Raw genomic sequence first — 57541 nt, forward strand, 5'->3', positions numbered from 1 at the left:
TAGCAGAGATAAATGTAGTTGAATTCCCTAGTTTTGAAGGCTCCTTAGCGACAGCTATTACTTATCATAACAGTTGTAATAGGACTTGGTCAAAGCCGTCTGATATAGGAGATTATGTTTTTGCAAAGTTTGGAGCTGCACCTGCACGGCATCCTTTTCCACAAATACTACCACATGCAGTAGTTTCTTGCCCTGTTAACACATTTGTCTCATTTCTCCATTTAATTAACTCCTGTGACTGTTGGTATATTAACTCAAGAGGGGTTTCTAAAACATTCCCAACATAATTATCTTCAGAGGTTTGTGAACCACAAGCTCTTACGAAACCTTTGGAACTGACGCGAACTGTTGTTAAACCTGGTTGACAGCCTAAACAACTCCAATTCTTATAATAGTATTCTGGTGCATATTTTGTTTCTTCAAAGACCTCTTGCACTAACGGAAGCATCAATTCGAGATCTTCTTGATATTTCTTCTTTAGCTGCCAAGCTGAAGAAATGATCGGAATGATTTCTTCTTCTTTAAGCTGTAATTTGTCTTTATTTGTTGCTCCAATCCCATTTTCTATAAAAGTCTGTACCTTCACACCATAGGCGCCCTCTTGAATTGCGAGTTTGAAAACATTTTCAAGTTCATGATAATTAGTGCGCAGAATTACGAAAGCAATTAAAATTTTAAATCCATATTTTTTGGCAATTCTTATGCCATTTAAAGTTTTTTCAAATGAACCTTCGCCTCGAATAAAATCATTATTTTCTTTAGATGAACCGTCAATGCTAATTTGTAGTGATGTTAAACCTGCATTTCTTAAAGAGGCTGCTAATTCTTCAGTAAGTAAGATAGCATTTGTTGAAAGAGCTACAAGCATCCCATTTTTTGTAGCTGTTTCAATTACATCAACAATATGTGGATATAATAATGGTTCACCACCAGCTAAGGATAAATGAAAGACTTTTTTATTTGCTAAATACTCAACAAAAGTAATAGCTTCCTCTTTCGAAAACGAAGCCTTGTCAGACAACTGACTTGCTGTAAAAAAACAATGTTTACAACGTAAATTACAGTTATGAGTTATATCCCAGCCTACCTGAAAAGGCATTTTCAGTACTTTCATGTGTACATTTATTTATGAAGCAGTTGTAAGAAGAAATTGAATTGAAAAATTCTATCGTGTCTATTAAAGCAGTTGTATAATCTAAGGAAAATGCATTAGCTAATGCCTCAGATAAATCTTTCAAGGAATGTTTACCATCGGCAATTTTTAATAATAAATAACCCGTATGATTTAAATCAATCACATCTCCAGTTATTTTATTGAAAAGAACTAAATCATCATCTCTGATAATAATGTTTCTTTCCAATTCTATTACAGAATCAGCAGTTAGCATAGATAATTGTTATAATTGATTACAAACTTATTTTTTACTCACTTCCTGGCCTGTTTATTTGAGTCGGTTGGATAAAGCTCGTTAGTTTTGTTGAAGATTGACAAATAGCCAAAAACGCATGATATCCTGCAGGCTTTTCATAATAGAGTCTATCAAGTTGTTCAATAATTTTTATTGCCTCACTAGTAAGATTAGGACTTTCTTCGTTTTGCATTGGTGAATTAGTTTCCATTGTTTTTTCAGATTTAGTTTGAATTAATTTATCCATAACTATTGGATAATGCAAGGTCGTTCCAATTACTGGTACTATATAAGAGTTAATTATAAAATTCGATTTTTCTTCAATTAGAAGCTACTGCCTATCATTTTCTATATTTTATTAGGGCACTTAAACTTATCTATTACTGCACTATTAGTAAATACTTATTTTTCAGTATTTTTAAATAATATAACAAGCATACAACATCTAGTGGTTAGAGGATGTCCTTCTCTGGATATGAGACATCCATTACCAGCAGGATAAGTGCCAGTTGTGCGTTAGAACCAAAATCAAGTGCTAAATTGTGACTAATTATATTGGTCACCTCCACTTCATCACAAAGAACCATTTAGAAAGACTTGTGTCTAGATTAACAGATCTTATAGCAAACGTGAAATCCAAAGACCCACATCTTGGCTCCGACTTAGAGCGGCATAGTCCTGAAGCCGTGGAGTTGCCACAGCGCCAAGTGCGCAGGAAAGATAAGAGCACAAAAGAGCTGCGCCTGTCTCCTTACTGTTTTCCTCAATACTAACTGGTTTTCGGAAAGAGAAAAGCAATACCACGCCAGCAAAAGCATCTATATGCCGGTGGCCACCAACAGCACCCTAGAGCTAGTCCATTACGCCAATATTGCGCTGAAATCAATTTATAGGACGGGATATACTTATAAAAAAACTGGTGTGTTTGTAACGGATATTGTACCCGATAACCAGGTGCAAATGGCATTGCTCGATACAGTTGACAGAGAAAAGCACCGCAAGCTGATGGTGGCGATAGACGATTTAACAGACAGGTTTGGGCGGGAGCGGGTAAAGGTAGCAACACAGGGAGTGGATAATCAGTGGCTGCTTCGGTCAGATATGGTCAGCAAGTGTTACACTACCAGGTTGAGCGATATTCAGACGGTTCATGTGCTGTAGCACAGATATATTATTAATGGCGAGTTCAGCGGCATATAAGTTGGTTTATGAGAAAGCCAATAACATCTAAAATACCCGTACCAACCGGGGTTTGCGCCGGACTGCTGGGAAAGAGAAAAGTTTTTATTAAATAGGCAAAGGGAAGAAAACGAGGTCAGCAACTACCCTTAGTAAAAGATCGAACCGCAGAATAGGCCTTTCACAACTCCGTCCAAAGGGAAGATATTTGGAACTACTCCGTATATCCGTTACTTGGGCACAATTACAAGGAAGAGAACCATATTTTTTTAAAAATAGTTCATAAAGGTTCAATTCACAGTCATTTACATCAAATTCACATTCTCCCTGAAATGCACCAGCTTAGCAGTTAGTTTTGCTTAAAAAATAAAATTTATGAAAAAACAAATCTTATTTTTCATTTTGCTTTTGGTCTATTCTCTGGTAAATGGCCAAGGAACTGAAATTATTTATGATACAGTTTCAGTTCCCGAACCTACCCTTATTGATGATAGCCCGGTGGGTTTAGGAGTTTTAATTGGAGATAACCAGAATTATTTAAAAGGAAGACATCCTGAAATCCTAATATCTAAACCTACAGTTGTTAAAACTGAAATAAAACCTAATGGCTTATTCCATATAATAGCTTATGTAAACAATGATTATATAAACATCATTGCTACCCGTATTAATAGCAATAACTTCAAAAGTTTTCAGGCTTATGAGCAAGTTTATTTTACAGAGGAAATACCCGCTTTTAATGAAAATTTTGCCCGAGAAATTCCATTTATAGTCGCAGAAAATGGTAATCCTACCTTCCTTCGAGTCAATAATATTAATAACGACAAGGTTGATGGGCGTAATTATCTCTATTTTGTAAAAGATATAAAAACGGGCGAAATTGTATCAACTCTGGCTCTGGAATTTATTTTCCCAAAGCCAGAGCCTATGTTTCTGTCGTTTGAAGAATATATTATAGACACATATGAAACTAAACAAGGAGAAAGCCCTTCTATAAATGCTGGCTTCATTGCCGATTTAAATAGACAGGTGAAGGCCTATAATCTGGTGACCACTACCTTTAATGCGCGAACGAATCTACCAAACCAATTAATCTTGCCTTCTGACCAAAACTCTCTACTTATTCAGTTTAAGGCACTAAAATTCGGTGCTATAAACTATTTAGAATATAGAATGAATGGAGATAGTACCTATAAAACCTCTGTGAAAAATTATCATCCTTTTATAATTTTAAAGGATCTAAAAGCAGGTAAACATAAACTTCAGGTACGCTACCCCAATCAGCATAATGCAATATTAGAATATGAGTTTGAAGTTAAACCCAGTTTTATGCAGACTACAGGTTTTAAAATAGCAATATCCTGCCTTGCTACTGCATTATTGTTTGGGAGTATCTTCACCCTGAAAATCCACCGGCAAAAGCAGAAACTGAAAGAGGAGAATACAAAAAGAACTCAGTTGCAAACGCAAATGTTCTCGCTCCGGTCACAATTAAATCCGCATTTTGTTTTTAATGCCCTTAACTCTATTCAGGGACTAGTAAACAAAGATGACCAGGAAGGCGCTAATATTTATATTTCTAAATTTGGCTCACTTATGAGAGATATCCTGGAAAAAAATGACAAGGCCACCCATCCCCTTTCCCAGGAAATAAAACAATTAGAATCTTACTTACAATTGGAACAGCTTCGATTTAGATTTAAATACCAAATCTTTATTGAGGAAACGATAAACCCAACAGAGCAGGATTTTCCGGTAATGCTCCTCCAGCCATTTGCCGAAAACGCCATCAAGCATGGAATTTCGGGAAAGAAGGAAGAAGGCAATATTTCAATTCGGTTTGAACGAAGTAATAATAATCTGCTGGTAATAATTCAGGATAATGGGAAAGGATTTGATATAAATGAGCCGATTACTGGTTATGGAATCAATCTTATTAAGGAAAGAATAGCGGTAGTAAATCAGCTTTATCAAGAACAGCCCATTATGTGTGATTATAAATCTTCGCCTGCCGATGGAACTACTGTTACGCTTTTATTTACCAATTGGCTTTAACCACAAAAGATATGCACAAGAGAACAACCCACTATCTATTCTTAAAAAAACAGGTTAACTTACCACAATAAAACTTCCTGCTGAAATAAATTTAGGCTAATGGGTTTAACTGCTATAATTATAGATGATGAACAAAATAACATTGATAATTTATTTGAGCTCCTGGGAAAGTATTGCCCGGAAATTGACGTACTAGCAATTGCTTCCAGTGCGGATGTGGGAATTGAATTAATCAGGCAAACTGCACCCGAGTTAGTTTTTTTAGATATTCAGATGCCGGGCAAATCTGGATTTGACGTTTTAAAAGCAATAGATAACTACAATTTTGAAGTTATCTTTGTAACGGCTTACGACCAGTATGGCATTAAGGCTATAAAGTTTGCGGCCATTGATTACATACTGAAACCAGTTGATGTAGAAGAGCTGCAAACCGCCGTTAAAAAAGCTATTATTAAAAGGCAGGAAAAAAGGCAAAACCACCAGCTTGAAAACCTGTTGCAGTTATTGCAGCAACGCCCCACCGATACTCCACGCATTGCCTTGCCCTTAGCAAAAGAAACCAGATTTGTTAAAGTTGATGAAATTATCCGATGTGAATCGTCTAATAACTACACCACCTTTTATTTTATAGGGGGAGAAAAGGTAATAGTATCAAAACCAATTTATGAATACGAAGAAATTTTAGATAATTATCATTTCATAAGGTGCCACCAATCCCATCTGGTTAATAAAAAGTTTATCAAAAGCTGGATTAAAGATGATGGAGACTTTTTATTGCTGGAGGACAAGGTTCATGTTCCTGTTTCACGGCAGAAAAGGGAATTTGTAAAAAGTTTATTGTTAAAATAGAATTAAAAATAATTCTGGCACACCACACCAATACAATAGGGCAGCGTTGTCGCCTTTAGGCCTATAAGTTTGCTTATGTAAAGTAGCGGGGCACTTTCTTCTGGGTTTTATCTAATGAGTGGCAAGGAGCCACTGAGAATTGAAAGGTTAATTGATCCTGGATGTCGCCTGGTGGCAGTGTGCGGATGTAAGTATGCTATGCTCCCAGAAGAGTATCCACATCTCGCCTCTGATGCAGCACACGTCGCACCACGATATGATTAGCAGTGACAACATCATAGAAAATAAGATAAGTGCTTGCCGGAAAGCTCCGCAGCTCTTCCCTTAGCTCGTTCCTGGTCCGGCCAATCAGTGGGCTCTGTGCCAGGTGCTGGCAAGTATCGCTTATCTCATCAATGATGTGGTCCGCCACTTGTTCACTGGCGTTTTCTGCAAGGTAAAGCCAAATCTCCGTAAGATCTTCTTCTGCTGCAGGGCTTAACTGATAAATAGCCATTCCTTACGCGGACTTCTTAAAGCGCCGTGCCAAAAGCGCCCGTCCCTTCTGTTTGATGGCGGCTGTGTCAAAGGGCTTGGGTTCGCCTACATATCCCTTGTCGATTTCCACCCGTAGCTCCTCCAAACGGTTTTTCATCAGCTTTTCCTGCAGCTCCAGCGCACGTAGGCCTGCTCTTACCACTTCACTGGCGTTGTTAAACGTGCCGGAATTGATTTTACCGGCGATATACTCCTCAAAATGTTTTGTCAGGTGAATGTTCATAGTCCTAAATTCAATAGTTCTAAGGTAAAAAAATTAAGCGGATATGTCAATCTTTGACAGTCCGAATATAATATGTTAAAAGTAACAATGCTTTGGCGAACTTGTTTATAGAAAGCTTATAACGCATAAGAGGCTCCTTCTTTACTTATCATATTAGGTGTTATCGGCTGACCAGTGACTAACATGTTGCATCAGTCCGGCTGCTATACCAATTATCTTCCGAGCCTGTTAACTTTTGAAGGCCGCATATGCTGAGTTAGAGAGCAAGGGCCGTGAGGGAGGGGCAGGCAAGCGGCCCTCCGCCATCAGCGCGGCTAAACCTCAGATGCTGTTTCCGATATGCGGAGAAAGTCTGAGCGTATCGTTTTGGTTGATAGTCCCATTCCCCTCAAGGCATTGCTTTACAATGATTTCTTTCCCGAAACCAGGCTTCGAGCTTGCCTCCGGAAGGGGTAAAAAAGGACACTTTGATTACAATGGCCCTAATATATAGTATATTGGTTAGTCAAGTTGCATTTATATGAGTAGCTTGTTGGCAAAACGTAACGGTTACCTGTAAGTGGCTGCCGATAATTTGTTCCCATGAAAAAGTTGATTGCACTGTTGCCCTTAATCCTTCTTTTCAATGTGTGTCTTGCCCAGACTTCAGAGGATTTCATTGCCATGGAATACCGCGGAATGTCTAACCTCATATATAAGATTCATGTCACCCCCGACAGAATCGTGGGTTTACGGGTCAACGGCTATATATCCGTTAAAAACAGCTACGGAATCGGATACACAGTGCCTGACAATGAATTGAACAATCCTGGCGCCTATGTGAATAAAAACCTCGAGTCGGCTTACAGCGGGATTGACATTGATTCAGCAGCCATTCTGCGGCTTGACGAAGAAAACTTTATCATTGAGAAATCAGCAATCAAGGAGTTGTACCACAGCAAGAAGAAAAAATTTGGCATGGGTAGCTATCCGTATAGTGGACGGATAATCATCAAGTGCAACAAGACCAAAGGAAACGCTAGAGGTAATAGAGACCTGATATTGGTTGGCGAACAAGACTGGCAAAGCATCCTTGAATTGATGAGGTGAACGGACTGTCGCTAACGCGCGGGTACAATATGGAGCGATAGTAAAGAAAATCCTCATTTTTCTTACTCATACCTTAAATATAAACCGATATTTAAGCGTTAATAACTGCATTTACATAGATTATTTATAAATGCAGTTAATAGCCAGTCAGCCCCTTACTACAGTTTTCTTTTAAGATTCCAAAGTTCTTTTATTCCCATCAAGAGCTTTGGAAACTTAAAAGTTTAAACCAAAATAGGTTTTATCCAGTATTTCTCCAAAAGCTATAACGTAATTAAATGAAGATACTATCATTCATTATAATTTTGTTGGTTTCTCTACCTGCACTTTGTCAGGAAGTTAAATGGAATCAACCTATCAACGTTGCGGATGTAGGTCAGTCGGTTGCAATGGATTCTGAAGGTAAAATGTACTTTACTGGTGAGATAAGAGAAAGATGGCAGTATTATTTTGATTCAGTTGCATTACCTATGCTCCCTTACTACACCTATGGTTTTATAGCTAAAACAGACAAGAACTATAATGTAGAGTGGCTAAAGGTAATCGAAAGTACCGGCTTTTCTAGACCCCTGGTTACAACAGACCGCGAAGACAACGTAATTTTGGTAGGATTATACGGGACCGGGTTTAAAATTGACAGCATGGAAGTAATGGGACAAGGTTCTCAATACCGGATGGTGATCATTAAATTTGATAAATCCGGTAAGCTGTTGTGGTACAATACTGTCAAATGCTCGGAATATACCCTCATGGCGATGGATCTAACAACGGACGATGACAACAACGTTTATATTGCCGGCAAATTCAATGGATCCCTCTACTTTTACAATGAAGCAGGCGATGATTTGGTTGGCCAAGGGAGCGGCTTGATTTTTTATGCGAAATATGCTCCTTCTGGAAAGTTTGCTGGAGTTAAAACAGCTCCAGATCCAGGTGTGAACCAGATGAGCTTGGAAGCAATTGAAGTGGACAGTAAAAAGAACGTATACATTACAGGAATGTGGTACGGAGATGGAAATGGCACCTTAGACTCAATACCAAAGTCCACTTACTCTCCAGATATTTTTATCGCAAAGTTTAATAAAGAATTTCAACTCGAATGGCTTAAGCAAATTGGGGCAGCTAACAGTTCTCATGATAGAGGTAATGGATTAGCTCTGGATGAAAAATCTAACAGCCTCTATGTAACAGGTAGCTTTGCTGGGAAAGCGGACTTTGGAGGGCGTGTAGTGGAATCAAACGATAAGAATATATTCTTATCCCGTTACTCTCTGGAAGGAGATCTGAAATGGGTTAAGAACATGGGCTCAAGGAGTGGGGGAGCCAGTTATGTAGAGGGGGGTTATAAGCTAATTGTAGATCACGAAGGCTTTGTTTATTTATCCGGTTCCCTAGGCCAAAATGGGGATTTTGATGGCGTCCAACTCTCTGCCTACGACAATCCTGCTAATGGTAACTTATATTCTGATGGGTTCGTAGCTAAATTTTTAGCTACAGGCAAGCTGCTATGGGTGACTCATGCAGGAAGTCCGGATGTAGCGGACTCCTTTTTTGATATGGTCAAAGACAGAGATAATAACTTGTTTATTGTTGGCATGACTGGAGGGGATGGGAAATTTGGGGAGTACAAAATGCCTGTCGGTGTGGCTGGACGAGGATTCGCGGTAAAGTTAATAGATGTGCCGGAGGAGGTTATGATTGTCCCTCTATCTGAACTTACATTTGGAGCTGATACGAGCCTTTCGCGCACATTTGATGTCGTTTCAAACCTTGATTGGGAGGTGTCCACAACCGCTCCATGGCTTACCCCTGATTTTAATTCCGGGAAGGGCAATGGTTTCATAACTTTAACGGCGGAAGCCAATCCTTCCACGCAACCAAGAAACGCGACCGTAGAAATAGCATCCACCTCAAAAGAGCCCAAGCGGATTCACGTGACACAGCTCGGGCTGGACAAGCCTCTCAGTTCTGACGGCGAACACTCTGAAAGCGGAATCACCATTTACCCTAACCCCACAGAGGGTAAAATAAGCATTAACTTTAGCGATAAAGAAGCAACAGTTTCAATTCTTGACCTAACAGGCAGAAGGTATGTTTATAGATCCATTTCCAAGAGCCAACTACTGGATATAAACTTTTTGGGAAGGGGAGTTTATATCATTACGGTCACAACTTCTAGCTCCCGTTTGGTTAAAAGGCTAGTAAAGCAATAAAGCTAATCTAACGCTGCAACCGCAGCATTAGAAGAGAGGTGATCGGTTTCAGTGTTGCTGTGGATCAACTCCAGAAAATAGCAACTGTACAGGGATTTACCAAGTGTAATCGAATAAAACCACTATATTTATATAGTCTTATAATTTACCTTATGTTAAATATAAATGAGGAGTTTACAATTCCTTAACTTTAATATTGCAAAAGTTTATTTTTTACGGAGGTCTTTCACCTCTATTTTTTCAATATGATTTGCAAATTGATTCATAAGAAACTCTACAAACCTTCCATTGTATACACCATAAGTTCCTGACCTCGGTTGCGAGCCTGATAGGGTTTTAAAGTAGTAAGCTAAATAATTTATATTATTTAATTCAGCTCGTGTTAAATATCCTCCTTCATTCCATTGACCGGAACTAGCAGTATGTATGATGCGATTTTCTTGTACCTCCCAAGTAGGTGAGCTTTCAGATTTAATCTTCTCTTCTATATTCAAAAAAAGCTGAGCAATGGTTAAACCTTTTGGATATATGAAAACAGCCATAATTTATAGTTTACTCAAATTAAAAGTACAATAGCGATACTTAATTAAGTTATTTGTAGAAACAAATTATTTAAGGGTAAGCTATTTAAAATTATTTTATTTTTTTCGCGTTAGCACTAAGATTGACTCCTACTGTTGAATTGCGCTAATAATTGATCATGGCCAGGCGCTTCCCTGCCCTTCCAGATATTTCCATTTATCAACCATTGTTCATAGTGACAAATCCATAACGCGGCCATTGGAATCAAATCTTTACCTACCCATAGCCGCCTGAAGAGTGAAATATCAGGCGGATAGTATAAGCACAAACTATTATCCGGATACATATGAATAGCAACCGAACCTATTATTTTAGGCTTTAATACAAAGACTTTAAACCAGCTTTGCGAAATATATTGAACCTGTAGATGGTACTCAGCCTTATAGTCAGGATCTTTAATGGTAAAATCCACCAAAAGAATTTGGTTTTTTACGTTGATTTTACAACCCGGGAAAAGCTGTTGAACCATAATTTGCTGAACATACTGTTCTAAGGCTGAGTACCTCTCTTTATAAATTGGTCGGATCATAGTGGTTTCGCTCTCTGGGTACTGAAACGCCCGCTGTACTTCTAATAATATTAATGCTACTGCCGATGGTAGCAGCTCCTGATTCCAGCAGTTTTGCTTTGTGATCGAGCCTTTCGCTACGGGCCTCTTCCTCTGACATTACCGGAAATTCCGAACCAAACAAATTACGCCATTCTTTTAGTTGATCACTCAACAGTTCTGCATCAAAGGCTTTCCTGGCCGTAATAGCTGCACCTTTTACATAATCGTAAAAGGCTACAAAGTCTTCTTTGGATATTCGTTTCCAGACATCATGAGAAGTAACACCTCGGTCTGGCAATACTGGGGTAATCTCATGTTCTCTATACCAGGCATATTTAGAAACAATTGCTTCCAACGATTTTACGACCCCTTCTGCTACCGAAGTAATATAATCAGGACAGCAATCTCCTATCATGTGTTCTAAAGGATAGCCCTTTGGGTGTTTAAGGTCAGTTAAATTTACCACCCGCCACCATTTTAAAGCTTTAACTACATTAATGTAATGGCTATTAGTATTCTTGTTTTTATCCCGGGTCCAGCGGATCTGCTCCAGCGGGTTAGTTTCAACCCAGCAACCTGCTTCTTGGTCAGGTATATAAAGTGACGCTGATTTCCATTCGGCTTCAGATCGAAAAGATTCCAACATCAGCGAAGTCCAATATTGTTGTTTTGCTGGTTCCGTCCAGTTTCTGACCAATTTCCAATTGCTACCCATATCTTCCAAAGCTAAGGTAGTAAGCACACTTTCAGACCGCAGCAAGGCTTGTTCTGCCTCTGATGGCGCAGACGTTACCACAATATCCAAGTCTACATAAGAAAGCTCAATTCCTATGGAACGGCCTTGAATTCGGTACTTCCCTTTATAGTGCTTTTCTACAAAGGGTATAAATAAATCAATCGCCTGTTGAGGAGTGGTTTTATTCTGGTCCAAGTTAGTTACTACGATAATATCAACATCCGCCCGCTTTCCATTTTTAGGTTTTATAGCTGTGGCCCGTTTATAACTACCCTGCAGAAAGGTGCTAACGATAATTTTAGACAAATCGGCATCATTAGCAAGCCGGTCACGCAAAGTGGTATGACCGGTTATTAAATCTTCTAATTGACTTTTTGTTAACCTGATATTAGATAAGAATGTGTTAAAGTATGATGTTGTTGACATAGTTTTAATTAGTTTAATTTTGGTGATGAGAATATTTTAACACATTCATTAGATTGCCTATAAACTGCGTGCGGAAGTTGGCGGCGGCAAACCGGTCCAGGCGGGCACTTGCCGGATTTATCATGCCTTTACCGAAATAGAAACAGTAATTGGGATGGGCGTCGATAAAGTCCTGTATCTGGTCCGTTGGCCAGTGGCCACCATCATTATTTATAACGAGAATATCGTCCGGATTGAAAACTGCCTGCTGGAGTTGGTCTAAATTGGTTAAGGCTGTAACCTGGAACCCATTCTTACTAAGCATCCGGTGGTGGTAATCATCACTCCCGTTCCGGTGCGAAAGAAGAATTATTTGATGACGTTGCTTTACTGATTTCTCGAAATCATATTCTTTCAGTAACCCTAAAAAGTCTTCCCGGCGGTCTGTTAAAATTTTAGTTATAATAGCATCCACCTGGCTATTAACCTTACTCGGAATAACCTTGAAATATAAAAAAGCTATGCCTATTATACTGGTAAAGCCCAGACCACCCAAAATCCAGGCCCAGAACTTAAATGGCTCGTACTCTTTCAGGCTAGCTTCTAAATCCTTGTTTTTTTCCTTTAAATCACCCTGCTCTTCTTCTAATTCGGTAATATCATCTTTCAGGCGTTGATTTTCCTGCTCGATACTGTTTATCCGCTCAATAACTTTTGTACTTGTCGCCGATGTGCGCTGAGCAGAAGCTGGTAAGCAAAATGATAGGAATATAAAAAGCAGGCAGGTAATGGCCTTATAAAAGACCTGACAGCCGGCATTTAATCTTATTGGTTTGGAATGGGAATAAGGATTAGTTCTTCCTGCTTCAATAACCAAGTTTTCTACTGGTAATGTTCTTGTCATAGTTTACTGTTTTTTAATATTTTATACTTTTCCCCTTAACCTTCTGCCCATTACTTCCCTCTGTATAATTTAAATTTGTAAATTTGGTAGAGATATGCCGAACCTGTTAGTGGGTATTCATAAGAGTATTAACCGGGTTCGTAGAAAACTCCCCCATGGGGTAAGAAAAATATTTTCCGGTTAATACAGTTATGGAATTAGGTAAGTACTATGAAGCAAACCAGAGAAGATTCAATGTTCTAACAGATAATGATTGGCGTGCCGCCATTAAAAAATGTAAAGAACATCTTAACTGGAAGCTGAAACAAAAAACATTATTCGGAGCCCATTCGCCTGCTAACTTAGGAGCCGACCCGAAGGAGTATTACTTGAGCTTAGCGCTTGAAAAAATATTAGCCGGGAATTGGGAGTGGCAAACACAATTTTCTTTATCCCAACAGCTCATCCGCCTTATAGATAGTCTTATTTCGAAAGAGGTAGAGCGGGTAAAAACCCAAAAATCAGAGAACCTCAAAATTGAGTATCGGGATATTGAGGTTGAGTTTTATGATTTAGGGGACTGCCCTGACCAATCAGACCGGGAAGAAAAGCAGGAGTATGAACGACAAGTTCAAGTAATAGAGGATGCAGTACAGGGTGATCAGCAATTGCAAGATTTTTGGGAAGCTGTTCAGGCCGGTTACAAGCGAAGTGACATGGCTGAACATCTTGGAATCACTCCCAAGCAATTGGATAAAGTGAAAGAAAAATTATTGCGAAGGGTTAGTGCCTTACAACCCTCAAATAAATAACAGATATGGCAGCTACAAACCCAAAAGAATCATTAAAGAACTTATACGGCCTGATGATGGAAATCAATTATCATCAGGCAGAAGAAGAGACTCTAAATGAATTGCAAAATAATACGGATCCTTTTGTTGAGAAACATCTTAGGTTAGTAAAACAACTTTCAACCAAACTGCGGGCCGTAGCAAATAAAAGGAAATATACCGAGGCACTAGATCAAATAAAGTTACTCAAAGAAAAGGGGTTGGAAGAACTTAAAAAGTTACTTTCTTTTCATGATCAGTTAGAACTGCAACCTCTTTTTAGAAAGTTTGAGGGATTAACCCCAGAAGATGAAGCATCCATATTGGAAGATCAAGAGGTTTTAAGATTAATGGAAATACTGAAAAATCGATTAGACGAGAATGCTGGGAATTAATCCTATAAAAGCGGCTAACGACCTACGAAACCACTTGGGCTGCTGGGAACCGGGTGACATCTCGTTAGATGAAATGGTATTTGCGCTGGGAGGGGTTCTGAAAGAAAGCCCCATGGAAGGAGCAGAAGGTCGCATCCTCATGAAAGGAAGTAACGCAATCATTACTATAAACTCCAATATTACATATCCAAGCAAAAGGAATTTTGTCATTGCTCACGAGATCGGTCATTTTATCTTACATAATGAATTAACTCCTTTCTACGCAGATAATGATAAGACCTTATCCGAATGGTATAAGAACGGACCCCAGGAACAACAGGCCAATCAATTTGCTTCGGAATTATTAATGCCATCAGAGTTATTTAAATCCAAGGTAGCGGGTAAGAGACTTAGTTTATCTCTAATTGAACAAACAGCAGCGTACTTTGGAGTATCCCTAACGGCTGCTTTCTTAAAGTATAAGGATTTGGGTGATTTTCCAATTATGGTAATATACCTGGAGAATGGCATCGTTAAGTGGAAACAGTCCTCTTCTGATTTCCCTTTTCAATGGCTACCTATTAATGGAAAGGTGCCCGTCTATACAGTAGCAGGAGATTATTTTAATAATAAGGGTTTAGAGGCGAAGCCGGAAAAGGTGGATGCAATTGAATGGTTTCCTTCAGATTTCAAACTTAAAGATGAGCCAGATTGGCAATTATGGGAACAGTGCTTCCCAGTTTCTACTAATGGATTAGTTTCATGCTTATGGACACAATGAAGTTGATCTATAATTAACATTCCTACTTTATAAGAACCTTGTTTGATTTTTAAGATTTCCTTTGAAATTATTAATTAATTTCAAATTTTAAGTCTCTCCTTTTAGTGAATATAAACCGTAATACCGATTGGTTTTCGATACTAGGTTTTCTAGTGATTTTTATATTAGTTCCTAGCGTTTGCATTTTAGCCGTATTTGCCCTCACAGAGCCCTTTGGTCCTAGAGATTGGATAAAACATAATGCGGGGCAAATAGGTGATACTATTGGTGGAATTACAGGCCCAATCATAAATTTTGTGGCTGGGGTCCTTGTTTATCTTTCCTTCAAAGCCCAAATTAAAGCAAATAAAGAGCAAGCTACACAGTTTAAAAGAGAAACGGACGATAATACCTTTTTTAATATGATTGCTCTCCACAATAAAAAGGTTGATTCTGTTACCTTTCAAATAGCAAGTGGGAAAAAAGTAGAAAGTTTCTCTGCATTTAAGAACTATACGACTGAATACAATAAGCTTCTTAAAGAAGAATTCAGTATGATAGCGCGAAGAGAAATTTCACATAATTGGGCGGATCTTAGTTATCAAGCATATGATATAATCTGGCAACCCTATGCCTTATTATATCATAAGCCTGTGCACTTCACTGGAAGTCAAAGCCAAGTTGATGAACTAAAAGCTTTATATGGATCAAGCGACGATACCTGGGAACTTACTAAAGGTTTGCTAGGTAATCCTATAGATACACCTCCGGAGGTAAATAGTTCTTTGCAAAAAGTCGGTTATTTACTTTTTGAAAAAATGTCATCAACCCAACGGCTTAAAGCAATCCAAGAGGTCCACTCAAAATTCTATCATGATCATGGGCACCACTTGGGGCATTATTTCCGTAACATTCATTATACCCTGGAAATTATTGATGGCTCTGAGCAGCCGCAAAAGTATGCTAAAATTTTCCGGGCTCAGCTCTCCCGTTACGAACTGGCGCTAATGTATTACAATGCCCTTAGTTCCATGTCAAGTAAGGAACACGTGCAGTTCCTGATTATATATGACATATTCAATGGTTTATATCCATCTGACTTAGCCTACTATCCAAGCCAAGAAGTTGTGAAAGAGGACCTACTATGCCGGATAAAATCTCCAGAGCGGCCTTAAAATGGGCTTTGGGTTCTATATCTCCACTGACCAAAATGGAGCCTCTTCCATTCACTAACGCTGAGTACTCTTGTTGCCTCTTTTACTACTATAATGGGCTTTGTTTTACTAGTAATGTGTTCTATCGGGGCAGCAGAGTGCTTCAGACAGCTAATGCATCTATAGCAACACAGCCAAAGCTTTTTACTTTAATGCGTTCAAATAAGGTTCTTGCCTTGCCTGAACGTGCATCTGGCTGACCTGGCGAGTTCCCCAAACAGGAGTGACAGTGATGGCGGTGGCATGAACATTGACCTGGATCTGGTCCATGACATTATCATTCAGTAACCCGAGGTAAACTTTGCCCCTGTTTGGGGCCTTCATCTGCGAGGCTTCGTTGATAACATCTCCTGACTTATATTGGTAGAACTGCTTACCAGCCTTAAACAGCAGCACGTTATCCCAGTCGGCAATGAACCAGTACTTGACGTTGTCCTCCCCCTGGGCCTTGCTGAAGTAGTTGATGCCGTAAAGGGCCAGAGCGGCCATTGGGCCGTAGCCCGGCAGCTTTGCCACGGAGGCCGCCGCCGTGTTGACGAACTTGTCTCTGGCTCCGTCATAGGCTTTCTCCCCAGTCGCTCCCACTCCGATGTAATAGCTCCAGGAGACTGTCCCTTCTGGCAGCGTGAACTCAACTACTGTTTTGTTGGGGTTGCCGTTCATCGCGGAGGTGGACGACACAGGCGCCACCTGATCTGTCATCTTCACGATAGCTGTGTCGGCGTGCATTAGGTACCTTTCTTGCTTTGTGGTGTAGGTGGTGTCCTGCACGGTTCTCCAGTACACGCTGGAGTCAAAGATCCTGGTGTTCTCGCTAGCCGGTATGCGCTGTATCTTAAGCCTACAGACCCTGCCGCCCAATGAAGAGTTAGAAAGACGGAACTTGTAAATACCTGTCTTAGTCACTTTAATCCTCTTGTCCTGCACCTTTTTTACTTTGTAGTCCGAGAACTTTGAGGAGGATGGCAACTCAATTATCTCAAGCTCTTTTAGCTCCTTGCCGTTCGCCTCGCTGAAGTCAAATACAATTTCGTCTCCTTTGGCGAATCCGTAGTAAAAAGCTTCCTCCCCCAGGCCAGCCACTTTCAAAGTGGACTCTGTAACGACAACAGATTCTTGTGCATTAGAATATGAGAACGGTAAAAAAAGTAATAATGTAATTAGTAAAAGTTGCTTCATGTTTAGGATGCAATTTTGATAATTTAAATGCAAAAAGATAGTCTAGCTACCGATGTCCGCTATACTAGGAGGAGAAAAGAAGGCAAAACTCACGATAGAATAACACTATAATCACTGAGGGAAAACATCACAGCTAATATTAACTATCATTGACTGGAAATAACATAAAGATTGACTCCAGCGACCTCTTTAACGAAATTTTCCGTTACACCGAGCAGAGTGAGGATCTCCTGCGATGCTGCGCTTTTTGAAACGCCAGGTTGGACAATATAAACCTCAAATTCCATAGGAATCTCTTTCTTTGCGATTGAAAGCAGTTTCTCAAGATTCTGTACTGTACCTTTCTCTAGCCTAGAACGCGAGTTCCCCCTTCTCTTTTTCTCCTTCCGCCGCAACAGATGGTTGAAGAATTCATTTCCTGCTTTGTGTTTCCAATGTATTGATTTCTGTGCTTGCCCGCACACTTCGTATAGGTTCTTAACTTGGTTGCTAACCACACCGTCTACTGCGTATTTGAGATGGAACAAGTCAACCTTGATTTTTTCGCTATCAAGCTTAATTGCCACAACATCCGCAATTTCTCCAGAGTAATCATCGTCATAGACAATGTCGTAGTCACGGCTTTTAAGCTCTTTGATTACCTTATATTGAATAGAGTTGGTGATGAGGGGCGCCACATGCTGAGATTCCGCACTCAGATCAACACCTGTCCAGTCCCAAGCGATAATCTCTTCTCTTGGGTAGACGTTAATGCTGTGCTTCAGCTCCACATACTCATTCCCGGTTAACGCGGAACCATCGGCAAACCATATGGTTGGGGTAAACTCCTCAAAGAATCTGCAGGCATCAACACTCTTGCTTCCGTACCTTACCATGACAGTATTTCCACTTGGCTGTATAACCCTGAAGTCAGGATAAGGCTCTTCCGAGGCGGTGTCTAGAAAAAGCTGTAGCTCAAAAACTACGGATTTTGTTTCGGATTCAAGGGCAAAAGAGATTACGTCGTTAGCAGGACGGGCATTTAATCCTAACTCAATGGAAGAAAGGTCAAACACAACGCCGTCAATTTCAAACCTGAACCTTGTCTCGCTGCTGAGATACATTTCTACGGCCCAATCTATATACACGGGGTGTACATCCGGAACCTCCACCACCTGTGTCGGTATAAGCGTTTCCCTCAGTATTTGGTTAGGGTCCACATTAGGGTCAGAGAGTTTAGCACCAAGGCTGTCGCACCAACTTTTGAGGCCCTTCAAGTCTCCGTCCAGCTTTGTCCAAATCCTTCCCTTATAAGACGAACCAATATTGACGGGGCTGCCGTTCTCATAGCCTATGCCCATCACAAAAGCTTTCTCTCCCTTTTGTCTCTCTGCGATACTCAACGCCTCCGCCACATCGCTTCCCACCATCATTCTAAACCGGACGTTCTTGCCGAGAAAGTACCTCAAGCCCACATTTTGAAGTCTTATCCGCTTTATGTTGTGAAATGCCCTGAAAACATCAATTCCCCGTATTAGTTCGGCCTCCTCTCCTATAATAGCCTGCGCAAGATCTGTATAAAGGCTAGAGTTATCGGAGCTGTTTATAAAGAGGAGGTTATTCTTTGTCTCCCAGTAAACCACCGTCAATTTCCAGTCGACCAGGTAAATATCTTTATGATTAACCCACTCCACATCAACTTTATTAGCAGTGATGATGATGAGCATGTTCTCGTCACGGTTTATATCGTGGAATTTAAACTCAAGCTCATCGTATCCTGGAATAGCCTTGTAGAACTGCTTAGGAGACCATTCGTTTGTCTTGTTCTTGTAGATGACGGTGCTAAGCTTCGTTCTTATGTTTTGCAGGGGGATTTTTGAGCTTCCAAGCTTTGTGAACCCATCCATGAGTTCTTTGAACTCTACCTCTTCATTGATTCTCCCGAAGCTTGCGTCTGAGAGTAGCTGGTTCCAGTCCGCGTCTCTAGCGTATAGATCTTCCAGCTCAGCCCGCACGGTTAAGTCTGCGATGTTGGCAATAAATGATGCATCTCCCAGTTCTTCATCATGTTTGGTTCTCGTGAATCGACCTGCAAACTGCAGGGTGATCGGCAGGCTCTTCCGAATGTCGTGGAAGGCTGCGACTTTCAGCTCTGGTAAGTCAAACCCTTCTCCAAGCATGTCAACGCAGACTATTATTTTGGCTTCCTTGTTGGTTATCCTGTCATATGTTTCCCTGAAGTTGGGTACGCCCGAATAGATTATGACAGGGTTGAGGTCGGTATAGTCTTTATAAATTTCATATACCTTGTTAGCTCTTTCTCTGGTACTGCACCTAGCCATCAAAAGATGGTTATAGCCGTGGGCTCTATCCTGTCTAAGTCTTTCGACCGCTCTTTCAGCTATCTCTTTGTCAGCTACATCAGGGTCAAACTCCCGAATAGGAAGAAACTCGATGTGCTTAAAGTATCCTTGTCTTTGTGCCTCCCGAAGTGGGAAGTTAAAGATGATTTTACCGTCCAGCCTTTTGCCGTCGTTTCTAAAGGGTGTGGCTGTGAACTGTATGATTCTTTCTGCTGGAAATTTTTCCTTAAAAGTGTTCCATGTGCTCGCCTTGACGTGGTGTGCCTCATCAATGAAGACATTGGAGCAGTTCTCTACCAGGAGCTGTGTTTGCTCTTCTGAAAGACCTGTCAAGATCTGCATGGTCGTCACAATTACGTTACAAGCTTGGGTAAGCTCATTAAGCTCTTCAACAGTTTTAAAGGCTTGGCTCATAACCCCCACGATAGGATAGGCTGCTTCTTCTGCAATGATTTCGAATTGTTTCAGGAGACCAAGCGTAGTGAATTTCGCAGAAATTTGTCTTCGCAAAGAGTCAGAAGGCACTATCACCAAAAGTCTCCTGCACTTGTTTGCAATAAGCGCTGAGAGCATCGTCTCAGTCTTACCGGTTCCAGTCGGCATAACAACCGTGGCTGTATCAAGGGGCATCTTCAGGTGCCCCATAATCATATGCAGTGCCCCGATCTGTGGTTGCCTTAGTCCTGGACTGTCACTCTCCGGATCTTCTTCACGGTAAGAGAAGCGGTTTGTCCATGTCTTTATGATGCTTTCCGGTGTTAAAGTATCCTGTAGTGCTGGATGCTTTAGCCATCCTTTAACCCTGATTTCGCCATTTGCGATGCGCTCCTCAGTTGGCCTGATGTTGGTAAGTAAGACTAAACCTTTATCAGCTGGACAGTCACCTTTATTACAGGTCAGGTAATACTGGTCTTGGCCACATGAAACTGTCATACCGCTCCTTGTGCTAGAAGCTTTAACTACATCTAGTTCTATTCCTGGCTGAATCAGTTGCCGCGCTATATTTTTGGTTCCTACCTTCTGGTAAGCCTTTCGTTCAAGTTTAGGCAGTTTGAGAAGCATAATAAGTAAATCTTGGGTGAATAGTGAATAAGTATCCTAGAAATGGTCAAGTACTTGAAAAGGTGCGTTCACACCCTTTCCCGGAGCAGCCGTTCCAGAATAATACAGAAAACATCTGCTCTGCTTGGCAGCTGCAGGAGCGGACTCTTGCCTGTCTCCTTACCGATCTCCACCCCATCTGAGTAGGGCGTAATATGGAGTATCTTGTCCAGGCGAATGTTGGAATTCTTCTTTGCCCCGGTGAAGATGATGCGCTTGTTGGTGAGGTAGACCGTGCCGGAGTCGATGAGCTTCATCTCATCAGAACTGTAGCTGCGCGGCGTATAGGACCCACTGCGCAGGTAAAAGCCCTTGGCTACCCGGAAGCTGGTGGAGTAGCCACTGTAACTGGTCCGGTGTCTTACGGTCCGTAGCTCGTGCCAGTCTACGCCAGGTATGGAGATAAAGCACCTTTCACTCTTTTGAAGCAGGATGTCGGGCTGTATGGCGGGCAACTCTGTGTTCTCAAGTGCCCAGTAGAGCTTGAGCTGCTGCAACTGGCGCTTTGTCTGCTCGTCCGTCTCTAGCGTGACATTCAGATTGGCGGCAATGGCCTCCAGCTCCCGCTCCTCTTCTGGGGAGAGCCGCTCGTCTGCGATGATGCTGGAGACATAGCTCTGAACAAAAACACTCCTCACCTCCTTCGAAATGCTGTTGACAAGCGCCTCCGGTAGCTTTAGGTCCGCCTCCAGCTTGTTGAGGAACTCCTTTTCCTCCTCCGTCAACCTGCCGTCAGCGATGGCTCTCTCAAAAGAAGACTTGTACACCTTCTGTCCTATTTCAGAATGGAGAAAGTTTACGGTCCGCTCTTCGAGTTGCAGCAACTGTCGAAGGTGTCTTAGGTCTTGCAGCTCCTCCTCACTCAGAACACAGTCCTCAAAACAATGATTGAGGTAGACGGCATAAAACTCCTCCATGTTGAGCCTGAACTGGTGCAGAGCATCTATTTTATAGGTCCGTGTTATCCTATCGATTTCCATGCTGTTAATTTCCCGTACCTGCTTTGAAGCCAGCAGGTTGTTGATCTCGATCACAGCATTTTCCTCCGGATGCTGCCTCAGGATCCGTTGCATAAAGCTTCTCTTCAGCAGAGGTGCCTCATTGAATATTTGTTTGTTCATAGCTAGTATTTTCTGTATTCTTCATAGACAGGGTCGTTCCAGTCGCACACGCCGCCGTGGTGGGAGCAGGCTCCCCTGCCCTTCGCGCTTGAGGTGGAGCCGTCGCAACAACGGGTCACATAGTAGGCCACCCTTCTCTTTAGCGGGTTGATGCGCTCATGCAGTCTTTCGGCCTCCTTGTTGCCTGCTGCCATTGCCGCTTTTAGATCCTGCACGGCCTCTTTTGTCTGACCCATTTTGCTGTAGCAGACGGCGCGGTTGTAAAGCAGTGCGTCATCCGAGGGGCGCTGCTTAAGCAGGGAAGTTAGTTCAGGCAAGGCTGCCTTATACTTGGAGGCCTTCACTAGGGAGAAGGCTCGTAGTGACAGAATGCCGGTTCTAATGTCTTGAAGGGTGTCTTTCTCTGTTTGGTGCAGAGAGAAGGTATCCGCATGCAAGAGCACTGCCAGCGCTTGGTCTGTTTTGTCGGCATTACGAAGCCGAATACTCTCCGTCACGTAGTAAGCCAGGCTGTCCTGGCGCTCTTGTTCCTTCTGCTCAGCCAGCAAGCGCTCTTGCCTTGCTTTCTCCTCTTTCAACTGCAGTTCATGTGCCTGGCGTGCGTCTACCTCTGAGTAGTGGTTAATAAATGGAGTAGAAATCAGGAACAAAGTTCCTCCCAGAATAGCCTTCACTTTCCCTTTCATGCGGAACCTGCCTTTGCGCTCCAGCCACCGTTGGCCCTGAGGAAGCAGTATGAAGCCAAGTGCGCCTAATAGACAGGTGACGATAGGGTGTTGGAGGAAGGCCAATGCCGCTAACAGGAAGAAGAAGGCTCCTATGTAAGAAAGGATCTGCAAAAGAATATTACCCGGCTTAGAGGTGTAGGGGTCACCTTTGAAGTAGGCAGGAAGGACCTTGGCATGGCCTGGAATTAGATTAGGGACGTATCGCATTTGCTCTCACAGCTAAGTTTAAGATCTGGAAAGCAAAATAGCAATATTTTGTATATGTTATATATATCAATTAATATTATATAAATAATTCTCACGCGTTAATTAGCCCTCACCGACAGGGGAACATGTGCCACGATGGTATATGTACTTCGAATCAAGTACCAGTTTTGTTGTTTTTGTCTCATGAGATATGGACCTAAGGCTACTACTGGTTCTTTTGACTTCCACAGCCTGCTGTTAATCCAATGTAACCTCTTACAGGGTGCCTTACACAGTCTACTTAATGTTAAAGCCGCTACACAAAAGGCACCACCGTCATTTGCCCATGTTTTACCTTGTGCCCACCATACGAGTACCTGCGGGCGTACGCTCCCTTTTTCGGTAGCGGGCAATTTCATAACTTACGCTGAAATGTATTTGAGTAAACTACACCATGAGCGATAAGCGGATACTCCAGCTCCTGCAGGAAGGTGAAGGGCTGAGAACGGAGTTCAAGAAAGCCAGCACCAGCCTGCCTAAGAACCTGTTTGAAACCGTCTGCGCTTTTTTGAACCGTGCAGGCGGGAGCATCTTCCTGGGCGTTGACGATGACGGTAGCGTGCTCGGCGTCGACCCAGCAAGCGTGGGAAAGCTCAAGACTGATCTTGCCAACCTGTCGAACAACGCCCAGAAGCTGGAGCCTCCGTTCATCCTTTTTCCGGAGGAGTATGAGCTCGATGGTAAGGCTATCCTGCACATCCAGGTGCCTGAGAGCTCGCAGGTACACAGGACCAACGGCGCCATATTCGACAGAAGCGAGGACGGAGACTACCGCTTGAACAACCACGGCCAAGTTGCTGAACTCTATAACAGGAAGCGGGCACATTTCACAGAGAATACCATTTATCCGTATCTGGGCTTTGATGATTTCAAGCCTGAGCTTTTCCCGAAGGTTAGGAACCTTATCTACAGCCGGGATCCTGGACACCCGTGGCTGGCCATGGATGATGAGCAGTTGTTGAGAACAGCAGGCTTCTACCGTCGGGACTTTGCCACTAACCAAGAGGGCTACACCTTGGCCGCGGCGCTTGTCTTCGGTCGCGACGAGGTAATTCAGCAGGTGCTGCCGCACTATAAGATAGATGCCCTGGTCCGCCGCGAGGACTTGGACCGCTATGACGACAGAGCCTATATTCAGACGAACCTGATTGAGGCCTACGAACAGCTCATGGCTTTCATAGCCAAGCATCTGCCAGACAGGTTTCACATGGAGGGTGATACTCGGGTCAGCCTGAGGACAAAGATTTTCCGTGAGGTCGTGGCCAACCTTATTGTGCACCGTGAGTATACCAATGCATTGCCTGCCACCTTGGTCATCTATAGGGACAGGGTAATCACGGAAAACGCCAACCGGCCGCAGCATCACGGACTGCTTGTCCCGGGGCAGTTCTCCCCTTTCCCTAAGAATCCGACTATCGCTAAGTTTTTTATCCAGCTGGGCAGGGTTGACGAGCTCGGGTCTGGAGTGCGCAACGTGCACCTTTTCCTGCCCCTCTACTCCCCTGGCAGGGTACCGACTTTCGATGACGGTGATGTGTTCAGGATAGAAATCCCTTTAGACCATGCGATGGCTGAAGGCAGTGTACACGGCGTTAGCGAAGGACTGCTAGGCGAGCATAACGTTAAGGTAAGCGAGCGAATAGCCAAGGTTCTGGACTTCGTGCTGGAGCATCCCCAAGCGACTACCGCTGTCATAGCTGAATTTATAGGTGTCTCGGAGAAAACGGCCAAGAGGGATTTAAAGGTGCTGAGGGATAGAAAGCTGATTCACTTCGTGGGACCGCCAAAGTCTGGTCATTATATGCCAACGGAGGAGTTGAGGGAGATTTTAAGGAACAGTCGCAGTTGAGCGTGGAGTGTATAGGGACAGCTATAGCTGTAAATGACCCTGTAAATGACCCTGTAAATGACCCTGTAAATATCTAGTCTGGACACAATCTTGAATTTAATATAAAAGGACTTAGCAGCTGGGAACTGCTTTCATGATTTTGTTGATGCAAACAGAAGCTGTTCATAGGCAGGATCACCAAAGGGTAAAAGCTAGCTGCAAGGCAAGGCCAAATCCCGCAGCTGAGGGAGAGAAGTTAGGTACCAACTGTCCCACCGGACAAGGAAATTAGGAGCCACAAAAAGAAAGGCATTGCCATTGGCAGTGACTTTCTTAGTAATTACGTAGTGTTGTTGAAATCTCGTCTGCACTGGATGTCGAAAATCGCATACAGTGCGTAAATATTTTGTAAGCCCCGATCCCACGGCCTCTGCGTTTGCAGCCTCACATTGCCATATTCACTACAAGTGCTGCATCAGTCTTTAACTAAACCAGTTGCAATTGCCATACCGGAGCTGACGGAAACACTAACTAAGCTTGCCCAAAAGGAATCCGCTGCAGCAGGATCGGAGAACCGCCCAAATCGGCTGCCTCCAAACCAAAACAGCCGAGGAGAACGTTTACAGGAGGAGTTAAACTTTAGCGTATTTAACCATGGCATACTTCACCAGATCTGCTCTACGACTACTCCTGGAAAGCAAGGCAGGAGAACGACAACCCAATTGTAACAGGCTTCCCAGATAATGCCTTGCTAGATCGAAATGAAGGGTATGAGGTGTTGTACCTGATCAACCAGGTCGCTCAAAAGTACAGTTGGAAGCCAGACGGCGGGGTGGCCGGGCACAAGATAGAGAAGATGCTGCGAGCCATGCCGGGCAGTATCAGAAGCAGGAGGAATGTGATGGACTGGCTAGGCAACAACTGGTCACGGTACTAATACCGAGAACCATCCCCCCTATTGCCCTAAAGGTGCTTTTCTCAAAAGTACACATACTTAGATCGCATTCACCCTCAGATGAGCCTAAAGATTTTGAGTTTCCCGAGGTAACGCTCTTGCTACTGTTGGCACCCAAAAAATAGCCGCGAAGAGAAATAGCGCAGTCAATGTAGCATTAAAATAGAAAAGGTAAAGAGACATGCAGAGCGCGCGTGTCTAACAAGATTAGTATATTTTAATTTTTTATCCCAAATATTTAGCAAATGTCGCGTATGTTACGTAGATTGTTAGCAAGAATTTAAAAGTAAGAAATCATGGAAAAGAACAACAATCCTGGTAACCCAAATCCTCCAGGAAACCCCACCCCCCCAGGCAACCCGACAGGTCCGGGAAGACCCCCGGGAAGGCCAGAGCCTGGCCCGAAGAACCCGCCAAAACCTCCTGGGGACAGACCTGTAGGATAAGGTTAGCTGTACGAACAAGAGAATATTAAAAAATGGCCCAATTACCCTGGTTTGAAGCCAAACCACACTTACTTGAGAAGGAAGTAGATGCCCTGACTGCCGCTGGAGTTGAACACAAGATTAGTTCGACAGCCGGCAGTCAGGGCATCATGCAAATAGACCTCATCATTGATGAGGCCAGTAGCGCAGTATTCAGCTTACCTAAAGAATACGCCCCTATTAAGCTCACAGCAGTTTTCCCAGACAACTACCCGTTTTTCCGTCCTGAGGTCTATGCAGACGGCTTGGTCCTGCCGCGGCATCAGAACCCGTTTGGTAAGAACCTTTGCCTGCTGCCAAGGTCGACGGCCGAGTGGGAGCCAGAGTGGACGCTGCTCACTTTCCTGCAGTCCCAACTGCCGAAAGTGCTGGAGAAAGGGTCCATTGAAGATCCTGCGCTGCTCGCAGAGGATCCGCATGAGCAGGCAGAGCCCGTGAGCGAGTACATAGCAGATCCATTCCACCCCGTGGTTTTTGACGGCTCCTGGGCCGAGACAATACCTGATCAAGGTGATGATATTGTCTTGCTAGGCAGAACTCTTGTAGGTGTCCCTGAAAAGGCAAGCTTCCAGACAAGAATGGTCGTGCTGGAGACTACGAATCCTTCCGGTAAAAAAGTTGGTCAGCTCCCCTCATCCCTCAATAAGCACTTCCAACAGAAGCTACAGGGAACCCTGCTACGGCTGCGTGAGCGCCCTTCTTTGGAGAATCCACTTGAGGACCTGAAGCAGCTTTCCAAACTTGCTGAAAGCAAGGGTATCTATAACTTAGCCCAAAAGCCACTTTATCTGAAAAATGGGATAAGAATCACTCATGTGATCGGATTAAACTTCCCTGAGGAGGTTAAGCCGGGGGTTCCGGGAATGGGCTGGCTGTTCCTCGTGGCTGGCGTAGTTCAGGAGACGAAAAGCCTCAGTGGCAAAAAGGGCCGTCCCAGTGAGAAAGCTATCGCCTACTATGCCAAGGCCCTTAGAGCCGGGGAAAGGGACCTCCAGGTTAGGGTGCCTAGGCTGCGTGAACTGAAGAGCAAAACTATAGCGCTTGTGGGCTTAGGGTCCCTTGGCGCTCCCGCTGCAATAGAGTTTGCTAGAAACCAGGTAGGGCAGTTAAGAATCCTGGATTATGACGTGGTAGAGCCAGGGCCTACTGTGCGCTGGCCGTTGGGCCTCGCATCCGCTGGCCTGTTGAAGACGGAGGCTGTCAAGGCCTTCATAGATGAGCATTATCCAACAACAGTGGTTACGCCACTTGATCATAAGATTGGGGGTGTTCCGCCGGTTCATGCGCAAAGCAAAAAGCCTTCTGAGCAGCAAGTTCTAGAGCAGCTGCTTGACGGAGCCTCTTTACTGTTTGATGCCTCGGCAGAGGTGGGCGTCAACCATTTTCTATCCGAGGAAGCCAAAAGGCTAGGTATTCCCTATGTTTCGATTTACGCAACACCGGGAGCCTGGGGCGGTTTGACCATGCGTGTCGTTCCAGGCAAAACCAAAGGCTGCTGGATGTGCCTGCAGCACGCAAAGACTGACAACACCGTTCCCGTACCCATAGCAGATCCGGCGGGGGACATCCAAACAGCCGGCTGCGGGGACCTAACCTTTACGGGGGCAGGATTTGACCTGCAAAACGTTTCCCTGGCAGGTGTAAGATTGGCAGTCGCCACACTCTGCTCCGGGGAGGAGGGAGGGTATCCTGATATGGATTGGGATGTGGGGGTGCTTAACTTAGCAGACGCCGAAGGCAGGCCTGTTGCACCTAAGTGGTCTACTTACACTCTAGACTCACACTCCAAATGCGACTACTGCAATGCACAGTAGCTCTACGTATGTGGTATGGCTAAGGGAGTCGGCCTACAATGCTGTTCTTGTGGAGGCGATAAAGGCTATGCCCCGTGAGACGGGAGGCGTCCTAATCGGGTACTGGGGGAACCTATATGAAGCTGTGGTTACTGACGTCATAGGGCCAGGTTCCTTGGCTGTTCACAAGAGGCATTCGTTTGTTCCTGATAATACCCATCATGTGAGGGAAATCGAGAAAGCATATCTGAAATCGGATAGGACAGAGACATATCTGGGTGACTGGCACACCCATCCGAAGTCAGGCGCTTACCTGAGCGAACGAGATCAAAGCACTCTTCTTAAAATCGCTAATTATAAGGAGGCAAGGTTGACAAAACCGCTGATGATGGTCTTGGGAACCAAACCCTTTGGTATAGAGGCTTGGATAAATGCCTATGCCTCCTCGGGTAAGAGGGAAACAAAAAAATGTACGCTAAAAATTTATCAAGCCTAAAGCTGTAGAGCAGTAGTTATCTTTCTTTTCCACAGCTTTACTAGTGCTAAGATGATTCCAGCTAATTTCTCACTAGACTGATGCAGTTGTACACTGTTTAGCTATTTAGCTGGGACGCTGAACAGCAGTAAGAACAGTGCAAAGAAGATATAGAAGTAGGATTATTGTATTTAAGGTGTGTACCAAGAAAACCTAGTATAGATGCATAAGAACCAAACTGCGTTCTCTGAAGTATTCTTGGTGCATTTCCGAAGCTTTATCTCATCTACCTAATTGCTGGACGAGTCGGGGAAACAACTCTTCTCCCCTGCCGCTACCGGATGGGTTGACCCTTTGACTATCTATCCTCCTTTAACCCTTTGAGTTCCTAAAATGCCTGTCCGAGCAGAGAGTTTTACATATTTGTGTACCTATAACGTTTTACAAACGCACCATTTGAAAACGTGACGGGCGGGGCTTGGGCTGACGGCGGCGGGTAACCGGAGCCGCTCGCACCGGCAGGCAAGCATCGTCTCCATAACAGTAGGGCCACGGGGGCTTCTTTTCTTCTAAAGCAGTTGCCTTTTCTCCAGCTCCTCGCGCATCATCTCGGCCGGTGCCGCATACCCCGTGCCCCCGGGGTAGGAAGTGAGGAACGTGTTGAAGTCGCAGGCGCATCGCCTCCAGAGCCCCTCCTTCCCCATGAAGCCGGCCTGTGCCTTCAGGCTGGGAACGAAATCTATCTTGAGGCGCGAGATATGCGCCAGCGGGGACCTGTTGCTTTTGGCGTTCCTGCCGAACTCTGCTGCCTGCTCCAGGTAAGCCCCGGGCGGGATGCCGTGCAGCTGCAGCGTGCGGGCCAGGCAAGCGCGGAAAGTGGCCGCGAAATCGGGGTGCTCCGCCTTTCTGTACCCCAGCAGCGGGAAGGAGAACTTGGTGAGCTCGTTGGTGAAAAGCAGGTTCGCCTTCCGGGCAAGGAAGAACATGTCCCCGTACCAGGAAAGAAGCGGGTCTGCCGCTTCGGCACTCACATCGGGCAGCGCCCGGCAAAACGACGGGCTTAAGTTCCCGCTCAGTCTCTTGGTTTGGTAGAGCTTTATCATCTCGCAGCAATTCAGAGCCGTAAGCTAGGGAGGAAAAGAGCACGGGCAGGGAAACCAAGCCGCAGGACACGCCACCCTCCCTTCGATGGCCGGGGCCTCGCTGCCCGCGCTGCCCGAATTTACGCACGTAAAGCGCTGTAAGCAAGTGCCTAGTGCAGGTTAGCCTCTTTAGCTCCACCTGCTTGCCAAGCGGTGTTCAGCTGCTCTGTGAACAGGCGTGGCAAGCCCAGAGGCCGGGCTCGCGCCGCTTTGGAGCGTTGCTCAACCGCTAGCCGGCGGGCACGGTTTCCCGCCTCTTCCCTGGCGGCTAATTAACACGTGCAACTGCTTCACCCTTGGCGTGCCATCCGCACCTACAGCGGCCCCGGTTCACCCGCTCGGCACCGCGGAAAACACCGGCTCAGGCTACGCCGGGTGCGCTCCAAGGACGCCCGTGCACACACAGCCCAATCCGCACGCCCGGAGCGGCCTGTTTCCGCGGAACCCGGCGAGTTGAATTAACCGGCGCAGCCGCCTGGCTCCTTGCTTTTTATAGCGGCTCATCCGGTGTCCGGAAGCCTGCTCCCCCACTGGCCGCCAGGGGGTGCTCGCCGTACGGGGCATGCCGGAATGGCCGTTGCCGAGCTGCGCTCCGACAGCGGGGAGCTTCGCCGCGGGCGCGCGGGCAGGCCGCTCCGGGAGGGCAAGGCGTGGCCGCGGCAGTAGAGGGCCGGGAGCGCCGTCAAGGCGCGCAGCGCGGGCTAAGAGGAGGCCTTCCCCACACGGCGGGAGCCGCCGGCGGATGAGGAAAGGCAGCAGGGATCGCACGCGTGAGCCGCGCTCAGAGGCCCTCTCCGGAGGGAGCTTCCCACTCGCGCGGGGTTAGCCGTGGAAAAGGGCCGCTCGAGCACCCCTTTTCCACGGCCGGGAAGGCGCCCGGTTTTATAGCGTAACCTGCTGGCAGGCTGCCAGTCATGGAGGATGGGCACGCGCGCCTGGCATGCGATGGGCAAGCGCTTTATGCGCGCCGGCAAGACAGGCTGTCACAAGTTGTTACAAGTTGCAGACAAAGCGCTCCCGGCAGGCACGCCGGCTGATTCTATCAGGAGCCCCTCCCCGCCGCCGGAGCACGCGGCCGCGCACCGCGGAAAACCCCTGCTCCTGGTGCATAGGCCGGACGCAACCGAGAGCGCGCAAAGCGCTGTGAAGGCGCAGGTTACGCTTCGAAACCGGAAGGCCTGCAGATGCTTCTCTCCCGCTAAGGCCCGCTGTCCCCGGCCACGCGGAAAAGCGCGGCGGAGCGGCGCTCCGCTGCGGGCAAAAGCCGCAGCAACACTGCCGGCTGTGCATTTAGGGAAGGATCCATTTCCTCAAACCCCTGCCGGTGGCCGGAGGGGCTCGTTTCCGTGGTCCCCTGCTGCCTAGGGCAGCCCAGCCAACGCGCTGGCACCGCGTTTCTTAGCCTGCTTAATTCCTGCGCAGCAACGCCTTCCTGCTGCCCCGCCCCGCCACCGCATTTTCCGGCTGCTCTCCCCGCGGCGAAAGCCCGCTCCGACACCCTGCTCCTCCCCTCCCTTTGCCGGGGGCGCCGTGAAAGGACCGGCTCCGGGAAGGATGCCTCCCCTTGCGGATGGATACCCATTGCCACGCCGGCCAGGCAACTTGTGGCACGCTGTTGTGCGTGCCGAGCACCGTCTCAGGCGCGCTTAAGAAGCGCCGCTCGCCCCAAGCTGGCAGGCCCCTTTTCCTTCTCTTCCACGCCGGCTAATTAACATGCGCAACACTCTGACCCATGGCGGATTGCTTGCGCATACCACTGCACCTGACTGCCTGCTCGGCACCGCGGCATACCCTAGCTCCAGGGGGCTGGCACGCGCTCCAATGCGGCCCGCCGGCGGCACAGCCTGGCCCGCACGTCCGGAGCGGCCGTTTTCAGCGGAACCCGCGCCCGTTGAACTAGACGACGCAACTAATTGGCTCCTTGCTTCTTGGGGCTGTTAATCATGCCTTAGGCGGCTTGCTCTCCAGCTGCCCTCGCTCCTCTCTGTCCGCAAGGGGATGCGAGCACCATGGAGCATACCGAAACAGGCCGCTGTCGCGTCCAGGGGCAGCGCAGGGAAGGGGCTCTGACGGTGCTCCGGAGGGGAAACGCTTGGCCAAGGAAGCGGTGCAGCCGCCAAAGCAACTCATCGCCTACCCGCCCTGCGCCCCGGCAGCCCGGGGCTTTGCTCCAAGCGCGTATTCCCAGCTGCTCGGGAGGAAAGTGCGGCAGCCGAGCTGTAGGCAGGGTCAACAGAGCGCGCAGCGCGGGCTTGGAGGAGGCCTCTCCCACAGTCAGAGGTGGCGCAAGCAGCTGGGAATATGCGCGCTTAGCGAGCTCAGAGGGCCTCCCCATAGGAAGGTATCTCGACGCGCAGTCAGTCGTGGAAAAGAGCCGCTCGAGCAATGCCTTTGGCGGCGGCGACCGGAGCCCTATTCCCACAGCTCGGGACGCGGAGGAAGCCCACTGCATCCGAGGCGCCGCTTTGGTGCGGTGCGCCTGCAAGACAGTTTGTTACAATTTATTACAGGTTGTAAACGAAGCGCTCCCGGAAGGTCCGCCGGATGATTTTATTAAAAGCCATTCCCGCCACCAATGCGCGCTGCGCGCACAGCGGAGAATGCCTGCTCCCTAATACATTTACCTGACACAAGTACAAGTCATAAAACAATGAAAAAAAGGAGCATAGAATGTGCGAGAAAAACAAACCCGCCAGTAGGAAGCTAAGCTACACTGGCGGGTTTGCTAGAAAGTCAACATGCCTAAATGTCCTCCAGGAGAAGAAGCTTTATCGTGTCATTCAATTGGTGAAACAGCTTGCGTTTACCCTCTGGGATGTCCTGCTCGTCAACAGAAAAGAAAAGAAGATAAGAATCCGGTATACTCAGCTCATCACAGATGCGATTGATTGTCGCTCTCTGGGGGAAAGAAGCGTTTGTCTCTATCTGACAGAGCGCATTCACTGAAAGGCCGCATCGCTCGGCGAATTCCTTTTGAGAATACCCTTTCTTCTTTCTTAATGTTTTGACTGCTGAGCCTATATTCATTCGCTAGAACTTATCTTCTAATAATTTAAAAATATCTTTTCCGACCTCGTAAACCCGCAGCATCATCATTGCAATTTTGTATTTATCAGGCTTACTGCGTTGAATCTCTTCTAACAACTCCTGTTTTACCCCTTCAGGAAGGTCACTACCCTTTATCGTTTCTATATGTTTTTGTAAGCGTTCCATGAGAAAGTCTTGTTTTGAATGTAAAAAAATTCGGACAAGCTTCTCTGATCCGGTCGATCCCAACAGCAGAGAAGCCAAAAACTTGTTTGGCAGCCTTGCTGTCTTCTTCTCCACTGAAAACATGAAACAATTTAGGTGTTATAATAGAGTGTATCCGTGACTTTATATCCGGAAGCCTCCTCTTCTTTGCCTTCTTTTTGACCTCATAATGAATGTAGCGTGACCTGCGGGCATATATGTTTTCTAAATAATTCTTTTTAATTGATGAACTTCTATCGCTGATACAAAGATCATCAAGCTCAATATCAAGCCAGGCACCTGAACGGGCAATAGCGATGTCGATTTGAACAGCGAAATGATCTGTTACAAGTCGCAGTTGTTCCTCAGTAAGCTTCGGGTTTGACTTCTTATTTAGATAGTGGCCGTGCTTCTCAAGCAAGGCAAACAGCACGGAGGCATTGGTGTTCAGAGCAGAGGCGACTCTGCTTATTTTGAAGGTATTTTTGTGCAGACCGGCAAACAGGCCTACTTCATAAAGCAAATGATTATCAATTACTTCAGCAATGTTATCATATAAGAAGTAAAGCGAACCATGGTGAGCAGGATAATCCTTGTCAAGTGAGCGATGCGGAACTTTAATCCCCGTTTCCCCAGATTCGAAAACCTGGATGCTCTGTGGCTTTTTGCCAAAGTTCAGCTCCTCTGCCTCTCTTTTAGTTTGCATAGAGGAGGCGAACTCTTTTGTCAGCATACCATACTGCTCTGCCGTGACTTTGGTGGTGGGTCTGTTGTCCACGTCAAAACCTTTAGCAGACAAGTAGTCCACAATGGTGGAAGTACCAATGTTCAAAGTAGTCGCAACCTGCTTAAGCCTCCTTGTTTTTTCTTCTGCCATGTGTTGATACACTGTCTTTAATGATTACAAATATAAGAAATAAAACACAAAATACAAGTTGAAGATTAATTTTTTATTTTTTTAATATAAAATACACTTTAATATTGTAAGATAGTGGCATCTGTGCTGTCCTACTTGCAGAGGCGCGTGGCCTGCGTGGCCTGGAACTTGCTGCCCTTGCTCGTCTTAAAGCCGCTCCTGTTGAGCTCCTCGGCGATCTGCCGCCAGGTGAGCCCCTGGAAAACGCGCAGCGAGCGGACCAGGGCCGCGGCCTTGCGGTTGTTCTCGTTGGCTTGCGCCTTCTCCCGGATGGCGGCCACCCCGGCCGGCGACGCCGTGCCCCGCACGAACGCCTCGGAGGGGAGGCGCCACTCCCCCACCCGCTTGCGCTTCTCGTCCAGGGCGGCCTTGGTGCGCACGCTGATGAGCTCCCGCTCCCTATCGGCGATGGCCATAAAGAGGGTGAGGGTGAACTTGTCGAGGTTGGGGATGTCGCAGCTCTCCAGCTGGGCGTAGATGGCTAAGGCCTGCTCGGTGTTGAGGCTCAGGCGGTCTATCTTGGCCACGACCTTGCCGCTCACCTTCTCGGTGAACTCGGCGATGATGTTACTGTCCGAATAGAAGTGCTGCACGTAGATGCGCTGGGCCTCCAGCCCGAGGCCGCTCTCCCCCTGCTTTTTGGTTGAGACCCGGTAATAGACGACGATCGGCTTGCTCTCCTCCATGTTCCACGTCTTGTTACATTTCCTCTACGTTCGTTACTGTTTGTTACAGAATATGACTGTCTGTAAACCAGCCTATCCGGGATGCTGCGGGGAACGATTTGCTCTTCGAGGGCAAGGCGCGCTTTATACCTGTGAATAAAGTATGTATATTGCTGAATACATGTTTATTACAAACTGTTTCCATCATAAATGCAGCACCAAAAAGCTTAAGAAGGTAGGTTGCACATGAGGTTGTGCATGCAAGTCTATCCGGTATAAAAACGGTTCGGGCATACGCTCGAACTGCTTTTTGCAAGACCCTGTTTGTTTCAACTTAGGTCTTAGCGTGTCGCTGTGAATCCCTTAATTGTCATTCATCAGCCTCTGAAATTCCTCTACAAAAAGACCCACATGGTAGCCGTCGGCCAAGCCGTGGTGCACGTGTACGGAGACAGGCATTGTCCTGACACCGTTCTTCTCAGTCACCTTCCCGAAGGAGACTTTCGGGCAACTGTCGGCAAAGGAGAAGCTCCTTGCGTGGGACATGGATGTGAAGTCTATCCAGGGAACGGCGGAAAAGTGAATGACATTCTCTCCTGAAACGGCGGGTATCAACCCTTCTGATTGCTGCACGCACTTTATCGCCTCCCTTGCCTTTTCGTAAAAGCCGCTTTCGTCTTCCTCATAGTCCATGTAGGCAAAGCCGAAGGTGTGGTTTGGCCTGCTGATCGTCGAAGAGGCGTTCACTTGCCCAAAGGCATACACTTTCCCGCCGATGATCCGATAGCGGAAGGCCTCCACGGTGTTCGCCGCCCGCAAAGCCCGGTACAGGTAGTGCAGGAAAAAGGACCGGCTGTTTTTCTTTGCTTGCGCATAGGCCCTTGTGCAGTCGATTTGAACCGTTATCCCGAAGAACGGCTCTTCGAACTGCGAGAAGAAGTGGTAATGGTCTTTTCTCTCCCACTCCGATATGTTTAGCTCTCTTTTCATCGTATTAAGTATGGTACTATCTCTTGTATGGCATTCAACCTCACCAAGTTCGGATGCTCCGGCGTATGCTCGTGCTGCTCATGCGCCCAGGTGGTGTGGAAAGGCACGTGCGCCGCATAGCCCTGCAGCTCCAAAACAGGAAGCACATCGGACTTGACGGAGTTTCCGACCATCATGAACTTGTCAGGCACGCAGTCCAGGCGCTTTAGCAGCTTCTGGTAATCGGCGGCTTCTTTGCCGCTCATCACCTCTACATGGTGAAAGTAGCCTTCCAGCCCCGACTGCTTCAGCTTCCGCTCTTGGTCCAGCAGGTCCCCTTTGGTCGCCAGCACCAGCCTGTACTCCCCCTGAAGCGCATCCAGCACCTCTTCGGCTCCTTCCAGCAACTCAACGGGCTTTAGCAGCAGCTCCCGCCCCAGCCGAATCACGTCATCTGTTAGTCTGGGATGAGCCGTGCCGTCGGAAACCCTGTAGGCTGTCTCTAGCATGCAGAGCGTGAAGCCCTTGATGCCGTACCCGTACAGGCGCAGGTTGTCTGTCTCTGTTTTGAGCAGTTCCTGAGAGACCGAATGAGGCGGCAGGAAGTCTTCCAGCAAGGCGCAGAACCTGCGCTCCGTCTCCTGGAAGTAGGGCTCGTTTACCCAGAGCGTGTCGTCAGCGTCAAAGGCGACAACCTTGATTTTGTTTTTCATCCTTACTTGAGTACTTTCCAGGCACAAAGTTCGGGTAAGTCTCTGTTAGCGGAAAGGACATTTGTCCCGATAGGAAAATATGCTGCGCACCAATGTTTCTTTTCTGTCATTTATCGAGCGTCTCCATGCAAAGCCGGGGCACGGGGAAGGTCTCTCACTGAAGACATTTCCGGCAGGAAGCTTGCTGTTGAGGCAGGGGGAGAGGGCCGCCAAGGTGTTGATTGTAAAAGCGGGCATCACGAAATGCTTTTTCAGCGAGGAAAACGGCAAGGACTATATCCTCGAGTTTTTAGGGGAGGGGGAAATCGTAGGGGAGATTGAGTTTCTCAGGCAGATTAAATGCCTGTGCAGTGTTGAGGCCGTAACGAAGGTTGAGGCATACGCCATCGCTGTGCCTTATTTCAAGTCCCTGTTGGAAACGAATCTGGAGCTAAACAAGCTACTGCTCGATGAGTTGGCAGAGCGAATAATCAACACGAGCAGCAGGGCGTCTTTTCAGCAGCTTTACACGGTCGAGCATGGGCTGAAGAAACTGCTGCAGCTCCAGGCCAAGCTAAACGTCCACATCTCGAAAGAAGACATGGCTGCTTACTTGGGAGTTACCCTGCGAAGCCTGAACAGGGCATTGAAGCATGTCGTGTAGGCTAAGCTTCTTTTACACTCACCTGTTAGCGAGCACGGGCCATACGTGGGGAGCACTCAGGCGGGTTAGGCCATAATTTCGAGGAGAAGGTTGTTCAATTCCTCGAGCGGCTACTGCAGGCGTACTTGCTCCAGTACTCCTGCAGCTTTCCTTGCGGCATCTCCCGGTTCACCTCATAGAGCCTGTTCAGCTCCCGGCAGACACAGGCAATCACGGCCAGCGTCGCCTCGTCGAGTTCCCCGCTCAGGTAGTCCGGCGAGCGCATCATCGTCTCGTACCTCTCCCAGCACCTGTCGGTGCGCTCCTGAAAGGTCCGCAGCACGCCCTCCGGGATCAGCAGGCTCAGCTCCTGGGCTTCTTGGAGAACCTCCGGCTCACGCATCATCCGCTCGCGGCTCGCCTCCGCCAGCTTTTTGCCCGCCGCTGTTCGGGCGGCCCGCTTGTCGCCTATCTCCTGCCAGGCCTTGATGGCGTCCATCCCGTTCTTTATCGAGGCGATCACGGAGGCGGCAACGGTGAGCGTCATGTATTCAACTACCATGTCTCTGCTGCTTTTGAAGTTTCATTCCCTTATACGAGCCGGCGCTGGAAAAGCGACGTCAGGCAGGGGCCTCCGAGGCGGCCAGACCGATGTAGCGGTAGCAGGTGGCCCGGCCGATGCCCAGGATCTTAGCAATCTCTGCCACGCTCCTGCCGCCGGAATCGTAGAGCACCTTGGCCGTGCGGGCCTTCTCCAGCGCCGCCGGCGAGAGCCCCTGCGGCCTTCCCCCCTGCCGGCCCCTGGTCCTGGCCGCCTCCAGCCCGGCGCGGGTGCGCTCGCGGATGATCTCCCGCTCAAACTCGGCCAGGGAGGCGAAGATGTTGAAGGTGAACCTGCCGGTGGGCGTGGCCGTGTTGATGCCGTCCTGCAGGCTGACGAACTCCACCCCCTTCTCCCGGAACTCGGCCACCAGGTCAATCAGGTCCCGCAGCGAGCGGCCCAGCCGGTCGAGCTTCCACACCACGACTGTGTCCCCGGCCCGCAGCTGGCCTATCATCTTCTCGAGCTCCGGGCGCTCCTTGTTCTTGCCTGACTTCTTCTCTTTGTAAATCTGCCCGCAACCGTGATGGGCGAGGGCGTCGAGCTGCAGCTCCAGCTTTTGGTCCTGGGTGGAGACCCGGGCGTAGCCTATCTTCATAAATTGTCTCGTTATCTCGTCTCAAATATAGCGAAACATTTTTGATTCTTGAGACGGCAAAAAGAGAATCTTTAGATTTAGCCTGCGGGCGGCTGGGCGGTTTCGGGGGCTCGCGACTTTGGCGGGGCGGACCGTATCATAAAACGGCCGTTTTACAGGACGCCTCATTAGCAGACAGGGCTGCCATGGGTTACTTTTAGTTGCTGCCTGCGCTTGTGCGGCTGGCAAGGGTAAAGAATATCTTTGAAGCCTGAGAGTAACGGCGGCGCAGAAAAGCGCATGGAGGACCAGACAACTCTATCATTCCAATGGTTCCGCGTTTTCTGGAGCGGCAGCATTTCTCATATACCCTGCCGCTTGCTGTAGAAGGGGGCAGAACGCGCTTACATGAGATGGCTGTCTGATGGCAGGATGATGGTTCTTTGATGGCACCAACTGATGGCTGTCTGATGGCATCAGTTTACAAGGGACCTACAACAGCCAGCAACCAGCTACAAAGGAGGTTTAGCGTATCAAAATACCGGGATTTATGGGACGCATAAAAGCTGTTAGTTTTCATTTGAACCTAACTTGGCTAAGTGGTGGTGCTTAGTATATGTCCCGCAAAGATTAAAGTATACTGGGACATGAGCAACAAAGCAACACTCAGCTAAAGGTCCTGTTGCTTTGTTGCGGCCTATTCTCACCTGTCCCTAGTCCCTCTACAGATTTTGTTCTTGTAAAATGACCGTTTCGCGGGATAAACGATCCAAACAAACGAAGATACTAACTAATGGTACTGCTGTTGCCATTGACTAGTTGGGGCAAGGTTGATGTTGGATGGGGATTCTTCGCACAAAAGGTGACTTATCTCGTTTCGCGCAACTATAGAAAAAGGCTGTTAAAAACTTACCCATAATTAGACAGCCCTAACGATAGTCGCAATTCAAACTTCAATCAAGGGCTGTAAGTGGAGGGTATGTCTTGAACCTTCACATATAAGAAGTTATTCATTTCAACCTAACTGAAAGTAGATTTGAACCTTTTTTTTCTCTTTACTCTTTATAGGCTTTTTTTGCTGATTCGATTCTTTTGGAACCTCAATTAACTTTTTGTTATCTGCAGGTTTTGGTTCGGCAGATGGTTTAGATACAGTTACCGGGGTATCATTTGGTTTTGCGTTACTTTTACTCGATAGAATACCTTCTATATCTGGTATTGGCACTTTCATCCAACTGTTATCGGGAAAATGTTCTTCTGGTAAAGGTGGAAGTGAATGATCTTTTTCAAATCGTGGAGGTGTACCATTTACGAAAACGCCTTCAATTTTATAACTTTTACTGCTGCCTATGCCTATCCCTAAAATCTTTTTCCGTTTCTCTGTATGAATCAATCTTCCACGACCATGCCATCTATTATTTTTCAATTCACCCTCATATGTATCACCATTAGTGTAAGTTACTAAGCCATTTTGATATAGATCGTTGCCATCATACCATATTGTACCATTAAAAACAGCACCATCAATCACCACATGTGAATTTGGGCCTTCAATTCTCCCATTATTAAAGTTTCCTTGCCATTTATCATTACCTCTCATTAGCACTCCTTGTCCATGAAAAATCAATGACCTTAAATATCCTATATATGTATAGTCCTTAGTCTTAACTGTACCATAAGAAATTACAGGGTCAGCATCATCAAATCTTTCAATATCTATTTCCCTTCCATCACTTGTTCTTATTCTAGCTGTTGAAGGCTTACCGTTTTTGTAAGTAGTTGAAATTGTTGCTCCATCAGGTTCAATTTGTATTGATGATAAAGTAGTTCCATTTTCGTCAACTTGTGTTGAACTTATTGAACCATTCTTATAAGTTGTTGAAATTGGGCTCACATATTTCCCATCTTTAATTTCATAAGTGCTTGTAGCGTTTCCAGATTCATGGACTTTCAATACCTTGCCCTCTATCTTTCCATTTATGAAGTTCCCTATAACCTTATCACCTGTTTTTCTATCTGTCAATTCGCCCTGTCCATTGGGAATACCTGTTTTAAAGTTACCTGTAAAAATTTCATCCTTAGAAATTAAGCTACCTTCCCCATCTGGTATACCCTTTTTAAAATTGCCTTTGTAAACTTGTGTTTGGCCTACTAATCTTCCTTTTCCTTTAGGTAAACCTTCATCCAAAGGTCCGCTATAAGTTCCGTTTCCGTTATGTTTTATACTTAAGTAATTTTTATATTTTATTCCATCTCTTGAATAAGCTTGCTTCTTAACTCGAATAAGAAATTGTTTCGGTGTCAAGGCTATTCCATGTCTAAAACTGAATCTAGGAGGCAATTCAATACCTATAGACTTTGTAACAGATCGTACAAAATCTATACAGTTATTACTAAATAGATTGAATCCTGGGCTAATAACTGCCCAATTATCAGCTTTTTTCATAGCAGTTTTATAATCATCGTCATTGACGATAAAATATACTTGATAGGCATCCTGAACATGCCTTAAACTATTAAAATCGTTTTTTAATTCTCCTATATCTACAATTGCACGTGCTCGTGTGCCATTACTAGGGTAAAAGCCATCTACTCTTAATTCGGTAAGTCTTTTTTCAGGGTCATCCCTTCAAAAATTACAAAGGCATGACCAGATATAGTATTATCCCTTATGACCACACCGATCCAATTTTTGGGCTGAGTAATATCATCCCTAAGGTCTAATTCTAGAAGTTGGCCTAAACAACAAGTGGAAAAGGAGAAAAAAACAAGTAATATGATCCAAAGTTTTAGACTTTTCATAGCTTTAAAATTTTGTACTATGAAAATACAAAAAAGTAATAATAAATCAAACAGTTAAGATAATTTACTATGTCTTACAAGATTGCAGTAGATAGCATAAAGTTTTAAATTGTGATGATCTTACAGCTCCGCTACAATTCGCCCCTTTAAAAGGCTATATTTTTCAAAGGTACTGTCAGTGTCAAGGCTGTCTAATGATAGAAGTAATTCAAGAATCATCAAGGCTATAAGTGGAACCAAAATATTTCTAATAAACTTTTTGATATATTCAAACATTGAGAATTCTAATCAACTTCGGGTCTAAAATGCCCCACTTATATAAAGCCTTAAAGTGCTAATTTATCTTATCGGCGCATAGGGCCTGATGCCGTTTGCTGCCTCTCCTTTGGCAACGGCTGTTGCTTTTAGTTGCCAGATGCGTTGCACCATTATGTATCAATATACTGGCGTTTTATGGGACAAGGAATTAGGCGGGGATTGGCTTAATCACTAATTGAATATAGAGTATATTCGGTAGTTTCATCGACGCTGCCCCACACTATTTTTAGCACATGGCAAGGCACACTGAACCGAGACACAAAGCCAGTCTTACCAAGAGCTAAAAATGCCAACTAGCAACCCACCCTCACCGGCTGACTGTATTTTATTTAACTTTAATCCAAACATCAGCAAATAACTACCTTAGACTATTCACAAACGCTAAGCTTCAGATCTATAATAACCTTTTTAGCACTTCAATGGGTTATTAATATATCAGTTGCCCCAAAGCAACCACCAAAATGTTCATTTGAAATTCGAGACTTTGCCTTATGCCACAGATAGATACAATTGAGGAGCTATATAGAGCGCGAAACGAATGGCTTCCCAGCGGCTTGCGCAATGAGCTCGGGCATTTCAATGTTTTCCGTTTGGATGATGTTGGCAGAGGCGCTAATCCATCCTCCCCTTATCGCAAACGGGACTGGTACAACATAACACTCGTACATGGTCCTGGCAAATACTTGTATGCAGACAAGAAAATAGAAGTGCGAAAACATGCTCTTGTCTTTGATAACCCCCAGGTTCCTTTTGGATGGGAACAAAGGGACCGCATAACGGGTGGCTTTTTTTGCGTCTTCAGTCCAGACTTCTTTCATAGTCTGGCTAACCCAACACAGTACTCCATTTTTCAACCGGGCGGACATGCCCTATTCGAACTTACAGCATTGCAGGCAAAGCAGGCAGATGTATTGTTTGAGCGAATGTTCACTGAAATGCGTTCAGACTATACATACAAGTATGATTTGATCCGTGCTTTGCTATTAGAAATAATGCACTTAGCTATGAAGCTGGCACCCCATGGAAATCTTCATGCGCAAGCCCTTACCGCATCACAGAGAATTACAGTCTCATTCCTTGAGCGATTAGAACAGCAGTTCCCCATTGATGGTACTGACCAAACCGTGGAGTTGCGTTCTGCCGCCCACTTTGCCCCATTGTTAAACGTGCATGTAAACCACCTCAACCGTGCCGTAAAAGAAACAACGGGTAAGACAACCTCACAGATTATCACCGAACGCATACTGCAAGAGGCGAAGGTACTGCTCCGCAACACGCCGTGGAGCGTTTCTGAAATCAGCTATGTGCTGGGCTTTTCCCAACCAGCCCATTTCAACAACTTCTTTCGTAAACATGTAGCATTTAGTCCGTTAAAGTTTCGATATGTTTGAATTTTGCAATAGATGGTTTGAATGGCGATAGGCTCTCAGAGTTGTTAACCTGATCTTTGTGTTTGTAAATGAATTACTGAATAGTTCAGTAGTTACATATGCAATCAAACACAAACCAAGATCAGGAATATGAAGAAGGTAACATTAAACAATGGGGTTGAAATGCCGATACTAGGCTTTGGCGTTTATCAAATACCTGACGCAGAAGAATGTGAAAGAGTCGTATTTGAGGCGATACAGGCAGGCTATCGATTGATTGATACAGCGGCTGCTTATCTTAATGAAGAAGCGGTTGGTAAAGCCATCAAAAGAAGTGGTGTACCAAGAGAAGAGTTGTTCATTACCACTAAACTCTGGATACAGGACGCGGGCTATGAAACCGCTAAGAAAGCTTTTGAAAAATCCTTAAAGAAGTTACAGTTGGACTACATCGACCTTTACCTGATTCATCAGCCTTATGGCGATGTGTATGGCTCATGGAGGGCAATGGAAGAACTTTACGAGGCAGGAAAGATTAGAGCCATAGGTGTCAGCAATTTTTATCCAGACAGGGTTGTAGACCTGATTAGTCATAATAAAGTATTGCCTGCTGTTAACCAGATTGAAACGCACCCTTTCCAACAGCAGATCGAAACACAGAAATTCTTGCAGGACAATGGAATTCAGATAGAAAGCTGGGGTCCTTTTGCAGAAGGAAAAAACGATATGTTCACCAATAAGCTTCTTGCTTCAATCGCTACAAAACACAGCAAGAGCGTGGCGCAGGTTATTCTTCGCTGGTTAATCCAAAGAGAAGTAGTTGTTATTCCAAAGTCAGTTCGCAAAGAAAGAATCGAAGAGAACATCAACGTCTTCGACTTTGAACTGCCTAACGAGGATATGGAAGCTATTACTTCACTTGATACAAAGCAAAGCGTTTTCATAGACCATCGTGACCCTGCAGTGGTAAAGTGGTTGGGTGAAACCACATTTGATATTTAATAACCCTCAACACTTAAAATCATGCAAAAAAGAATATTAGGCAAAAGCGGATTAGAAGTATCCGCCATTGGTCTGGGATGTATGGGAATGACCTTTGGCTTCCCCCCCTTTCCCAATAGGAACGAAATGATTGCCTTAATCCACAAAGCGGTTGAAATGGGCGTCACCTTTTTTGATACGGCTGAAGTCTATGGACCATTCACGAATGAAGAGCTGGTAGGCGAAGCGTTGGCTCCCTTCCGTAATGAGGTCGTTATTGCAACAAAGTTTGGTTTTGCACCTGCTGAGGACGGCAAATGGACCGGTCTTAACAGCCGCCCTGAACATATCAGGCAATCAATAGAAGGTTCCTTAAAGCGTCTGAAAACGGATGTGATTGACCTATATTACCAACACCGTGTTGACCTTAATGTACCTATTGAAGAAGTAGCAGGGGTACTAAAAGACTTGATTCAGGAAGGAAAAGTAAAGCACTGGGGCCTTTCCGAAGCTGGCGCGCAAACCATTCGTCGTGCACATGCGGTACAGCCTGTAGCAGCACTGCAAAGTGAGTACTCCTTGTGGCACCGGAAACCAGAAGAAGAAATCATTCCAACACTCGAAGAGCTTGGCATTGGCTTTGTTCCTTTTAGCCCGTTGGGTAAAGGTTTTTTGACGGGTAAAATTGACGAGAACACCCAGTTTGACAAAAATGATTTCCGCAACACAGTTCCTCGCTTCACAGAAGAAAACCGGAAAGCCAATCAGGCAATGGTAGACCTGCTGAACACGATTGCTACACAGAAAAACGCTACACCGGCACAAATAGCTTTGGCGTGGCTCCTGGTGCAGAAACCGTGGATTGTTCCAATTCCAGGCACGACGAAACTTCACCGCCTGGAAGAAAACTTAGGAGCCATGAATGCTGAACTTACCGCTGATGACCTGCAACAGATAAATGAGGCCGCTTCGCATATCAAAGTACAGGGAGCCAGGTACTCAGAAGCTGGCGAAAAAATGACAGGTCGCTAAAGTGCGGTCTTCAAAACAAGCACCTTGTTGCTCATACTCAAAAGCACTATTCTACACGGTTGCCAGCCAGAGCACACTACCTGCCTGTGAGCAGGTATGAGGTGGGGTTCGGACTCTTCACATGATGATTAGTTAAAAGTGGAGGCCGCTGGATAACTTAGCTTTTCTGTCTGAATAGCTGCTACATAAAAACGCCAATTACTTTCATTGTAATTAGCGTTTTTATGTAGCAGCTATTTAGTGTTTCTATACTCTTCGTCCGTTACTTTCTCCATCCAATCTACGACTTTGCCGTTTAGATTCTCCTGAATGGCTACATGGGTCATGCCGTTTGTTAGGGTAGCACCGTGCCAATGCTTTTCGTTAGGCTCGAACCAAACTACATCCCCCGGATGAATTTCTTCAACTGGACCACCTTCACGTTGCACCCATCCGCAACCTGATGTAACCATCAATGTCTGACCAAGTGGATGGGTGTGCCAGGCTGTCCTTGCACCTGGTTCAAAGGTTACGCTGGCGGCTGCACCTCGCCTGGCTTCATTTGCTGCAAATAAGGCATCTACCCGTACTGCACCGGTGAACCAGTCTTCAGGACCTTTAACGGATGGTTGTGTACCTACTCTTGTTATTTCCATAGTTTCCAGTTTTTATTTCTTTTAGTTTTAGCTCTGAGGTTGAACGCAACGGAATTAAATGGAATACCTGATTTTCCCAATTCATTTACCTGCATATACAGGAAACATGCTGGCCTCTCCATAATGCTCTATTTGTTCCATATTTTTTAAGAATTCCATATCCTCTTCGGAGATAACAAAATCAACTTCTGCATTAGATTTCATATGCGCGGAATTGGCGGTCTTAGGTATTGGGAGTAGGTCAAGCTGTAGGCAATATCGAATACCTAACTGGGGCACAGAAATACTATATTTTTCTGCTACTGCTGCTATTTCCTGGTTCTTCAATAGCTCTCCGTGTCCGATTGGTGAATAAGCCTCCACAAGAATGCCTTTATCTTGCGTATATTGAATTAGCTCTTTAGGGGTGTTGCTTATGTGGGTCAGGATCTGATTCACCATCGGTTTTACCGAGCAGGACTCCAGGATGTTATCAATGTCTGCCTGCTCAAAGTTTGAAAGACCGATGGCACGAAGCTTTCCAGCTTTATAAGCTTCTTCAAGAGCTCTCCAAGCTTCACGGTTCCCTTCAAAGAAAGGATCATTTTCAAGGAACTTTGCCCATGGTTTCGGACTGTGAATAATCATCAGGTCTATATAATCAAGCCCCAGCGTTTTCAGTGACTGCTCGATCGATGCAACGGCCTCATCATATGTCTTCACTTCAGCCGCAAGCTTTGAAGTCACAAACATCTCCTCCCTGCTTACACCACATGCTCTGATTCCTTCTCCAACGCCGCCTTCATTCTGGTATGCCTGAGCTGTATCAATATGCCTGTAACCAGTTTTTGCAGCATCTTTCACTGCCTGTACGACATCCTCATTACTTATAAACCATGTTCCAAGGCCTAGCTTTGGAATCTCAACGCCATTAGAAAGCGTAAACTTTTCTTCTAAAATCATATGCCTGTTTTATATTTCTTCGATTAAACTGTATTTATTTTCACGGTAGCGGCACGGGCACGACTATTAACCATAGCAGACAGATAGGGGCTACTGCTATATTTCTTCTGATATGCTTCATCAATAAGCGTGTTAATGTCGCCTTGTACTGGCTCAAAGGTTACTCCTTTGGTCATTCCTGCTGCGATGATGCGCCCGGCTTTTTGTTGTATAGCAGATTTGTACCATCTTGAATCAACACCGTTGTAGGCCCTTACATACAAATCACCGTTAACAACTACCTCCCATATCCAGGTAGGCGTTCCGTAGTTTTTCCCATCTTCGCGAAACGGAGCAATGTGCAGGTCATCTGCTTCGTCAATACGCTTCAATTCATCCGTTGTAAATTGCTTGCTCCCTGTGTTCATAGTTCAGTCCGATTAAATTGCAGTGGTATCAATCACGTATCTGTAACGCGCTTCCTTATTTACTACCTTATCCCAGGCTTCATTAATTTGACTTGCCTTAATGACTTCTATTTGCGGATAAATCTTGTTCTCAGCACAGTAGTTTATCACCTCCTGCGTTTCAGGTACTCCTCCTATCAAAGAACCGTTAAAGTTTACCCGGTTAAAAATCATGTTGAAGTTGTTGATCGTCAATTCACCTCCAACAGGCTGCCCGACCTGTGTAAAGTAGCCATAAGGCTTTACGCAGTCTATGTAAGGGGACATTTCGTAGGCATAGGGCACCGTGGAAATCATATAGTCCATCTTGCCCTTCCAAGGCTGTAGTTTTTCAGCACTGTCTACCACAATCACCTCTTTGGCACCAAAGGCAAGGCTGTCCTTTTCCTTATTGGGTGAAGTAGTGAAAGCGTATACTTCTGCTCCTTTAGCCACAGCCAATTTAACGGCCATGTGCCCGAGCCCCCCGATGCCTACCACACCTACTTTATCGCCTTTTTTCATGTTATACTTCATCATCGGCGAATAGGTAGTGATACCTGCACAGAGCAAGGGAGCAGCATGCTTCAGCTCAATGTTATCAGGGATTTTGATTGCGAAATGCTCCGTCACAACAATATTGTTCGAATATCCACCTTGTGTAATGCCGGTTGGAGATGCTGGATCAGGAGCTCCATAAGTACCTACCATGCCTGTGGTTTCACAGTGCTGTTCTTCACCATTTTTACAGCTTTCGCATTCCATGCAGCTATCTACCATACAGCCTACACCAGCTCTGTCACCCACTTTGAATTTGGCAACTTTATTGCCTACAGCGGATACAACCCCCGCTATCTCGTGCCCCGGTACTTGTGGGTACTTTTGTGGGCCCCAGTGTCCCTTGATGGTGTGAATATCAGAATGGCAGATGCCAGAATATTTGATTTCTATCAGTACATCATAATCTCCAACAGGTCTTCTTTCAAACGACCAGGGCGTCATGAATCCTTTTTCGTTTTCTCCAGCGTAACCCCTTGATTTTATATTTTTAGCCATTATGACATTATTAAAGTTGTTGTTTTGTGGAAAAGCTTGGATAGGCCCGGCAACCATTACTCCTGCACCAAAAAGGCTTGCTTTTTGAATAAAGTCCCTTCTGCTTTGATAATTATTTGCTTCCATTGGAGGTGTTTATTTGTTGTTGTACACTTCATCTGTTACCGGCTCCATCCAATTCACGATTCCTTTATCCGTGTTAGGTACAATGTATAATTGCTGCAATCCTGTGTCCGGGCTTGCACCATGCCAGTGCCTTAAAGCTGGAGGGCATTTCACCACGTCACCCTTTTTCATTACCTCTATTGGTTGCCCTTCAATTTGATGGTAACCAACACCATCTGTTATAACTAGGATCTGTCCGCCCGGATGAGAATGCCAGTTGCTTCTGGCGCCAGGTTCAAAATAAACATTGCCCACCAAGGTGGTGTAGGTGGAATCTGCTGGAACCAGGCCATAATTCCAGACCTTTCCTGTGAAGTTTTCTGCGGGGCCTAACTCGCCTTTAGGAAAGATGGCTTCAACGTCATCATTTGCTATATTCTGTGAAGCCTGTTCTTTACAGCTCATGGTAAATAGAGCTGCAAAAGCAAATGCTCCTACAGTTGCTGTACTTATTCTGTTTCGTTTCATACTTTGACTGTTTTCTTTCTTTTGAACAATTTCCCTTTTAATTCAACTGGACCGGAAAATTTCTACATCCTGGATCCAGAAACTGCTTTTCTTTTCATGTTATATGCTTTTGATAACTTTTGCCGGAATACCACCCACAATGGTATTGGCGGGTACATCTTCTGACACAACTGCTCCGGCTGCAACAACTGAATTTTCTCCAAGCGTAACCCCTTGAAGAACCGTAGCGTTTGCACCGATCCAAACATTATTCCTGATGAGAATGGGTTTTGGAATAAGGGATTGTCTTTCTTCCGAGGAGAGTGGATGGCTTTCTGTAAGTAGTTTCACTCCGGGTGCCAACATCACATTATCTTCAATGGTAATGCCCCCTAAGTCCAGAAAGGTGCACCCAAAGTTGACGAATACATTCTTGCCAAATTTTGTATTCTTCCCGTAGTTGATATACAAGGGCGGAAATATGGCCGTTGATGCATCTATTTCCCTTTCAGTAATCTGACTTAATAGACTTCGGATCTCCTCCGGATGGCTGGAATTATTCAGTTGCTGAACCAGTTTCATTGTAGCATAGGATTCTGCTCGCAACCTGCTCCTCTGTGGATCACCTGGCCTGATTATTTCCCCTTCCCTCAATCGTTCAAAAATATCTTTATCAGAAGCATTCATACTGTATCATTCTTATGATACAAATTTAAAGCAGTATTACTTTCCAATTGTTACACATATTTCAACAATAATGTCACATATCACTTATATTAGCAGAAAAACTCCCAATGCTAAGTAAAATGCAACCGAAAGTGATCTTACTCGAAGTATCGGGTAGAAATGATTTCCCCAATCATTTTCAAAAGCTTTACCATACCCATCTGTTCTGTCATCGTGGAAGCATAAATTTTATATTCAATGATCAGGAGATGGTATGCAAAAAAGGAGAGTTCTTGTTTTGGTTTGCCGAAAGCAGGCTGACAGGATTGCAGTTTTCCAAAAGCTTTAAAGCAACGGTGATATTCGTGGAAAAAGATTTTTTAAACAGCAACATTCCCGACCAGGGCTGGAGTATTAATGCCATATTGCATTCGAGAGTGTATCCTGTAAAAACGATCCATACCGAAAATGATAAGCAAAAAATTCTGCTGAATTTTAAATGGGTGCATGACCGCTTTATGGAAACCGATCATCGCTTTTACGACGAAGCCCTGCGCTTGCAAATGCAACTATTCATCCTTGAGATGTGGCACATTTTTGCCAATGAATATGAAAGAAGGAAACACAGTCTGCAAACTGGGAGTTTGTATGAGCGGTTTATTCAATTGGCACAGGAGCATTGCACGACTGAGCGTGAAGTACAGTTTTACAGCAATCAATTAAACATCACTCCCAAATACCTCAACCAGATCTGCAAACGATCATCCGGTGTCACAGCTTCTGAATGGATTCATCGCTTCGCCAAGGAACGCATCATCCTCTTTTTACAAAACAACAATCTCAGCATCTCTGAAATTGCAGATAAAATGGAATTTGGAAGCCGGTCTTTTTTTACCCGGTATGTAAAAAAACTGTTTGGTGTAACACCAAGTGAATATAGAAGTAGATTAGGCTAGAAGAGAAACGTTAATGATAACAATCTATTTTTGGTAACAGCCTTAAGACAGGCTGCTAAGTGTATGTAGCTCATCAAGATGCACTCTTGACTTAAACCAACCCACAATATTAGATTTTTAGGATACATAACACCTGTTATGATAAATGCTGTAGACCACATTGAAAGATTGTCTCAGGAATCCTTCGTTTGATAAGACGCGCAACCCATCGTTTGAGGCAAGGCTGCAAACCGTGAGCAAACACAATTAACCCGAAAACAAACCTTTGGTTGCTTTTTCTCAACAAGCGGCCTTATTTTGATACGGTCCTTCATACAGCAGCAAGCAGGGGAAGAGCTGCAGAAACGCTAAAAAGAGACTTTTATGCGCCCCTTCATGTCCTAACCACGCTGCTTGAAACATGCCAATGGCAGGAGTTTCTTCACCTTTCCTGCCACCTACAAAACCAAATTTGGCGGCAATCACTACCTCATCTGGAAAAGGGGCAAAGGCTTCTCCCGGCAGCTCCTTTAATATGCTTTAGACAAATTTTTTATTGAAATGAATCTGTCACATATCTGTCAGGGCCGATTCCGATGACCGCACTCCGACCAGTTCAATTTTTGAAAAAGCGTTCCGAAACTCCTTCAGTTCCTCTTGGGAGAATTTGACATCAAGCGCTCCGATATTCTCCTTCATGTGATGGAGTTTGGTAGTGCCGGGGATTGGCACAATAAAAGGCTTATGCGCCAGTAGCCATGCGAGCGAGAGCTGTGCCGGGCTAACACCTTTGCGCCTTCCCAAATCCCGAACCAGGCCAAGAAGTTTCATATTCGCCTGTAGGGCTTCGGGTTCAAAGTAAGGCACTTCAGAATGACGTGACTCTTCAGAAAAGCGACTGTACTCGTTGAATTTGTCTGCGAGGAAACCACGGGAGACGGGCCCCCAGGGAACGAAACCGACCCCAAGCTCTTCGCAGGTGTCCAGCACCTGGTTTTCATGCACACGCTGGATTAGGGAATATTCGCTCTGAAGGGCTGTTACCGGTTGGACCGCGTGTGCCCGCCTTAAGGTTTGGGGCGACACCTCCGAAAGGCCGAAGTGAAGTGCTTTTCCCTCTTTGATCAGCTCGCTAACCGTCCCGGCAACATCCTCAACAGGTACATTCGGGTCTAGGCGATGGAGATAGAGAAGATCAATACGATCTGTTTGAAGCCGTTTAAGCATGCCTTCTACAGCCCTCCGAATATGTTCGGGGCGGCTGTTTCGCCCCACAGGTTTTTCGTTCTCAAACTGGAAACCAAATTTGGTAGCAATAACCACCTGATTCCGAACGGGGGCAAGCGCCCTGCCCACCAACGCTTCATTCGAAAAGGGGCCATAGTACTCTGCCGTATCAAAAAAGGTCACTCCCTGGTCCACAGCCCCGCGAATTACAGGAACCATCTCTTCGATATCTCTGGGTGGGTTATAATGACCACTGGTCATACTCATACAGCCTAAGCCGACAGGCGAGACTTCAAGGGAACCGAGCCTGCGTTTTTCATTGATGGCGGCAACAGCATTATTGCTTCCCTTGCCGGTGTCGGATCTTGTGGCTGCCCATGAACAGGAGACACCAGATAAACTAACTCCCGCCAGGACAGATTTGGCCAGAAAACTCCGTCGGTTTATGCCTGAGCTGTTTTGCGTTTTTAAACCTGATGCTTCTTTATCTTTCTTCATATCAAAACTCAATGATGATTAAATAAAAGGGAGGGTATTCCCTCCCCCTTGCCACTATTCATGTTTTATAGAAATTCATCGTTCATATAGGCAGCGGCGGTATGTAAACGGTTGCAATAGCATCATATACACTCCTTTCACATTCTTCTGCGTCAAGGATTTGAAAAACTCCAAAACCCAGGAGGGCATTTCTACTGCGTTATTTAATTTTACCTTTTGCATAACCTTATTCATTTAACAAATGTCTTATCTATTTTTCTCTTGACTTGTATACAGATTACAGGTTTACATACCACTATTACTGATTGGGAGAAGCTCATCGCTCATGAGATGAATAAAGCAGTAATATTGTTTCAGTTAAAACGAGAGAGATATGGATAATCTACGGCGATTTGAGACAATCAATGACTACAACATATTCAACAACAATGAGACGCTACACCCGCTGGTGAGCGTGGTAGATTTGTCGAAGGCAAGCCCAAGGCAGGCCTCTAATATGTATTTTGGTTTTTACACCGTCTTTCTGAAAGAAGTCGTATGCGGTGATCTGCGGTACGGGAAAAAGACCTACGACTATCAGGAAGGTACGCTGGCGTTCATTGCCCCGGGGCAGGTGGTTAGCGTTGAGAACAGCGGGGAGACGTATCAACCGAAAGGGACTGCGCTAATCTTTCATCCTGACTTGCTACATGGTACGCCGCTTGGACGGCATATGCAGGACTATACTTTCTTTGGCTATCAATCAAGTGAAGCCCTTCACCTATCAGAGCGTGAAAGGAAAATTATACTGGATTGCCTTTTCAAGATTGAGTACGAATTAGAGCATGCCATTGACAAGCACAGTAAAAGACTCATAGTGTCCAATATCGAGTTGTTCCTGAATTATTGCGTCCGTTTTTACGACCGCCAGTTTATCACGCGAGACAATGTCCACAAGGGGGTACTGGAAAGGTTCGAGGATCTGTTGAATGCGTATTACCAATCCGACAAGCCACAGACAATCGGTTTGCCTTCTGTAGCCTGGTGCGCCAGTGAACTAAACTTTTCTGCAAACTACTTTGGGGACCTGATCAAAAAAGAAACAGGACAGACAGCGCAGGAGTATATACAGTCGAAGGTATTGGATGTGGCGAAGGAAAGAATATTCGACCACAGCAAGTCAGTTAGCCAGATTGCCTATGAATTAGGGTTCAAGTATCCGCAGCACTTTACCCGTTTATTCAAACAACGTGTGGGGCAATCGCCAAACGAGTACAGGATGCTCACCTAACGGTAAAGTGGCATTCAAGTCAGGTTTCTGCTCTGCTCGTTTTATGTACAACCTGTGGAGCTGCTTTACAGGCGATTCTATTGAACATAGCTGACGTTATAGAACAGAGAAGGCTCCTCATCCCAGGGAGCCTTCTCTGTTTGTGGCCCATAAGCTGCTTTATGTTAAGTTAAATGCTAACGGTCAAGTGTTTATGAAGTTGCAGCATTTGAAAAATGTCAGTTTCAACTAACTACAAAAGCAGAATAGCAATTTAAAGCCGAATGCCTCTCTGTTCCGCCACAATTTTATAAACACAATGTTGTGTGTTGTTTTATTTTTGTCGCCTGAAAGAATGATAAAATAGACAAGTTTTCAAATGGCGGACTATAAACATTTTGAATGGTAAGAAGGCAAAAGGATTTATATGAAATTGGAATAGCCTCCTTTAAGCTGGGGTGTATTGGCTTCGGCGGCATCGCCGGAATGGTAAGTTTAATTGAAAGTGAAATTGTGGCAAAGCGGGGTTGGATAACTAGGGACCATTTCTTAGACGCCGTTGGAGCCGCTAACATTATACCGGGTCCAAATTCCGTTGAAATCATAATGCACTGTGCCCGTGAGAAGGGTGGAAGGGCAGGATTGGTGGTTGGCGGTATCATGTATATTCTGCCCGCCATGCTCATTTGCTTGCTGTGGGCTTATTTATATACCCAATACGGTCACCTGCCCTCTGTAGAGCCGTTTCTTTACGGCATAAGACCTGCTACCGCGGCAATCATAGCCGGGGCCGTTTTCAGGCTGTCAAAAGGTCTGTTCAAAAGGCGGGACATTACGGTTCTTTCTCTCTTGGTGTTTATAGGTGCTTTATGCGGCCTGAATGATGTTGCACTTTTATTTGGAGCTGGCCTTGCAGGGACGGTGTCCATAAACGGAAAGCAGATGAGGGCGTGGTTTCCGTTCCCGTTGCTGTTTGTGGACAGTTCATCGGGCAAGCTTTTTTTTATCTTCTTTAAAATAGGCGCTATTCTGTACGGAAGCGGGTATGTGCTATTTGCGTATATGGATGAGGCGCTTGTGCAGCAAAATCACTGGCTAACAAGGCAACAACTTACCGACGCCATTTCAGTGGGGCAGATAACGCCGGGGCCCATTTTGTCAAGTGCCACTTTTGCAGGCTATCTAATTAGCGGGGTGTGGGGTGGAGTTCTTGCAACCATCGCTATATTCCTTCCTTCGTTTTTTATCGCCTTTTTTGTGCATCGTTTGCTGGCTTTTATAAACAGGCACGTATTGCTGAGAAAGTTCCTAAATATTGTCAATGCCGCTTCCGTTGCCCTGATAGCTGCCGTTGCCATACAGATGGCCGGTGTGTTTATGGGGCAATGGCAGTCTATGGTTATTCTGGTGATGTCTTTGGCGCTGGTGTTACTTACCAAAGTCAATCCGGTGTGGCTTATTGCCTTAGGAAGTTGTGTAGGCTATCTGTTGTCGCTTATGTAACGGCTGGCACAACGGCTTGGCAAATGGGCGAATGAGCGGTAATTCAGTCCTTCTGTTGCACATGATTACTTTTGTTCAACAAAAGGGCCGAAAGTTTGTTTACTCAGCTCGCATTAGTTTATGTACGGTTATATGGCTTTTCCCTTCTGCGTCTCTCCAATTATTTCCCTGCACGGTGATTTTATCCCCTATCTCAAAAGATTGGTATTTCCCTCCGCTTTTTTGCAGGTTAACAATACTGATGGTTGCATAATATAAGTTTCCGATTGGATCCTCAATGGTTGCTGTATAGCCGTCTTTCCCATTTTCACGAGCGGTTATTTCTCCAGTTACGGATAGTTCTTGGTTGCTTTCTGCGCTTATTTGGGCTTGTGGTTTTGTTGCACACCCTCCTGCCCCTAAAAGTCCGACAGCCAAAATGGCAATTCTTCTAATTTGTTTCATATTTATGGATTTGTTTTGAGTTCCAACGATAGGCCATAAAAATTTATTCAATTTCTTCCGTCAATGCGGCCGACGCCTGAATAGAACAGGCTCCAACTAATAACACACAACGAACTTGGCTTTGTGGTGGCACAGCTACCGTAAAGGTGAGGTTAGCGGTTGGTTTTATTCTTAGTTTGAAAAGACCAGAATTGCTCCTGATAAAGCGCCAAAGCTGGTTATAATAAAAGATACCTTTGATATTTTTTTTATCAAACGCAATTCGTCAGAATTTTCTGGAGTACTAGACGGTCCATAATCGATATTAGTTGAATGAGCTCCATCAGGATTTACATCCGTCTTGGTCGGTCCATTATCGATAATAGTTGAAAGAGATTCGTCTGGATTTACAACTGTCTTGGTTGTTCTATGGTCAATTATAGTTGAATGAGTTCCATCAGGATTTATAACCGTCTTAATTGTTCCATGATCGATTATAGTTGAAGGAGGTCCATTCGGATGTATAACTGTTTTGGTTGTTCCATGATCAATAATAGAGGAATGAGTTCCGTTCGGGTTTATAACTGTTTTGGTTGTTCCATGATCGATAATAATGGAATGAGTTCCATCAGGATTTACTAGAACTGTTTGCGAATATGATTTACCTACAGTTGTTAATAAGATTAGAATTAATAATATTTCTTTCATATTGTTATATTATTTTTTTGACCGAAATTACCGCTAACGGCCGCGTACATAAAGTGAGCAAGGCATAGCCGAAGCTTGGTTTATGTGCATGGTTAGGGTTTGTTATTCTACTTTTTCTGTCACAGCTGGCCCTAATCCTTCAAAGAAGGTTTGCAGCTTGCACTTCACTCTGTCTCCAATTTTGTATTCTAACTCCCTTAGGTTCTCCATTTCAATTTTTTGATAATCATCAATGTACAACACTTTCAGGTTCTGAAGAGCCGTTTCATCAATTTGGGTGATTTCAAAAACACTTTCATTGACTGCTCTTGCTGTTACTTCTTTCCAAACTGGTATTTTAGTGTTAGGTACAGGAACATATATTGAATAAGTATAGCTGGCGTCTGCTTGTGAAGGCAAGACTTCTTCTAAAAAGATTCTAAGAATTTCGTTGAGCTTGTCTGGGTCGCCTGCACCAGTAAACTTGCCTTCCTTTATACCGATAAACAACCAATCGTCGTCTCCATTGTCATACTGCTTACTGTACTCGGCTTTTTCAAGAGCCGTATCCTGAAGCTCTATCTCCACTGACCAACCAGGATTATCAACTGTAGTAATTTTGATTCCGAAGCCATGCTCCCAATCTCCGTCACAGTTGTTTCTGTACCAGTCCTGTATTCGCTCAAGTAGAAATTTGGTCATTTTCTATAACTTTAATATACCCTAACTACTGGATATAAGGAGTTATTACGTTTAGCCGACTACCGTGGGTCGGCTAAACGTAACTGGACTGCCGAATATAGGATATATCCGAAGCAATATAAAGGGGCCTGCGGACAATTCCAGCACCCCGCGAAAATACCAAAACCCGCACCCCCTCCCATTGGCTGGAAAGGCGGTTTCTCTTATAACTGCTTTTATGTAAAGTAGGTCCTTCTGTTGAGAGTGGTAAACAAAGCAGCAGGAACGGGTTTAGGGCAACCATTGCCCCTGCAGGCGTCTTCACGCTAGCTCTCCTCATTTGACAACCTGCTTCTGGCAATTTCGATGGATTGATGCAGCTTTGCCTGCAGTAGCTCTTTCGGCGGGAGGTGCGTCAGGTAGTCGGCTACCCGGATATTGCTTTTGTCTAGTTGCAGCAGCTCCACATGTTCCTCGTTCTTGCCGGTGCAGAGGATAAGGCCAATTGGCAGGTTTTCCCCTTCCACCATCTCATATTTCTCCAGGTACCGTAGGTATAATTCCATTTGCCCTTTGAAGCCAGCCTCAAACTCACCTATTTTCAGGTCAATGGCCACTAGGGACTTCAAACGCCGGTGGTAAAAAAGTAGGTCAATGTAGTAGTCCCGATTGTCAATAGTGATGCGTCTCTGACGGGCCAGAAAGGCAAAGTCACTGCCCATCTCAATTATAAAGCGCTGCAGTTCCGCCAATATGGAGGCCTCCAGGTCTTTCTCGGAATAGGTGTCTGCCAAACCCAGGAAATCAAGGACGTACGGGTCCCGGAAAACCAGATCAGGCGTGAGTTGGCTGGATTCCTTCAGCTGTTGCAGGTCATTCTGGATAGTGACCTCCGGTTGTTTAGAGATAGCCGTTCGCTCGTAGAGCATGGATCTCACTCGGTCCTGCAGGGTACGTGAACTCCATTTCTCCAGCCTGCACATCTCGATGTAAAAGTTGCGCTTCAGCTCATCGTCCAGGTAGATGATCGTCTTGATGTGCGTCCAGGTCAATTGTCTCCGCAGTGCGGAGACCGTCTGCTCATCTTTGAAAACACTGGCAAAGCGGATGCAGTGCAGTAGCTGCTTCTGGCTCCACCCGGCACCGTACTCCAGCATCAGCTGTTGGGCAAGTGTAGCTACTATCTGTTTGCCATACTCAGCCCGGCTGTTTTTTAGTGTCTCATCATTGACGCGTTTGCCTACCAGCCAGTAAAGCAGCGTAATTTCAGCATTGACTGTAGAGGCCACTTTCTCACGGCTATGCGCGATAAGTTGCTTCACCTCATTTACAAGTAGTGCACTGTTCTGTATTTCTTCCATTATCAAAAATAAGGAGTCTGCTACACGCATTCTTGATCAGTGCTTGACATGATGCCTATAATGATTGCGCGACAGGCTGTTGCGTAAAGATAAAGCCTAACTAAGTAGAAGAAAACCGCTTGTTTAATTCTCTACTGAACATAATCTTACTTATAAAAAAGACGAATCGGTTATATCTAATGTAGTTAAGTGCTTTATGTTAAACTAACGGCTGGGCTAAGGCACGCGATGGAGTGCTTTATGTTTTTTGAATATAGTTATTCCGGCCTAAAACCATAATTAATGCCTATTCCAAGACTTAAATGGCTTAGAGGTCTTTGCGTTCTCTCAAACCAGAATGGGTCTATGTTTCTGTCAGTAGTCAGATTTCTGTTTAAGATGTTCACCTCCTGATATCCAGAAACTTTTTTCCATATCTTGAAGCTTGTTCCGACTCCAAGGGAGACAAAAGTATTAGTGGCAGAATCTTTTATATCTAATGTAGTGTTGCTTACATTCGCCTTTACCTCCACTTTCCTTACCCTTGTTTTAGAGTAGGTTGGCAAAATAGAACCTGTACCA

The 57541-nt window shown here is 45.3% G+C and carries 57 protein-coding genes and 1 pseudogene (1 of these 58 cut by a window edge); 22 read left to right on the forward strand and 36 right to left on the reverse strand.

Going from position 1 to position 57541, the window contains the following annotated elements; translation table 11 throughout:
- Positions 1–112 precede the first annotated feature (112 nt).
- The 3 genes from I2I11_RS20125 to I2I11_RS20135 are packed head-to-tail and all read right to left on the reverse strand — an operon-like array spanning position 113 to position 1656.
- On the reverse strand, positions 113–1114 hold the full coding sequence (locus I2I11_RS20125) for a radical SAM/SPASM domain-containing protein (RefSeq protein ID WP_196269559.1): 1002 nt from the start codon (positions 1112–1114) through the stop codon (positions 113–115).
- Positions 1065–1388, reverse strand: coding sequence for a PqqD family protein (locus tag I2I11_RS20130; RefSeq protein WP_196269560.1), 324 nt, complete (start codon positions 1386–1388; stop codon positions 1065–1067). The genes I2I11_RS20125 and I2I11_RS20130 overlap by 50 nt, the downstream gene beginning before the upstream one ends.
- 34 nt (positions 1389–1422) lie before the next feature.
- Entirely contained in the window at positions 1423–1656 is a 234-nt protein-coding gene (locus I2I11_RS20135) for a hypothetical protein (RefSeq protein WP_196269561.1), read from the reverse strand.
- A gap of 352 nt (positions 1657–2008) precedes the next feature.
- Between I2I11_RS20135 and I2I11_RS20140 the strand changes: the two genes are divergently transcribed.
- The 5 genes and pseudogenes from I2I11_RS20140 to I2I11_RS20155 all read left to right on the forward strand — a co-directional run bounded on the left by I2I11_RS20140 (position 2009) and on the right by I2I11_RS20155 (position 5492).
- Positions 2009–2182, forward strand: coding sequence for a hypothetical protein (locus I2I11_RS20140; RefSeq protein WP_230680507.1), 174 nt, complete (start codon positions 2009–2011; stop codon positions 2180–2182).
- Positions 2130–2318, forward strand: a pseudogene (locus I2I11_RS21615) (DinB/UmuC family translesion DNA polymerase); the annotation flags it as partial. The gene I2I11_RS20140 and the pseudogene I2I11_RS21615, both read left to right, overlap by 53 nt.
- A 12-nt stretch (positions 2319–2330) precedes the next feature.
- Positions 2331–2570 (forward strand): DUF4113 domain-containing protein, encoded by a 240-nt coding sequence (locus tag I2I11_RS21355; protein ID WP_370583027.1) that lies wholly within the window; start codon positions 2331–2333, stop codon positions 2568–2570.
- A gap of 393 nt (positions 2571–2963) precedes the next feature.
- A complete protein-coding gene (locus I2I11_RS20150) occupies positions 2964–4643 on the forward strand; it encodes a sensor histidine kinase (protein WP_196269562.1) in 1680 nt (559 codons plus the stop codon).
- Positions 4644–4742: 99 nt separating this feature from the next.
- On the forward strand, positions 4743–5492 hold the full coding sequence (locus tag I2I11_RS20155; protein ID WP_196269563.1) for a LytR/AlgR family response regulator transcription factor: 750 nt from the start codon (positions 4743–4745) through the stop codon (positions 5490–5492).
- A gap of 196 nt (positions 5493–5688) precedes the next feature.
- Here I2I11_RS20155 and I2I11_RS20160 read toward each other — a convergent pair whose 3' ends face one another.
- Both I2I11_RS20160 and I2I11_RS20165 read right to left on the reverse strand, forming a co-directional pair.
- Complete coding sequence (locus I2I11_RS20160) at positions 5689–5988, reverse strand: type II toxin-antitoxin system RelE/ParE family toxin (protein WP_196269564.1); 300 nt, start codon at positions 5986–5988, stop codon at positions 5689–5691.
- A 3-nt stretch (positions 5989–5991) separates the two neighbouring features.
- Entirely contained in the window at positions 5992–6252 is a 261-nt protein-coding gene (locus I2I11_RS20165; protein WP_196269565.1) for a type II toxin-antitoxin system ParD family antitoxin, read from the reverse strand.
- Between the two features lie 582 nt (positions 6253–6834).
- Here I2I11_RS20165 and I2I11_RS20170 point away from each other — a divergent pair.
- Together I2I11_RS20170 and I2I11_RS20175 are read left to right on the forward strand one after the other, a co-directional pair.
- Entirely contained in the window at positions 6835–7341 is a 507-nt protein-coding gene (locus I2I11_RS20170; RefSeq protein ID WP_196269566.1) for a hypothetical protein, read from the forward strand.
- A 278-nt stretch (positions 7342–7619) separates the two neighbouring features.
- Positions 7620–9554: an SBBP repeat-containing protein gene (locus tag I2I11_RS20175; protein ID WP_196269567.1), complete on the forward strand. Its 1935-nt coding sequence runs from the start codon at positions 7620–7622 to the stop codon at positions 9552–9554.
- 206 nt (positions 9555–9760) lie between these two features.
- Here I2I11_RS20175 and I2I11_RS20180 read toward each other — a convergent pair whose 3' ends face one another.
- The 4 genes from I2I11_RS20180 to I2I11_RS20195 all read right to left on the reverse strand — a co-directional run bounded on the left by I2I11_RS20180 (position 9761) and on the right by I2I11_RS20195 (position 12731).
- Positions 9761–10096 carry a hypothetical protein gene (locus I2I11_RS20180; RefSeq protein ID WP_196269568.1) on the reverse strand — a complete coding sequence of 112 codons (336 nt, stop codon included), beginning with the start codon at positions 10094–10096 and terminating at the stop codon, positions 9761–9763.
- Positions 10097–10212: 116 nt separating this feature from the next.
- Positions 10213–10665, reverse strand: coding sequence for a type II CBASS E2 protein (locus I2I11_RS20185; RefSeq protein ID WP_196269569.1), 453 nt, complete (start codon positions 10663–10665; stop codon positions 10213–10215).
- Positions 10646–11848 (reverse strand): SMODS domain-containing nucleotidyltransferase, encoded by a 1203-nt coding sequence (locus tag I2I11_RS20190; RefSeq protein WP_196269570.1) that lies wholly within the window; start codon positions 11846–11848, stop codon positions 10646–10648. The genes I2I11_RS20185 and I2I11_RS20190 overlap by 20 nt, the downstream gene beginning before the upstream one ends.
- Before the next feature lie 13 nt (positions 11849–11861).
- On the reverse strand, positions 11862–12731 hold the full coding sequence (locus I2I11_RS20195) for an NARF domain-containing protein (RefSeq protein WP_025606876.1): 870 nt from the start codon (positions 12729–12731) through the stop codon (positions 11862–11864).
- 191 nt (positions 12732–12922) lie between these two features.
- Between I2I11_RS20195 and I2I11_RS20200 the strand changes: the two genes are divergently transcribed.
- The 4 genes from I2I11_RS20200 to I2I11_RS21620 all read left to right on the forward strand — a co-directional run bounded on the left by I2I11_RS20200 (position 12923) and on the right by I2I11_RS21620 (position 15849).
- Positions 12923–13522 (forward strand): hypothetical protein, encoded by a 600-nt coding sequence (locus tag I2I11_RS20200; RefSeq protein ID WP_196269571.1) that lies wholly within the window; start codon positions 12923–12925, stop codon positions 13520–13522.
- Positions 13523–13527: 5 nt separating this feature from the next.
- Positions 13528–13935: a hypothetical protein gene (locus tag I2I11_RS20205; protein WP_025606878.1), complete on the forward strand. Its 408-nt coding sequence runs from the start codon at positions 13528–13530 to the stop codon at positions 13933–13935.
- Complete coding sequence (locus I2I11_RS20210; protein WP_025606879.1) at positions 13922–14695, forward strand: ImmA/IrrE family metallo-endopeptidase; 774 nt, start codon at positions 13922–13924, stop codon at positions 14693–14695. Before I2I11_RS20205 ends, I2I11_RS20210 begins: the two co-directional genes overlap by 14 nt.
- A gap of 104 nt (positions 14696–14799) precedes the next feature.
- Complete coding sequence (locus I2I11_RS21620) at positions 14800–15849, forward strand: putative phage abortive infection protein (protein WP_196269572.1); 1050 nt, start codon at positions 14800–14802, stop codon at positions 15847–15849.
- Between the two features lie 183 nt (positions 15850–16032).
- Here the strand turns inward: I2I11_RS21620 and I2I11_RS20220 are convergent, their stop codons facing one another.
- The 4 genes from I2I11_RS20220 to I2I11_RS20235 form a co-directional block, all read right to left on the reverse strand.
- A complete protein-coding gene (locus tag I2I11_RS20220; protein ID WP_196269573.1) occupies positions 16033–17067 on the reverse strand; it encodes a hypothetical protein in 1035 nt (344 codons plus the stop codon).
- A 146-nt stretch (positions 17068–17213) separates the two neighbouring features.
- The gene (locus I2I11_RS20225; protein WP_196269574.1) at positions 17214–20471 is read right to left on the reverse strand and encodes a DEAD/DEAH box helicase; all 3258 of its coding nucleotides are present in this window, start codon (positions 20469–20471) and stop codon (positions 17214–17216) included.
- Between the two features lie 68 nt (positions 20472–20539).
- Entirely contained in the window at positions 20540–21631 is a 1092-nt protein-coding gene (locus tag I2I11_RS20230) for a hypothetical protein (protein ID WP_196269575.1), read from the reverse strand.
- Positions 21632–21633: 2 nt separating this feature from the next.
- Positions 21634–22566: a tetratricopeptide repeat protein gene (locus I2I11_RS20235; protein WP_196269576.1), complete on the reverse strand. Its 933-nt coding sequence runs from the start codon at positions 22564–22566 to the stop codon at positions 21634–21636.
- 433 nt (positions 22567–22999) lie between these two features.
- Here I2I11_RS20235 and I2I11_RS20240 point away from each other — a divergent pair, with 433 nt between their 5' ends.
- From I2I11_RS20240 to I2I11_RS20255, 4 genes are all read left to right on the forward strand, one after another.
- Entirely contained in the window at positions 23000–24454 is a 1455-nt protein-coding gene (locus tag I2I11_RS20240) for an RNA-binding domain-containing protein (protein WP_025606890.1), read from the forward strand.
- A gap of 727 nt (positions 24455–25181) precedes the next feature.
- Positions 25182–25370, forward strand: coding sequence for a hypothetical protein (locus I2I11_RS20245; protein ID WP_025606892.1), 189 nt, complete (start codon positions 25182–25184; stop codon positions 25368–25370).
- Positions 25371–25866: 496 nt separating this feature from the next.
- Complete coding sequence (locus tag I2I11_RS20250; RefSeq protein ID WP_196269577.1) at positions 25867–27687, forward strand: ThiF family adenylyltransferase; 1821 nt, start codon at positions 25867–25869, stop codon at positions 27685–27687.
- Positions 27677–28162, forward strand: a complete 486-nt coding sequence (locus I2I11_RS20255) for a Mov34/MPN/PAD-1 family protein (RefSeq protein WP_025606895.1) — start codon at positions 27677–27679, stop codon at positions 28160–28162. Before I2I11_RS20250 ends, I2I11_RS20255 begins: the two co-directional genes overlap by 11 nt.
- Before the next feature lie 548 nt (positions 28163–28710).
- On the opposite strand, the gene I2I11_RS20260 is transcribed toward I2I11_RS20255, so the two are convergent.
- From I2I11_RS20260 to I2I11_RS20290, 7 genes are all read right to left on the reverse strand, one after another.
- Complete coding sequence (locus I2I11_RS20260; RefSeq protein WP_196269578.1) at positions 28711–29244, reverse strand: DUF6933 domain-containing protein; 534 nt, start codon at positions 29242–29244, stop codon at positions 28711–28713.
- 2781 nt (positions 29245–32025) lie between these two features.
- Positions 32026–32310 (reverse strand): helix-turn-helix domain-containing protein, encoded by a 285-nt coding sequence (locus tag I2I11_RS21625; RefSeq protein ID WP_196269579.1) that lies wholly within the window; start codon positions 32308–32310, stop codon positions 32026–32028.
- Between the two features lie 3 nt (positions 32311–32313).
- The gene (locus I2I11_RS20270; RefSeq protein ID WP_196269580.1) at positions 32314–32496 is read right to left on the reverse strand and encodes a hypothetical protein; all 183 of its coding nucleotides are present in this window, start codon (positions 32494–32496) and stop codon (positions 32314–32316) included.
- On the reverse strand, positions 32456–33391 hold the full coding sequence (locus I2I11_RS20275) for a hypothetical protein (protein ID WP_196269581.1): 936 nt from the start codon (positions 33389–33391) through the stop codon (positions 32456–32458). Before I2I11_RS20275 ends, I2I11_RS20270 begins: the two co-directional genes overlap by 41 nt.
- 131 nt (positions 33392–33522) lie before the next feature.
- Complete coding sequence (locus I2I11_RS20280; RefSeq protein WP_196269582.1) at positions 33523–34116, reverse strand: recombinase family protein; 594 nt, start codon at positions 34114–34116, stop codon at positions 33523–33525.
- A 342-nt stretch (positions 34117–34458) separates the two neighbouring features.
- Entirely contained in the window at positions 34459–35085 is a 627-nt protein-coding gene (locus I2I11_RS20285) for a chloramphenicol acetyltransferase (protein WP_196269583.1), read from the reverse strand.
- Positions 35082–35777 (reverse strand): HAD family hydrolase, encoded by a 696-nt coding sequence (locus I2I11_RS20290; protein ID WP_196269584.1) that lies wholly within the window; start codon positions 35775–35777, stop codon positions 35082–35084. The genes I2I11_RS20285 and I2I11_RS20290 overlap by 4 nt, the downstream gene beginning before the upstream one ends.
- A 79-nt stretch (positions 35778–35856) precedes the next feature.
- Here I2I11_RS20290 and I2I11_RS20295 point away from each other — a divergent pair, with 79 nt between their 5' ends.
- Positions 35857–36420 carry a Crp/Fnr family transcriptional regulator gene (locus I2I11_RS20295; RefSeq protein ID WP_196269585.1) on the forward strand — a complete coding sequence of 188 codons (564 nt, stop codon included), beginning with the start codon at positions 35857–35859 and terminating at the stop codon, positions 36418–36420.
- Positions 36421–36514: 94 nt separating this feature from the next.
- Here the strand turns inward: I2I11_RS20295 and I2I11_RS20300 are convergent, their stop codons facing one another.
- From I2I11_RS20300 to I2I11_RS20315, 4 genes are all read right to left on the reverse strand, one after another.
- The gene (locus I2I11_RS20300) at positions 36515–36961 is read right to left on the reverse strand and encodes a hypothetical protein (protein WP_196269586.1); all 447 of its coding nucleotides are present in this window, start codon (positions 36959–36961) and stop codon (positions 36515–36517) included.
- A 58-nt stretch (positions 36962–37019) separates the two neighbouring features.
- Positions 37020–37598 carry a recombinase family protein gene (locus I2I11_RS20305; protein ID WP_196269587.1) on the reverse strand — a complete coding sequence of 193 codons (579 nt, stop codon included), beginning with the start codon at positions 37596–37598 and terminating at the stop codon, positions 37020–37022.
- Between the two features lie 994 nt (positions 37599–38592).
- Complete coding sequence (locus tag I2I11_RS20310) at positions 38593–40023, reverse strand: MORN repeat-containing protein (protein WP_196269588.1); 1431 nt, start codon at positions 40021–40023, stop codon at positions 38593–38595.
- 149 nt (positions 40024–40172) lie between these two features.
- The gene (locus I2I11_RS20315) at positions 40173–40379 is read right to left on the reverse strand and encodes a hypothetical protein (RefSeq protein ID WP_196269589.1); all 207 of its coding nucleotides are present in this window, start codon (positions 40377–40379) and stop codon (positions 40173–40175) included.
- Between the two features lie 809 nt (positions 40380–41188).
- Between I2I11_RS20315 and I2I11_RS20320 the strand changes: the two genes are divergently transcribed.
- From I2I11_RS20320 to I2I11_RS20330, 3 genes are all read left to right on the forward strand, one after another.
- Positions 41189–42088, forward strand: a complete 900-nt coding sequence (locus I2I11_RS20320; RefSeq protein WP_196269590.1) for a helix-turn-helix domain-containing protein — start codon at positions 41189–41191, stop codon at positions 42086–42088.
- Positions 42089–42217: 129 nt separating this feature from the next.
- On the forward strand, positions 42218–43069 hold the full coding sequence (locus I2I11_RS20325; RefSeq protein WP_196269591.1) for an aldo/keto reductase: 852 nt from the start codon (positions 42218–42220) through the stop codon (positions 43067–43069).
- 21 nt (positions 43070–43090) lie between these two features.
- Positions 43091–44080, forward strand: a complete 990-nt coding sequence (locus I2I11_RS20330) for an aldo/keto reductase (protein WP_196269592.1) — start codon at positions 43091–43093, stop codon at positions 44078–44080.
- A 233-nt stretch (positions 44081–44313) separates the two neighbouring features.
- Here the strand turns inward: I2I11_RS20330 and I2I11_RS20335 are convergent, their stop codons facing one another.
- The 6 genes from I2I11_RS20335 to I2I11_RS20360 form a co-directional block, all read right to left on the reverse strand.
- Positions 44314–44715: a (R)-mandelonitrile lyase gene (locus tag I2I11_RS20335; protein WP_196269593.1), complete on the reverse strand. Its 402-nt coding sequence runs from the start codon at positions 44713–44715 to the stop codon at positions 44314–44316.
- A gap of 81 nt (positions 44716–44796) precedes the next feature.
- A complete protein-coding gene (locus I2I11_RS20340; protein WP_196269594.1) occupies positions 44797–45657 on the reverse strand; it encodes an aldo/keto reductase in 861 nt (286 codons plus the stop codon).
- 23 nt (positions 45658–45680) lie between these two features.
- Positions 45681–46064: a DUF2255 family protein gene (locus I2I11_RS20345; RefSeq protein WP_196269595.1), complete on the reverse strand. Its 384-nt coding sequence runs from the start codon at positions 46062–46064 to the stop codon at positions 45681–45683.
- Between the two features lie 12 nt (positions 46065–46076).
- Entirely contained in the window at positions 46077–47264 is a 1188-nt protein-coding gene (locus I2I11_RS20350) for an NAD(P)-dependent alcohol dehydrogenase (RefSeq protein ID WP_196269596.1), read from the reverse strand.
- A gap of 9 nt (positions 47265–47273) precedes the next feature.
- Entirely contained in the window at positions 47274–47771 is a 498-nt protein-coding gene (locus I2I11_RS20355; protein WP_230680510.1) for a cupin domain-containing protein, read from the reverse strand.
- 99 nt (positions 47772–47870) lie between these two features.
- Positions 47871–48437 carry a sugar O-acetyltransferase gene (locus I2I11_RS20360; protein ID WP_196269597.1) on the reverse strand — a complete coding sequence of 189 codons (567 nt, stop codon included), beginning with the start codon at positions 48435–48437 and terminating at the stop codon, positions 47871–47873.
- A gap of 119 nt (positions 48438–48556) precedes the next feature.
- Between I2I11_RS20360 and I2I11_RS20365 the strand changes: the two genes are divergently transcribed.
- Complete coding sequence (locus I2I11_RS20365; protein WP_230680513.1) at positions 48557–49372, forward strand: helix-turn-helix domain-containing protein; 816 nt, start codon at positions 48557–48559, stop codon at positions 49370–49372.
- Positions 49373–49921: 549 nt separating this feature from the next.
- Here I2I11_RS20365 and I2I11_RS20370 read toward each other — a convergent pair.
- Positions 49922–51076, reverse strand: a complete 1155-nt coding sequence (locus tag I2I11_RS20370; protein ID WP_196269599.1) for an aldo/keto reductase — start codon at positions 51074–51076, stop codon at positions 49922–49924.
- A 373-nt stretch (positions 51077–51449) separates the two neighbouring features.
- Here I2I11_RS20370 and I2I11_RS20375 point away from each other — a divergent pair, with 373 nt between their 5' ends.
- Positions 51450–52346: a helix-turn-helix domain-containing protein gene (locus I2I11_RS20375; RefSeq protein WP_196269600.1), complete on the forward strand. Its 897-nt coding sequence runs from the start codon at positions 51450–51452 to the stop codon at positions 52344–52346.
- A 381-nt stretch (positions 52347–52727) separates the two neighbouring features.
- Positions 52728–53828: a chromate efflux transporter gene (chrA, locus tag I2I11_RS20380; protein ID WP_196269601.1), complete on the forward strand. Its 1101-nt coding sequence runs from the start codon at positions 52728–52730 to the stop codon at positions 53826–53828.
- Positions 53829–53927: 99 nt separating this feature from the next.
- On the opposite strand, the gene I2I11_RS20385 is transcribed toward chrA, so the two are convergent.
- From I2I11_RS20385 to I2I11_RS20405, 5 genes are all read right to left on the reverse strand, one after another.
- Complete coding sequence (locus I2I11_RS20385) at positions 53928–54272, reverse strand: hypothetical protein (RefSeq protein WP_196269602.1); 345 nt, start codon at positions 54270–54272, stop codon at positions 53928–53930.
- Positions 54273–54443: 171 nt separating this feature from the next.
- Complete coding sequence (locus tag I2I11_RS20390) at positions 54444–54959, reverse strand: hypothetical protein (protein ID WP_196269603.1); 516 nt, start codon at positions 54957–54959, stop codon at positions 54444–54446.
- A gap of 102 nt (positions 54960–55061) precedes the next feature.
- Positions 55062–55640 carry an immunity 53 family protein gene (locus I2I11_RS20395; RefSeq protein WP_196269604.1) on the reverse strand — a complete coding sequence of 193 codons (579 nt, stop codon included), beginning with the start codon at positions 55638–55640 and terminating at the stop codon, positions 55062–55064.
- 305 nt (positions 55641–55945) lie between these two features.
- A complete protein-coding gene (locus I2I11_RS20400; RefSeq protein ID WP_196269605.1) occupies positions 55946–56980 on the reverse strand; it encodes a PDDEXK nuclease domain-containing protein in 1035 nt (344 codons plus the stop codon).
- A 257-nt stretch (positions 56981–57237) separates the two neighbouring features.
- A protein-coding gene (locus tag I2I11_RS20405) for an outer membrane beta-barrel protein (RefSeq protein WP_196269606.1) crosses the window boundary here: on the reverse strand, positions 57238–57541 show its 3' end. It continues 404 nt past the right edge of the window; 304 of the gene's 708 nt are visible here — the last part of the coding sequence; the start codon falls outside the window, past its right edge — the gene reads right to left on this strand; its stop codon occupies positions 57238–57240.

The sequence above is a fragment of the Pontibacter rufus genome, assembly GCF_015694705.1.
Classification (GTDB): Bacteria; Bacteroidota; Bacteroidia; order Cytophagales; family Hymenobacteraceae; genus Pontibacter; species Pontibacter rufus.

Coding starts and splice junctions, on each gene's coding strand:
- I2I11_RS20125 (WP_196269559.1), bottom strand. CDS start 1,114: ATGAAAGTACTGAAAATGCCTTTTCAGGTAGGCTGGGATATAACTCAT.
- I2I11_RS20130 (WP_196269560.1), bottom strand. CDS start 1,388: ATGCTAACTGCTGATTCTGTAATAGAATTGGAAAGAAACATTATTATC.
- I2I11_RS20135 (WP_196269561.1), bottom strand. CDS start 1,656: ATGGATAAATTAATTCAAACTAAATCTGAAAAAACAATGGAAACTAAT.
- I2I11_RS20150 (WP_196269562.1), top strand. CDS start 2,964: ATGAAAAAACAAATCTTATTTTTCATTTTGCTTTTGGTCTATTCTCTG.
- I2I11_RS20155 (WP_196269563.1), top strand. CDS start 4,743: ATGGGTTTAACTGCTATAATTATAGATGATGAACAAAATAACATTGAT.
- I2I11_RS20160 (WP_196269564.1), bottom strand. CDS start 5,988: ATGGCTATTTATCAGTTAAGCCCTGCAGCAGAAGAAGATCTTACGGAG.
- I2I11_RS20165 (WP_196269565.1), bottom strand. CDS start 6,252: ATGAACATTCACCTGACAAAACATTTTGAGGAGTATATCGCCGGTAAA.
- I2I11_RS20170 (WP_196269566.1), top strand. CDS start 6,835: ATGAAAAAGTTGATTGCACTGTTGCCCTTAATCCTTCTTTTCAATGTG.
- I2I11_RS20175 (WP_196269567.1), top strand. CDS start 7,620: ATGAAGATACTATCATTCATTATAATTTTGTTGGTTTCTCTACCTGCA.
- I2I11_RS20180 (WP_196269568.1), bottom strand. CDS start 10,096: ATGGCTGTTTTCATATATCCAAAAGGTTTAACCATTGCTCAGCTTTTT.
- I2I11_RS20185 (WP_196269569.1), bottom strand. CDS start 10,665: ATGATCCGACCAATTTATAAAGAGAGGTACTCAGCCTTAGAACAGTAT.
- I2I11_RS20190 (WP_196269570.1), bottom strand. CDS start 11,848: ATGTCAACAACATCATACTTTAACACATTCTTATCTAATATCAGGTTA.
- I2I11_RS20195 (WP_025606876.1), bottom strand. CDS start 12,731: ATGACAAGAACATTACCAGTAGAAAACTTGGTTATTGAAGCAGGAAGA.
- I2I11_RS20200 (WP_196269571.1), top strand. CDS start 12,923: ATGGAATTAGGTAAGTACTATGAAGCAAACCAGAGAAGATTCAATGTT.
- I2I11_RS20205 (WP_025606878.1), top strand. CDS start 13,528: ATGGCAGCTACAAACCCAAAAGAATCATTAAAGAACTTATACGGCCTG.
- I2I11_RS20210 (WP_025606879.1), top strand. CDS start 13,922: ATGCTGGGAATTAATCCTATAAAAGCGGCTAACGACCTACGAAACCAC.
- I2I11_RS20220 (WP_196269573.1), bottom strand. CDS start 17,067: ATGAAGCAACTTTTACTAATTACATTATTACTTTTTTTACCGTTCTCA.
- I2I11_RS20225 (WP_196269574.1), bottom strand. CDS start 20,471: ATGCTTCTCAAACTGCCTAAACTTGAACGAAAGGCTTACCAGAAGGTA.
- I2I11_RS20230 (WP_196269575.1), bottom strand. CDS start 21,631: ATGAACAAACAAATATTCAATGAGGCACCTCTGCTGAAGAGAAGCTTT.
- I2I11_RS20235 (WP_196269576.1), bottom strand. CDS start 22,566: ATGCGATACGTCCCTAATCTAATTCCAGGCCATGCCAAGGTCCTTCCT.
- I2I11_RS20240 (WP_025606890.1), top strand. CDS start 23,000: ATGAGCGATAAGCGGATACTCCAGCTCCTGCAGGAAGGTGAAGGGCTG.
- I2I11_RS20250 (WP_196269577.1), top strand. CDS start 25,867: ATGGCCCAATTACCCTGGTTTGAAGCCAAACCACACTTACTTGAGAAG.
- I2I11_RS20255 (WP_025606895.1), top strand. CDS start 27,677: ATGCACAGTAGCTCTACGTATGTGGTATGGCTAAGGGAGTCGGCCTAC.
- I2I11_RS20260 (WP_196269578.1), bottom strand. CDS start 29,244: ATGATAAAGCTCTACCAAACCAAGAGACTGAGCGGGAACTTAAGCCCG.
- I2I11_RS21625 (WP_196269579.1), bottom strand. CDS start 32,310: ATGAATATAGGCTCAGCAGTCAAAACATTAAGAAAGAAGAAAGGGTAT.
- I2I11_RS20270 (WP_196269580.1), bottom strand. CDS start 32,496: ATGGAACGCTTACAAAAACATATAGAAACGATAAAGGGTAGTGACCTT.
- I2I11_RS20275 (WP_196269581.1), bottom strand. CDS start 33,391: ATGGCAGAAGAAAAAACAAGGAGGCTTAAGCAGGTTGCGACTACTTTG.
- I2I11_RS20280 (WP_196269582.1), bottom strand. CDS start 34,116: ATGGAGGAGAGCAAGCCGATCGTCGTCTATTACCGGGTCTCAACCAAA.
- I2I11_RS20285 (WP_196269583.1), bottom strand. CDS start 35,085: ATGAAAAGAGAGCTAAACATATCGGAGTGGGAGAGAAAAGACCATTAC.
- I2I11_RS20290 (WP_196269584.1), bottom strand. CDS start 35,777: ATGAAAAACAAAATCAAGGTTGTCGCCTTTGACGCTGACGACACGCTC.
- I2I11_RS20295 (WP_196269585.1), top strand. CDS start 35,857: ATGCTGCGCACCAATGTTTCTTTTCTGTCATTTATCGAGCGTCTCCAT.
- I2I11_RS20300 (WP_196269586.1), bottom strand. CDS start 36,961: ATGGTAGTTGAATACATGACGCTCACCGTTGCCGCCTCCGTGATCGCC.
- I2I11_RS20305 (WP_196269587.1), bottom strand. CDS start 37,598: ATGAAGATAGGCTACGCCCGGGTCTCCACCCAGGACCAAAAGCTGGAG.
- I2I11_RS20310 (WP_196269588.1), bottom strand. CDS start 40,023: ATGAAAAAAGCTGATAATTGGGCAGTTATTAGCCCAGGATTCAATCTA.
- I2I11_RS20315 (WP_196269589.1), bottom strand. CDS start 40,379: ATGAAAAGTCTAAAACTTTGGATCATATTACTTGTTTTTTTCTCCTTT.
- I2I11_RS20320 (WP_196269590.1), top strand. CDS start 41,189: ATGCCACAGATAGATACAATTGAGGAGCTATATAGAGCGCGAAACGAA.
- I2I11_RS20325 (WP_196269591.1), top strand. CDS start 42,218: ATGAAGAAGGTAACATTAAACAATGGGGTTGAAATGCCGATACTAGGC.
- I2I11_RS20330 (WP_196269592.1), top strand. CDS start 43,091: ATGCAAAAAAGAATATTAGGCAAAAGCGGATTAGAAGTATCCGCCATT.
- I2I11_RS20335 (WP_196269593.1), bottom strand. CDS start 44,715: ATGGAAATAACAAGAGTAGGTACACAACCATCCGTTAAAGGTCCTGAA.
- I2I11_RS20340 (WP_196269594.1), bottom strand. CDS start 45,657: ATGATTTTAGAAGAAAAGTTTACGCTTTCTAATGGCGTTGAGATTCCA.
- I2I11_RS20345 (WP_196269595.1), bottom strand. CDS start 46,064: ATGAACACAGGGAGCAAGCAATTTACAACGGATGAATTGAAGCGTATT.
- I2I11_RS20350 (WP_196269596.1), bottom strand. CDS start 47,264: ATGGAAGCAAATAATTATCAAAGCAGAAGGGACTTTATTCAAAAAGCA.
- I2I11_RS20355 (WP_230680510.1), bottom strand. CDS start 47,771: ATGAAACGAAACAGAATAAGTACAGCAACTGTAGGAGCATTTGCTTTT.
- I2I11_RS20360 (WP_196269597.1), bottom strand. CDS start 48,437: ATGAATGCTTCTGATAAAGATATTTTTGAACGATTGAGGGAAGGGGAA.
- I2I11_RS20365 (WP_230680513.1), top strand. CDS start 48,557: ATGCAACCGAAAGTGATCTTACTCGAAGTATCGGGTAGAAATGATTTC.
- I2I11_RS20370 (WP_196269599.1), bottom strand. CDS start 51,076: ATGAAGAAAGATAAAGAAGCATCAGGTTTAAAAACGCAAAACAGCTCA.
- I2I11_RS20375 (WP_196269600.1), top strand. CDS start 51,450: ATGGATAATCTACGGCGATTTGAGACAATCAATGACTACAACATATTC.
- chrA (WP_196269601.1), top strand. CDS start 52,728: ATGGTAAGAAGGCAAAAGGATTTATATGAAATTGGAATAGCCTCCTTT.
- I2I11_RS20385 (WP_196269602.1), bottom strand. CDS start 54,272: ATGAAACAAATTAGAAGAATTGCCATTTTGGCTGTCGGACTTTTAGGG.
- I2I11_RS20390 (WP_196269603.1), bottom strand. CDS start 54,959: ATGAAAGAAATATTATTAATTCTAATCTTATTAACAACTGTAGGTAAA.
- I2I11_RS20395 (WP_196269604.1), bottom strand. CDS start 55,640: ATGACCAAATTTCTACTTGAGCGAATACAGGACTGGTACAGAAACAAC.
- I2I11_RS20400 (WP_196269605.1), bottom strand. CDS start 56,980: ATGGAAGAAATACAGAACAGTGCACTACTTGTAAATGAGGTGAAGCAA.